Source organism: Rhodococcus kronopolitis, from assembly GCF_042654025.1.
Taxonomy (GTDB): domain Bacteria; phylum Actinomycetota; class Actinomycetes; order Mycobacteriales; family Mycobacteriaceae; genus Rhodococcus_G; species Rhodococcus_G kronopolitis.
Map to the genome: position 1 here is coordinate 1 of NZ_JBHSFO010000005.1, position 55,230 is coordinate 55,230.

Annotated in this window: 57 protein-coding genes, 1 pseudogene and 1 riboswitch (1 of these 59 only partly in view); of the genes and pseudogenes, 25 read left to right on the plus strand and 33 right to left on the minus strand. The window is 70.1% G+C overall.

The features are described from left to right. Together ACFO6S_RS11260 and ACFO6S_RS11265 are read left to right on the plus strand one after the other, a co-directional pair. Positions 1-162, plus strand: a pseudogene (locus ACFO6S_RS11260) (ATP-binding protein); the annotation flags it as partial. Positions 163-517: 355 nt separating this feature from the next. Then, complete coding sequence (locus ACFO6S_RS11265; RefSeq protein WP_378416959.1) at positions 518-1,015, plus strand: ArsI/CadI family heavy metal resistance metalloenzyme; 498 nt, start codon at positions 518-520, stop codon at positions 1,013-1,015. 74 nt (positions 1,016-1,089) lie between these two features. Here the strand turns inward: ACFO6S_RS11265 and ACFO6S_RS11270 are convergent, their stop codons facing one another. The 14 genes from ACFO6S_RS11270 to tkt all read right to left on the minus strand — a co-directional run bounded on the left by ACFO6S_RS11270 (position 1,090) and on the right by tkt (position 15,927). Then, on the minus strand, positions 1,090-1,500 hold the full coding sequence (locus ACFO6S_RS11270; protein WP_378416960.1) for an arsenate reductase ArsC: 411 nt from the start codon (positions 1,498-1,500) through the stop codon (positions 1,090-1,092). Between the two features lie 27 nt (positions 1,501-1,527). Continuing rightward, entirely contained in the window at positions 1,528-2,562 is a 1,035-nt protein-coding gene (gene arsB, locus ACFO6S_RS11275) for an ACR3 family arsenite efflux transporter (RefSeq protein ID WP_378417660.1), read from the minus strand. Positions 2,563-2,597: 35 nt separating this feature from the next. Continuing rightward, the gene (locus ACFO6S_RS11280; protein WP_378416961.1) at positions 2,598-2,984 is read right to left on the minus strand and encodes an ArsR/SmtB family transcription factor; all 387 of its coding nucleotides are present in this window, start codon (positions 2,982-2,984) and stop codon (positions 2,598-2,600) included. A gap of 53 nt (positions 2,985-3,037) precedes the next feature. Continuing rightward, the gene (locus tag ACFO6S_RS11285) at positions 3,038-3,553 is read right to left on the minus strand and encodes a hypothetical protein (RefSeq protein ID WP_378416963.1); all 516 of its coding nucleotides are present in this window, start codon (positions 3,551-3,553) and stop codon (positions 3,038-3,040) included. A gap of 111 nt (positions 3,554-3,664) precedes the next feature. Next, positions 3,665-4,963 carry an RNA polymerase sigma factor gene (locus ACFO6S_RS11290; protein WP_378417661.1) on the minus strand — a complete coding sequence of 433 codons (1,299 nt, stop codon included), beginning with the start codon at positions 4,961-4,963 and terminating at the stop codon, positions 3,665-3,667. A 5-nt stretch (positions 4,964-4,968) separates the two neighbouring features. After that, positions 4,969-5,310: a YciI family protein gene (locus ACFO6S_RS11295; RefSeq protein WP_378416964.1), complete on the minus strand. Its 342-nt coding sequence runs from the start codon at positions 5,308-5,310 to the stop codon at positions 4,969-4,971. A 139-nt stretch (positions 5,311-5,449) separates the two neighbouring features. Beyond that, entirely contained in the window at positions 5,450-6,073 is a 624-nt protein-coding gene (locus tag ACFO6S_RS11300) for an acyl-CoA-like ligand-binding transcription factor (RefSeq protein WP_378416967.1), read from the minus strand. Further along, positions 6,057-7,655 (minus strand): MFS transporter, encoded by a 1,599-nt coding sequence (locus ACFO6S_RS11305; RefSeq protein ID WP_378416969.1) that lies wholly within the window; start codon positions 7,653-7,655, stop codon positions 6,057-6,059. Before ACFO6S_RS11305 ends, ACFO6S_RS11300 begins: the two co-directional genes overlap by 17 nt. A 244-nt stretch (positions 7,656-7,899) precedes the next feature. Next, complete coding sequence (locus ACFO6S_RS11310) at positions 7,900-9,348, minus strand: glycosyltransferase 87 family protein (RefSeq protein WP_378416970.1); 1,449 nt, start codon at positions 9,346-9,348, stop codon at positions 7,900-7,902. Between the two features lie 143 nt (positions 9,349-9,491). Then, positions 9,492-10,238, minus strand: a complete 747-nt coding sequence (gene pgl, locus ACFO6S_RS11315) for a 6-phosphogluconolactonase (RefSeq protein WP_378416971.1) — start codon at positions 10,236-10,238, stop codon at positions 9,492-9,494. 9 nt (positions 10,239-10,247) lie between these two features. Then, on the minus strand, positions 10,248-11,156 hold the full coding sequence (gene opcA / locus ACFO6S_RS11320; RefSeq protein ID WP_378416972.1) for a glucose-6-phosphate dehydrogenase assembly protein OpcA: 909 nt from the start codon (positions 11,154-11,156) through the stop codon (positions 10,248-10,250). Next, positions 11,153-12,697 (minus strand): glucose-6-phosphate dehydrogenase, encoded by a 1,545-nt coding sequence (gene zwf, locus ACFO6S_RS11325; protein WP_378416973.1) that lies wholly within the window; start codon positions 12,695-12,697, stop codon positions 11,153-11,155. Before zwf ends, opcA begins: the two co-directional genes overlap by 4 nt. Before the next feature lie 3 nt (positions 12,698-12,700). Next, on the minus strand, positions 12,701-13,822 hold the full coding sequence (tal, locus tag ACFO6S_RS11330; protein WP_378416975.1) for a transaldolase: 1,122 nt from the start codon (positions 13,820-13,822) through the stop codon (positions 12,701-12,703). Between the two features lie 2 nt (positions 13,823-13,824). Continuing rightward, entirely contained in the window at positions 13,825-15,927 is a 2,103-nt protein-coding gene (gene tkt / locus ACFO6S_RS11335; protein WP_378416977.1) for a transketolase, read from the minus strand. Between the two features lie 252 nt (positions 15,928-16,179). On the opposite strand from tkt, the gene ACFO6S_RS11340 reads away from it, so the two are divergent. The 4 genes from ACFO6S_RS11340 (at position 16,180) to ACFO6S_RS11355 (ending at position 20,260) form a co-directional block, all read left to right on the plus strand. Beyond that, complete coding sequence (locus ACFO6S_RS11340; RefSeq protein ID WP_378416979.1) at positions 16,180-17,163, plus strand: heme o synthase; 984 nt, start codon at positions 16,180-16,182, stop codon at positions 17,161-17,163. A gap of 228 nt (positions 17,164-17,391) precedes the next feature. Then, positions 17,392-18,468 carry a phosphotransferase family protein gene (locus ACFO6S_RS11345; RefSeq protein ID WP_378416981.1) on the plus strand — a complete coding sequence of 359 codons (1,077 nt, stop codon included), beginning with the start codon at positions 17,392-17,394 and terminating at the stop codon, positions 18,466-18,468. After that, positions 18,465-19,550 (plus strand): TIGR03857 family LLM class F420-dependent oxidoreductase, encoded by a 1,086-nt coding sequence (locus ACFO6S_RS11350; RefSeq protein WP_378416983.1) that lies wholly within the window; start codon positions 18,465-18,467, stop codon positions 19,548-19,550. The genes ACFO6S_RS11345 and ACFO6S_RS11350 overlap by 4 nt, the downstream gene beginning before the upstream one ends. 26 nt (positions 19,551-19,576) lie before the next feature. Next, complete coding sequence (locus ACFO6S_RS11355; protein WP_378416985.1) at positions 19,577-20,260, plus strand: TetR/AcrR family transcriptional regulator; 684 nt, start codon at positions 19,577-19,579, stop codon at positions 20,258-20,260. Between the two features lie 19 nt (positions 20,261-20,279). On the opposite strand, the gene ACFO6S_RS11360 is transcribed toward ACFO6S_RS11355, so the two are convergent. Then, positions 20,280-21,245, minus strand: a complete 966-nt coding sequence (locus tag ACFO6S_RS11360; protein WP_378416987.1) for a quinone oxidoreductase family protein — start codon at positions 21,243-21,245, stop codon at positions 20,280-20,282. A 34-nt stretch (positions 21,246-21,279) separates the two neighbouring features. Here ACFO6S_RS11360 and ACFO6S_RS11365 point away from each other — a divergent pair, with 34 nt between their 5' ends. Continuing rightward, a complete protein-coding gene (locus ACFO6S_RS11365) occupies positions 21,280-21,645 on the plus strand; it encodes a hypothetical protein (protein WP_378416989.1) in 366 nt (121 codons plus the stop codon). A 158-nt stretch (positions 21,646-21,803) separates the two neighbouring features. Here the strand turns inward: ACFO6S_RS11365 and ACFO6S_RS11370 are convergent, their stop codons facing one another. The 5 genes from ACFO6S_RS11370 to mptB are packed head-to-tail and all read right to left on the minus strand — an operon-like array spanning position 21,804 to position 27,821. Beyond that, positions 21,804-22,766 (minus strand): COX15/CtaA family protein, encoded by a 963-nt coding sequence (locus tag ACFO6S_RS11370; RefSeq protein ID WP_378416991.1) that lies wholly within the window; start codon positions 22,764-22,766, stop codon positions 21,804-21,806. Positions 22,767-22,813: 47 nt separating this feature from the next. Beyond that, positions 22,814-24,283: a hypothetical protein gene (locus tag ACFO6S_RS11375; protein WP_378416992.1), complete on the minus strand. Its 1,470-nt coding sequence runs from the start codon at positions 24,281-24,283 to the stop codon at positions 22,814-22,816. Positions 24,284-24,341: 58 nt separating this feature from the next. Beyond that, complete coding sequence (locus ACFO6S_RS11380; protein ID WP_378416994.1) at positions 24,342-25,136, minus strand: ABC transporter permease; 795 nt, start codon at positions 25,134-25,136, stop codon at positions 24,342-24,344. Positions 25,137-25,161: 25 nt separating this feature from the next. Further along, positions 25,162-26,106 carry an ABC transporter ATP-binding protein gene (locus ACFO6S_RS11385; protein WP_378416996.1) on the minus strand — a complete coding sequence of 315 codons (945 nt, stop codon included), beginning with the start codon at positions 26,104-26,106 and terminating at the stop codon, positions 25,162-25,164. Beyond that, the gene (mptB, locus tag ACFO6S_RS11390) at positions 26,103-27,821 is read right to left on the minus strand and encodes a polyprenol phosphomannose-dependent alpha 1,6 mannosyltransferase MptB (RefSeq protein ID WP_378416997.1); all 1,719 of its coding nucleotides are present in this window, start codon (positions 27,819-27,821) and stop codon (positions 26,103-26,105) included. Before mptB ends, ACFO6S_RS11385 begins: the two co-directional genes overlap by 4 nt. A 104-nt stretch (positions 27,822-27,925) precedes the next feature. On the opposite strand from mptB, the gene ACFO6S_RS11395 reads away from it, so the two are divergent. From ACFO6S_RS11395 to ACFO6S_RS11425, 7 genes are all read left to right on the plus strand, one after another. Next, positions 27,926-28,690: a helix-turn-helix transcriptional regulator gene (locus ACFO6S_RS11395; RefSeq protein ID WP_378416999.1), complete on the plus strand. Its 765-nt coding sequence runs from the start codon at positions 27,926-27,928 to the stop codon at positions 28,688-28,690. A 77-nt stretch (positions 28,691-28,767) separates the two neighbouring features. After that, on the plus strand, positions 28,768-30,222 hold the full coding sequence (sufB, locus tag ACFO6S_RS11400; protein ID WP_378417001.1) for a Fe-S cluster assembly protein SufB: 1,455 nt from the start codon (positions 28,768-28,770) through the stop codon (positions 30,220-30,222). Continuing rightward, entirely contained in the window at positions 30,222-31,451 is a 1,230-nt protein-coding gene (gene sufD / locus ACFO6S_RS11405) for a Fe-S cluster assembly protein SufD (protein ID WP_378417002.1), read from the plus strand. The genes sufB and sufD overlap by 1 nt, the downstream gene beginning before the upstream one ends. Positions 31,452-31,491: 40 nt before the next feature. After that, positions 31,492-32,280 carry a Fe-S cluster assembly ATPase SufC gene (gene sufC / locus ACFO6S_RS11410; RefSeq protein WP_378417003.1) on the plus strand — a complete coding sequence of 263 codons (789 nt, stop codon included), beginning with the start codon at positions 31,492-31,494 and terminating at the stop codon, positions 32,278-32,280. A gap of 5 nt (positions 32,281-32,285) precedes the next feature. Continuing rightward, positions 32,286-33,596 carry a cysteine desulfurase gene (locus tag ACFO6S_RS11415; RefSeq protein ID WP_378417005.1) on the plus strand — a complete coding sequence of 437 codons (1,311 nt, stop codon included), beginning with the start codon at positions 32,286-32,288 and terminating at the stop codon, positions 33,594-33,596. A 2-nt stretch (positions 33,597-33,598) separates the two neighbouring features. After that, positions 33,599-34,093 (plus strand): Fe-S cluster assembly sulfur transfer protein SufU, encoded by a 495-nt coding sequence (gene sufU / locus ACFO6S_RS11420; protein ID WP_378417007.1) that lies wholly within the window; start codon positions 33,599-33,601, stop codon positions 34,091-34,093. Continuing rightward, positions 34,090-34,488, plus strand: a complete 399-nt coding sequence (locus tag ACFO6S_RS11425) for a metal-sulfur cluster assembly factor (protein ID WP_378417008.1) — start codon at positions 34,090-34,092, stop codon at positions 34,486-34,488. Before sufU ends, ACFO6S_RS11425 begins: the two co-directional genes overlap by 4 nt. 70 nt (positions 34,489-34,558) lie before the next feature. Here ACFO6S_RS11425 and ACFO6S_RS11430 read toward each other — a convergent pair whose 3' ends face one another. The 4 genes from ACFO6S_RS11430 to ku form a co-directional block, all read right to left on the minus strand. After that, positions 34,559-34,912 carry a hypothetical protein gene (locus ACFO6S_RS11430; protein ID WP_378417010.1) on the minus strand — a complete coding sequence of 118 codons (354 nt, stop codon included), beginning with the start codon at positions 34,910-34,912 and terminating at the stop codon, positions 34,559-34,561. Positions 34,913-35,188: 276 nt separating this feature from the next. Beyond that, positions 35,189-36,139, minus strand: coding sequence for a permease prefix domain 1-containing protein (locus ACFO6S_RS11435; protein ID WP_378417012.1), 951 nt, complete (start codon positions 36,137-36,139; stop codon positions 35,189-35,191). Next, positions 36,136-36,486 (minus strand): PadR family transcriptional regulator, encoded by a 351-nt coding sequence (locus ACFO6S_RS11440; protein ID WP_378417013.1) that lies wholly within the window; start codon positions 36,484-36,486, stop codon positions 36,136-36,138. Before ACFO6S_RS11440 ends, ACFO6S_RS11435 begins: the two co-directional genes overlap by 4 nt. Positions 36,487-36,625: 139 nt before the next feature. Continuing rightward, on the minus strand, positions 36,626-37,525 hold the full coding sequence (gene ku / locus ACFO6S_RS11445) for a non-homologous end joining protein Ku (RefSeq protein ID WP_378417015.1): 900 nt from the start codon (positions 37,523-37,525) through the stop codon (positions 36,626-36,628). Positions 37,526-37,585: 60 nt separating this feature from the next. On the opposite strand from ku, the gene ligD reads away from it, so the two are divergent. Next, positions 37,586-39,478 carry a non-homologous end-joining DNA ligase gene (gene ligD / locus ACFO6S_RS11450; protein ID WP_378417016.1) on the plus strand — a complete coding sequence of 631 codons (1,893 nt, stop codon included), beginning with the start codon at positions 37,586-37,588 and terminating at the stop codon, positions 39,476-39,478. A gap of 19 nt (positions 39,479-39,497) precedes the next feature. Here ligD and ACFO6S_RS11455 read toward each other — a convergent pair whose 3' ends face one another. Further along, entirely contained in the window at positions 39,498-39,839 is a 342-nt protein-coding gene (locus ACFO6S_RS11455) for a YciI family protein (RefSeq protein WP_378417018.1), read from the minus strand. 400 nt (positions 39,840-40,239) lie between these two features. On the opposite strand from ACFO6S_RS11455, the gene ACFO6S_RS11465 reads away from it, so the two are divergent. From ACFO6S_RS11465 to ACFO6S_RS11485, 5 genes are all read left to right on the plus strand, one after another. Beyond that, positions 40,240-40,407: a hypothetical protein gene (locus ACFO6S_RS11465; RefSeq protein ID WP_378417020.1), complete on the plus strand. Its 168-nt coding sequence runs from the start codon at positions 40,240-40,242 to the stop codon at positions 40,405-40,407. After that, positions 40,400-40,828 (plus strand): PaaI family thioesterase, encoded by a 429-nt coding sequence (locus tag ACFO6S_RS11470; protein WP_378417021.1) that lies wholly within the window; start codon positions 40,400-40,402, stop codon positions 40,826-40,828. Before ACFO6S_RS11465 ends, ACFO6S_RS11470 begins: the two co-directional genes overlap by 8 nt. A 73-nt stretch (positions 40,829-40,901) precedes the next feature. Then, entirely contained in the window at positions 40,902-41,309 is a 408-nt protein-coding gene (locus tag ACFO6S_RS11475) for a MarR family winged helix-turn-helix transcriptional regulator (RefSeq protein WP_378417022.1), read from the plus strand. A 164-nt stretch (positions 41,310-41,473) separates the two neighbouring features. After that, positions 41,474-42,283, plus strand: a complete 810-nt coding sequence (locus tag ACFO6S_RS11480) for a metal-dependent hydrolase (RefSeq protein WP_378417024.1) — start codon at positions 41,474-41,476, stop codon at positions 42,281-42,283. A 261-nt stretch (positions 42,284-42,544) separates the two neighbouring features. Then, a complete protein-coding gene (locus tag ACFO6S_RS11485; protein WP_378417026.1) occupies positions 42,545-42,790 on the plus strand; it encodes a hypothetical protein in 246 nt (81 codons plus the stop codon). A gap of 160 nt (positions 42,791-42,950) precedes the next feature. Here the strand turns inward: ACFO6S_RS11485 and ACFO6S_RS11490 are convergent, their stop codons facing one another. Further along, positions 42,951-44,129 (minus strand): SGNH/GDSL hydrolase family protein, encoded by a 1,179-nt coding sequence (locus tag ACFO6S_RS11490; protein ID WP_378417028.1) that lies wholly within the window; start codon positions 44,127-44,129, stop codon positions 42,951-42,953. Between the two features lie 140 nt (positions 44,130-44,269). Between ACFO6S_RS11490 and ACFO6S_RS11495 the strand changes: the two genes are divergently transcribed. Then, positions 44,270-44,863, plus strand: a complete 594-nt coding sequence (locus tag ACFO6S_RS11495; protein WP_378417029.1) for a TetR/AcrR family transcriptional regulator — start codon at positions 44,270-44,272, stop codon at positions 44,861-44,863. Between the two features lie 91 nt (positions 44,864-44,954). Then, a riboswitch (ZMP/ZTP riboswitch) is annotated at positions 44,955-45,030 on the plus strand. A gap of 24 nt (positions 45,031-45,054) precedes the next feature. After that, the gene (locus ACFO6S_RS11500) at positions 45,055-46,209 is read left to right on the plus strand and encodes a phosphoribosylaminoimidazolecarboxamide formyltransferase (RefSeq protein ID WP_378417031.1); all 1,155 of its coding nucleotides are present in this window, start codon (positions 45,055-45,057) and stop codon (positions 46,207-46,209) included. A gap of 76 nt (positions 46,210-46,285) precedes the next feature. Here the strand turns inward: ACFO6S_RS11500 and ACFO6S_RS11505 are convergent, their stop codons facing one another. Then, a complete protein-coding gene (locus tag ACFO6S_RS11505; protein WP_378417033.1) occupies positions 46,286-46,420 on the minus strand; it encodes a hypothetical protein in 135 nt (44 codons plus the stop codon). A gap of 188 nt (positions 46,421-46,608) precedes the next feature. Here ACFO6S_RS11505 and ACFO6S_RS11510 point away from each other — a divergent pair, with 188 nt between their 5' ends. Together ACFO6S_RS11510 and ACFO6S_RS11515 are read left to right on the plus strand one after the other, a co-directional pair. Continuing rightward, the gene (locus ACFO6S_RS11510; protein WP_378417035.1) at positions 46,609-46,881 is read left to right on the plus strand and encodes a hypothetical protein; all 273 of its coding nucleotides are present in this window, start codon (positions 46,609-46,611) and stop codon (positions 46,879-46,881) included. Between the two features lie 138 nt (positions 46,882-47,019). Then, positions 47,020-47,643 (plus strand): maleylpyruvate isomerase family mycothiol-dependent enzyme, encoded by a 624-nt coding sequence (locus tag ACFO6S_RS11515; protein WP_378417037.1) that lies wholly within the window; start codon positions 47,020-47,022, stop codon positions 47,641-47,643. Between the two features lie 83 nt (positions 47,644-47,726). Here the strand turns inward: ACFO6S_RS11515 and ACFO6S_RS11520 are convergent, their stop codons facing one another. Further along, on the minus strand, positions 47,727-49,172 hold the full coding sequence (locus tag ACFO6S_RS11520; protein WP_378417040.1) for a carotenoid oxygenase family protein: 1,446 nt from the start codon (positions 49,170-49,172) through the stop codon (positions 47,727-47,729). 167 nt (positions 49,173-49,339) lie between these two features. Next, the gene (locus ACFO6S_RS11525; protein WP_378417042.1) at positions 49,340-49,951 is read right to left on the minus strand and encodes a PaaI family thioesterase; all 612 of its coding nucleotides are present in this window, start codon (positions 49,949-49,951) and stop codon (positions 49,340-49,342) included. Positions 49,952-50,054: 103 nt separating this feature from the next. On the opposite strand from ACFO6S_RS11525, the gene ACFO6S_RS11530 reads away from it, so the two are divergent. Beyond that, the gene (locus ACFO6S_RS11530; RefSeq protein ID WP_378417043.1) at positions 50,055-50,423 is read left to right on the plus strand and encodes a SpoIIAA family protein; all 369 of its coding nucleotides are present in this window, start codon (positions 50,055-50,057) and stop codon (positions 50,421-50,423) included. A gap of 28 nt (positions 50,424-50,451) precedes the next feature. Here the strand turns inward: ACFO6S_RS11530 and ACFO6S_RS11535 are convergent, their stop codons facing one another. The 4 genes from ACFO6S_RS11535 to guaB1 all read right to left on the minus strand — a co-directional run. Next, positions 50,452-51,375, minus strand: a complete 924-nt coding sequence (locus ACFO6S_RS11535; protein ID WP_378417045.1) for a 3-methyladenine DNA glycosylase — start codon at positions 51,373-51,375, stop codon at positions 50,452-50,454. Between the two features lie 2 nt (positions 51,376-51,377). Then, positions 51,378-52,466 (minus strand): hemolysin family protein, encoded by a 1,089-nt coding sequence (locus tag ACFO6S_RS11540; RefSeq protein WP_378417046.1) that lies wholly within the window; start codon positions 52,464-52,466, stop codon positions 51,378-51,380. Beyond that, positions 52,459-53,853, minus strand: a complete 1,395-nt coding sequence (locus tag ACFO6S_RS11545; protein ID WP_378417048.1) for a hemolysin family protein — start codon at positions 53,851-53,853, stop codon at positions 52,459-52,461. Before ACFO6S_RS11545 ends, ACFO6S_RS11540 begins: the two co-directional genes overlap by 8 nt. A gap of 343 nt (positions 53,854-54,196) precedes the next feature. Then, a protein-coding gene (gene guaB1, locus ACFO6S_RS11550; RefSeq protein ID WP_378417049.1) for a GMP reductase crosses the window boundary here: on the minus strand, positions 54,197-55,230 show its 3' portion. The gene runs 403 nt beyond the window's last position; the window shows 1,034 of its 1,437 coding nt (coding positions 404-1,437); its start codon lies off the right edge, out of view; its stop codon occupies positions 54,197-54,199.

The following is a 55,230-nucleotide window of genomic DNA, read 5'->3' on the forward strand; positions in this document are numbered from 1 at the left end:
GACGCGCCGCGGTATGCGACGGAGGACATTCGTCAGGCGCTGGCGTTGTCTCCGGACGTGCCGATCGTCGCCATTGACGCCCGGGATCGGGAGTCGGCGAAGGCCGGCCTGGTCGCGGTGGCTGAGTACGCCCTCTCCCGGGTCGGCGCGCAGCTCCGCTGACACTCACCCCGGCTACCTACTCGGCTGGTACCGCATCGCGCCACGGCCCCGAGCAGCTCCAGCCGGCCCACGGGCCAGATCTCCGCTCACGAGTTCCGCGTTCCAGCCGACCTGCAGGTGCTCGTCCGCCGGTACTGCGCGATGGTCGCAGCACCTGTCCGACGTGGCGTTTCAGGGGTGCCGGAGGGGTCCCATCTCGCCGGGGTATCGCCATGGGGCACGGGAGACCGCATCCGGGCGCCTTCGCCACGGCGGCCGGAGCATCGAATCCACCTCAGTTTATTGACTTATGTCGAATAGGTGACATGCTGGGAACGTACCTAATTCGACATATGTCACATGCATGGAGGCTGTCATGTCACGCGCCCAGCTCGCACTCAACGTCGACGACCTGGAAGCGGCGGTCGTGTTCTACTCGAAGCTGTTCGGGACCGAGCCGGCCAAGCGTAAGCCCGGCTACGCGAACTTCGCGATCGCGGAGCCGCCGCTGAAGCTGGTGCTGCTCGAGAACCCCGGCCAGGGCGGCACGATCAACCACCTCGGCGTCGAGGTCGAGTCGTCGGAGAAGGTGCACGAGGAGATCGCGCGGCTGTCCGGCGAGGGACTGTTCACCGACGAGGAGATCGGCACCACCTGTTGCTTCGCCACCCAGGACAAGGTGTGGGTCACCGGTCCGGCGGGGGAGAAGTGGGAGATCTACACGGTGCTCGCCGACTCGGAGACCTTCGGGTCGAGTCCCCGGCACCTCGATCTGGTGGCCGCCGAGGAGACCGGCGTCTGCTGCGGGACGGCGTCGGAGACCGCCCCGGCGCCCGAGGAGTCGCAGCCGACGTCCGGGACGTCCTGCTGCTGACGTCGAACATCGGCGAGTGACTGTCGGCCGACCGAAAGGGTCGGCCGACAGTCGTCTTCCGGGGAGTTGTCGGGTCAGGCGGTGGCCGGGACGAGTTCGGCGATGAGCGCCTCGACCCGGCCGCGGATCTCGTCACGGATCGGCCGGACGGCGTCGACGCCCTTCCCTGCGGGGTCCTCGAGCGCCCAGTCCCGGTAGTCGACGCCCGGGAAGACGGGGCACGCGTCGCCGCAGCCCATGGTGATGACCACCGTGGAGGACTCGACGGCGTCGGGGGTGAGGATCTTCGGTGACTGCGCGGCGATGTCGATGCCGACCTCGGCCATCGCCTCGACTGCGGCGGAGTTGATCGTCTCCGCGGGCGCGCTGCCGGCGGAGCGGACCTCGATCGAATCTCCGGCGAGGTGGGCGAGGAACCCGGCGGCCATCTGGGAGCGGCCGGCGTTGTGGACGCAGACGAACAACACGCTCGGTGTCGTGGACATGGACGGTCCTTTCGGGGAGAAGGTCGGTCAGGCGGGTGCTGGTGTGCTGGTGAAGCGCTTGCGCAGTGCGAGTGAGACGTAGATCAGCCCAACCAGGACGGGGACCTCGATCAGCGGGCCGACCACCCCGGCGAGGGCCTGGCCGGATGAGGCGCCGTAGGTGGCGATGGCGACGGCGATGGCGAGCTCGAAGTTGTTGCCCGCCGCGGTGAACGCGAGGGTGGTGGTGCGTTCGTAGCCGAGCCCGATCGCGGCGCCGAGGGCGTAGCCGCCGCCCCACATGAGCGCGAAGTAGGCGAGCAACGGGATCGCGATCCGCACCACGTCCCAGGGCCGTGTGGTGATCTGCTCTCCCTGCAGGGCGAAGAGGATCACGATGGTGAACAGCAGCCCGTACAGCGCCCACGGCCCGATCTTCGGCAGGAAGCGTTCCTCGTACCACTGCCGGCCCTTGGCTCTCTCGCCGTAGCGACGGGTCAGGAACCCGGCGAGCAGGGGGATGCCGAGGAAGATCAGCACCGACTTCGCGATCTGCCACGGCGAGGTGTCGATGGTGGTCTGCTCGAGGCCGAGCCAACCGGGCAGGACCGAGAGGTAGAACCAGCCGAGGACGGCGAACATGATCACCTGGAAGACCGAGTTGATCGCGACCAGGACGGCGGCGGCTTCCCGGTCGCCGCAGGCCAGGTCGTTCCAGATGATCACCATGGCGATGCAGCGGGCCAGGCCGACGATGATCAGTCCGGTCCGGTACTCGGGCAGATCGGGCAGGAAGATCCAGGCGAGGGCGAACATCAGCGCCGGGCCGAGGACCCAGTTCAGTGCAAGGGAGCTGATCAGGAGCTTGCGGTCGCCTGTGACGGTGTCGAGGCGGTCGTAGCGGACCTTGGCCAGGACCGGGTACATCATGATCAACAGCCCGAGCGCGATCGGGAGCGAGATGCCGTCGATCTCCACGGCGCCCAGGGCGTCGCCGAGTCCGGGGATCGCCCGGCCGAGGAGAAGCCCGGCGACCATGGCGACGCCGATCCACACCGCCAGGTAGCGGTCCAGGGTGGACATCTTGCCGGCCACCGTCGACTTGCTGGTCGTCGTGCTCACGCGAGAACCTCCGCGCACGCTGCGGACGCGGGGGCGGACTCGCTCTCGGTGAGCAGTACCGCCGAGAGCTGTTGCAGCGCCGACGGGATCACCCAGTAGTAGACCCAGGTGCCACGGCGCTCGCAGTCCAGCAGTCCGGCCTCCCGCAGCACCTTGAGGTGATGGGAGATGGTCGGCTGCGACAGGTCGAACGACTCGGAGATGTCGCACACGCACGCCTCGCCGCCGGCGTGGCTGGCGACCAGGCTCAGTAGCCGCAGCCGCACCGGGTCGCCGAGTGCCTTGAACATTCCGGCGAGATCGACGGCCCGGGTCCCGGTCAGTGGTTCCCGCGTCAGGGGTGAGCAGCACGGGTCGTCGACTGACCGTCCTTGATTCGACATCTGTCAATATTGACATCCGTCGAATCAGAGGGCAAGTGCGGCGTCCCCCGGGTCTAGGGAACCTGTAGGACCGCGAGGCCCTGGCTGACGGGACGATGATCGGGGGTCCGAGCGTCGGCGGTCGCGGCGACGACGCCGCTGCCGGTGTCCACCGTGGCCGGGATGTACGCGCACCAGTCCTGCGGCGTGCTGCGGCTGTAGTCGATCGGGACGCGTCGGATTTCCGTGGTGCCGGTCGCGCCGGTCGTCAGGTTTCGCCAGTTCACGGTCGCGCCGATGCAGTCGAACGGTGCGATCTGGTAGTTGGTCGGCCGAGCCAGCCGAAACGTCACCTCGCCGGGCGTACCCGTGGTCGCCGTCGGGGTCAGGGACACCAGCGGCGGCAGGTAACACCGGAACCCGACACCGCAACCCGAGAGGAACGTGACCGGGACCTGGAACGCCGTGGCCGACGCCGCCGGGCCGGGTGGCGGGCCGGCCGCGGCGGTCGAGCCGAGAAACGGCGTCACAGCGGCTGCGGACGCAATGGTTCCGGCGACGAAGAGGCGGTCAATCGAGGTACGGCGCATGGCGTGCCCTCCAATGTGGGATCCGCCCCGACCCTGTTGTAGTGCCAGCGTAGGCGCCGAGAGAACCGGATGCGTTCGGGTTGCTGCGCATTCCGAATGCAGGTGGCTGGTTCACTGCGGCGGCGGGCCGTCCGGACCCGTCGCCTCCACCTCGTCGAGCCGGCGCCGCAGGTGTGCCCGCTCCGGCGCGGTGCGCACCAACTCGAGTGCCCGGCGGTAGGCCGCCGCGGCCTCCGCGAACCGGCCGAGCCGGCGCAGCAGGTCCGCGCGGGCGGCCGGGTACGGGTGGTGCTCGCGCAGTCGCGGTTCGTCGGCCAGGTCGTCGAGCAGGGTCAGACCGGCCTGCGGGCCGTCGCGCATCGCCACCGCCACCGCCCGGTTCAGTGCGACCACCGGGGACGGCGTCAGCGTGAGCAGTACGTCGTAGAGCGCCACCACCTGCGGCCAGTCCGTGCCGGCGACGCCGGTGGCCTCGTCGTGCAGCGCGGCGATCGCGGCCTGCACCCCGTACGGGCCCGGCGGGCCGCCGGTCAACGCGACGAGCACCAGGGCGGTGCCCTCGTCGATCATCGCGCGGTCCCAGCGACCCCGGTCCTGGTCGTCGAGCAGCACCAGTTCGCCGGCGGGGTCGGTCCGGGCATCGCGCCGGGCGTGGACGAGCAGCAGCAACGCGAGCAGCCCGGCGACCTCCCGCTCGTCCGGCAGCAGCCGACGCAGGATCCGCGCCAGCCGGATCGCCTCCTCGGCCAGGTCGAGCCGCTGCAGGTCCGGCCCCGCACTGGCCGCGTAGCCCTCGGTGAAGACCGAGTAGACGACCTGCAGGACGCCGGGCATCCGCCCGGGCAGCTCAATCGCGCCGGGCACCCGGAACGGGATGCGGGCATCGCGGATCTTCTTCTTGGCCCGGACGATCCGTTGCGCCATCGTCGCGGTCGGCACCAGGAACGCCCGTGCGACCTCCGGTGTGGTCAGACCCGCAAGGCAGCGCAGGGTCAGGGCGACGCGGTCGTCGGGCGCGAGTGCGGGATGCGCACAGGTGAAGAACAACTGCAGCCGCTCGTCGGGGAGGTCGTGGTCCACACCCGACCCCGCCGCCGGGGCGGGGTCGGCGCGGTCGAGTTCCACCTGCAACACCGCGAGCCGGGCCGCGTAGGTCTGGTCGCGACGCAACCGGTCGACGGCCTTGCGTCGTGCGACGGTCAGCAGCCACGCGCCGGGCCTGGTGGGCACGCCCTGGACGGGCCAGTGCACCAGCGCCGCCTCGACGGCCTCGGAGGTGACCTCCTCGGCCAGGTCGAGGTCGCCGTACCGGTGGACGAGGGCCGCGAGGAGCCGTCCGCGTTCCTCGCGGAAGACCGACTCCACCGCCGCGTCCACCGGCCCGTCGGATCTGGCGCCGGGCCCGTCCATCGAGGTCACACCCCGAAGTCGGCGATCGGTCGCACCACCACGGATCCGCCGCCGCGCGCGCCGGGGCAGCGGGCCGCCCAGTCCAGCGCGACGTCGAGGTTCGGCACGTCGATGACGTAGAAGCCGCCGAGTACCTCACGGGTCTCCGCGAACGGGCCGTCGGTGACGGTCCGGGTGCCGTCCGCGTCGACCCGTACCGCGGTCGCGGTGGTCAGGTCGGCCAGCGACTCGCCGCTGACGAAGATGCCGGCGTCCTGCACCTGCTTGTCGTAGACGAGCCAGTCCTCGACGGTGCACTGGTCGCCTGCGTCGGCCGATTCGGCGTTGATCAGCATCATGTACTTCATTTCGGACTCCTCGTGTGGTGGGTCTTCTCGCGCGGCGCGGTTGCCGTACAGCATGACGACGAACGGGCCACGGACGTATCGACACGCCTCGGGGAGAAATTCTCCGGCCGCCGGACACCCACCGCTGGGTCACGTGATTTCAGAGGTCGAATCCGGCCTCGAGGTGGGCCAGCGACCTGTCGAAGAGGTCGAGCAGGTCCGTGGACGGGTCGTCGGTGAGGGCGTAGGCGACCGCCATCATGGCGCCCACCACGGCCCCGGCGAGGGTGCGCACGGCGAGGTCGTCGGTGGTGCGCCCGGTGCGCTCGGCGACCGCCTCGGTCAGCAGGTGCATGGCGTCCGCAAACTGGTCCAGCATGGCCGCCCGCAGGTCGGGTACCGAGAAGACCAGGTGCATGCGCTCGCGCATCGCGAACACCTCCGGTTCCGACAGTCGCGCGAAGGCGGTCCGGAACGAGACCCGCAGGGCCTGGATCGACGTGAGTTCCGGCGGCTGAGCGTGGAAGGCCTCGACGATCAGGGGGTCGAGGTCGTCCGAGAGCACCACGTCGGCCTTGGTGGGGAAGTACCGGAAGAAGGTGCTCTCGGAGACCTCGGCCTCGTCGATGATCTGCTGCACGGTCGTGGCGTCGTAGCCCTGCTCCTGGAACAGTCGGAGGGCGTGCGCCGTGATGGTGGCCCGGGTCCGTGCCTTCTTCCGCTCCCGCAGCCCGACGGTTGCGGGTGTACCGGGTTTCGTCTGCAGGTCAACGGGTTTCGACATGCCGACTCTCCTGTTCCGGTTCGCTGGGCACCGCCGTCCGGGGGAGGAAGAGGACGGTGAGCACCAGGCCGACCACCGCGATGCCCGCCGACACCAGCATCGAGCTGTCCATGCCGTGCACGAACGCCGCCCGCACCGAGTCGAGCAGGGCCGTGGAACCGGTCTCGTGCGCCACCGCCACGCCGCCGAAGACGCTCTGGCGCGCGGCCGTCGCGGCCGGTTCCGGCAATCCGGTCAGGTCGAGACGGGACAGGTAGCCCGCGGTGAGCACGCTCCCGAGGACCGCCGTCCCGAACGGCCCGCCCACCTTGTTCACTGCCTGCAGCACCGCCGAGCCGACGCCGCTGCGTTCCGGCGACAGCTCGGCGAGCGCGGCGGCGGAGGCGGTGGCCATGGCCAGGCCCAGCCCCATCCCGACCACCGCCATCCAGGCCGCCACGAACGCGTCGCTCGACGACACGCCCGTCCTCGATCCGAGCAGAAATCCCGCTGCGAGCAGGGCAAATCCGGTCGCGACGGTGACCTTCGCGCCCAGCAGGGCGGCGACCCGGTCGGCGGGCAGGGCGCCGACCACCAGGCCACCGATCAGCGGCAGCAGGCGTACACCCGAGCCCATCGCGTCGGTGCCGAGCACGCCCTGGAAGTACTGCGGCATGGTGAACAGTCCGCCGATCATCGCCAGCACCGCGACCGCGGCCAGCACCACACCCCAGGTGAACGACGCGGACTGGAACAGCGTCAGGTCGAGCAGCGGCTGCCCGCCCGGGCGCCGGGTCAGGCGACGTTCCCAGCCGACGAACCCGACGAGGATCGCGACGCCTGCGACCTGCGCGAGCAGCGCTCGGGTGTCGGTCCACCCGTGCTGGCCGGCCGTGATCAGGCCGTACGTCACGGCCACCAGCCCGGCGGACGACGCGGCGACCCCGACCGGGTCCAGGCCCGGAGCCTGGGCCGCCCGGGACTCCGGCACCAGGGTGGCGACGGCCACGCAGCCGATCACGACTACCGGCACGTTGAGCAGGAACACCCAACCCCACCAGTGGTGGGTGAGCAGCCAGCCACCGAGGATCGGCCCGAGCGGGAGCGCGAGGAAGTTTGCGGCCGCCCACACGCCCACCGCCTTTGGGCGCTCGGCCGGGTCGAACAGCACGGTGAGCGCCGAGATCGCCATCACGATCACCCCGGCGCCGGCCAGCCCCAGCAGCACCCGGGAAGCGAGGAACTGCGGCACCGTCGTCGAGTACGCGGAGGCGACCGAGCCCGCCCCGAACAGTGCCAGGGAGCTGAGCAGCACCTTCTTGTGGCCGTACCGGTCGCCGAGCAGGCCGGCGGGCAACATCGAGGCGGCGAGGACCAGGAAGTAGGCCGACGAGAACCACTGCAGGTCCGATTCCGAGGCGTGCAGGGCGCCGGCGAGGGTCGGTATCGCAACCGAGAGCACCGTGCCGTCCAGGCCGACCGCCAGCACCGCGAGACTTACCGCGCCGAGCGCCCACCAGCGCCGAGGGCCGAGGCCACCGCCGTCCGGGCCGGTGACGTCCGGGGCCGTGATGTCCCCTCTTGTCATGTCCCTGTCAGTCATGACTGTCTCCTTCAACTGAAGGTAACTGTCTTTATCAGGGTAGACCTCGAATCAGGCGAGGAGAAGGGCCTCCCTCAGGCGGAACCGGTGCCGATTCGGCCACGTCAAACTTTGGTAGAGAGCACGATTCGCCCACGGAGGGGAGTCCCGCGATGACCGGGTGCACGGCGGCGCAGGGGTGGCGTCAGGGGATCGGCCGGACGGGCGCGCGAGGACGCCCGCGCGGCGGCGGCTGTCGGTGCGCTCAGGTGACGCGGGACGGCGGTCGCCCGAACTGGTTCCCGTCGCCGGTCGTCGCGGAGGACGAGCGGGCCGACGACGTGGCGCCGGAGTGAGACGAGGACATGCCGACTGCCTGGTGGGCGGGTTCGGAGACTCTCGATGCGGGCCAGACGAGCCGGGCGTCGGGTTCCCCCGCACCGCCGGCGAGTGCCGGTCCCGGCGTGCGGTCGTGAGGTGACCGGACGACGGCAGCGCCGACCAGGATGACCGCGTAGGCCACCAGGTACAGGTTCACCAGCACGTCCCAGGGCACCCGGTCGGCCGGGAACAGGTACAACCCGACGACCACCCGGTCGTCGGGGAACCGGTGGGACCACGACCCGACGGCGCCGAAGAGCGCGAGCACACCCAGCCACCACCACCCGTTCGTCAGGGCCCGGTGCACGAGCCAGACGAGCAGCGGCACGAACCACACCCAGTGGTGGCTCCACGAGAACGGCGAGACGACGGCGGCGGTGAAGCCGGCGAGGGTGACCGCGAGCAGGGCCTCGCCGCGGCGGTGCAGCCGGACCACCACCCACATGCTCACGGCGACCACGAGCGCCGCGAGCAGCAGCCACAGCCACGTCGGTGCGGGCTCGCCGAGGATCCGGGCGAGGGCGCCGCGCAGCGACTGGTTCGCGGCGTGCGCATCGTCGGCGATGCGGGTGGAGTCGAAGAATGTCGCGGTCCAGTACTGCCGCGAGTCGGTCGGGAGCGCCACCCAGCTCACCGCGACGGTCGCGAGGACGGTGACGGCGGAGACCGCGGCCGCGCGCCACTGCCGCAGCGCGAGGTAGTAGAGGACGAAGTACGCCGGCGTCAGCTTGATGCCCGCCGCGATGCCGACGCCGACGCCCCGCAGCCGGCTCTCCGCGCCGCGCGAGGTGTCCCACAGCACCAGCAGCATCAGCACCAGGTTGACCTGGCCGAAGTACAGCGTGGTGCGCACCGGTTCGAGGAACACGGACGCGACCGCGAGCAAGGCCGACAGGCCGACGACGCGGCCGGTGACGCGGTAGCCGAGCATCCGCCAGCACAGCGCGACGATGCCCGCCAGCAGGACGAGGTTGAACCCCATCCAGAGGTACTTGTCGATTCCGTGTGGCAACAGCTCGACCGGGACGAACGTCAACGTCGAGAATGGCGTGTACGTGTACAGCAGGCCGTGGATCACCGGTTCGGTGTAGAGCGGCAGGCCCGCCATGGCGCGGCGGGCGCCGTCCCGGTAGACGTCCAGGTCCACGCCGCCCGTCAGCAGTCCGGTGTGTGGCATCCGCGGGTCCACGGTGACGAACAGCAGCACCGTCGCGGCGACCGCGAGGAGGGCGATCGCGGCGGCCGCCGACCATCGGGTGGGGAATTGCCGGTCGACGGGGGAGCCGGGAGCGCAGGCATCCGATCCACGCAGATCTCTGGTGCCGCCGCGCATGCCGAAAAGTCCCTCCCCGGACCTCGCCTCAGCCCTGCTGCAAAGACGGTGTTAACCCAAAGTAACGATCTCGCGGGGGGAGGGGAAATCAGACGTCGCAGGCGGCGTGTCGGGGGAGCAGGCGCGATCGCGCGCGGCGGCGGCTAGCGGGTGGGCAGGTCGGCCGCGGCGGCCCGGTCGAGCATCCACACGGTGGACTCGGACCCCAGCGCGCCCGCGGCGGGGATGTCGGCTGGCTTCGCCCCGGCGACCGCGGCGGCCACCGCCTCGGCCTTGTCCGCGCCCGCGACCAGCAGCCACACCCGGCGGGCCCGGCGGATCGCAGGCAGCGTCAGGGTGACCCGCACGGCAGGCGGCTTGGGGGAGTCGGTGACCGCGACGACGTGGCGGACCTTCTCCCGGACGGCGTCGGTGTCGGGGAACAGCGAGTTGACGTGCCCCTCGCCGCCCATGCCCAGCAGGTGCACGTCGAACTCGGGGGTCGGTCCGCCGTTCGCGTGCGCGGCGAGCACGTGCTCGTACGCCACCGCGGCGGCGTCCGGGTCGCCCGCGTACTGGCCGTCACCGTACGGCATCGGGTGCAGCCGGGCAGGCGGCACCGGCACGTGGTCGAGCAGGGCCTCGTGCGCCTGCACCTCGTTGCGGTCCGGGTCACCGGCGGGCAGGAACCGCTCGTCGCCCCAGAACACCTCGACGGCCGACCAGTCGATCGCACCCGGGTTCGCGCGGACCTTGCGCAGCAGACCGATGCCGTTGCCGCCGCCGGTCAGCACGATCGACGCGGTCCCGCGCTCGGCCTGTGCGGCCACGATCACCTCGACCAGCTGCTCGGCGGCAGCCGTGGTCAGAGCCTCGGCATCGTCGTACGTCTGAACAGCGATGTCAGTCATGGGCACCCGTCACTCGTAGATGACCTTGGCCAGTCCGGCCAGGGCGGCGTGGTAGATCTCGTCGGGGTCGAGCCGGCGCAGGTCCTCGGCCAGGCAGTCCCGCGTCTCCCGGCGGGCCAGCGAGACGAGCGAGTCCGGGGCGCCGGTGCGGCTCAGCGTCGCGGTCGTGCCGGTCTGCGGCCTGCTGATCTTCACGGAACTGTTCACCCGCTGCAGCTCCACCTCCAGCGGACCGGACAGCCGCCGGACCGGGATGTCGATCCGGCTGGCGAGCCAGCCGGCGATCAGGTCGATGGCGGGTTCGGCGGCCAGCCCGGAGACCGTGGCCGAGACCAGTGGCTCGTAGGGAGGCTGGTCCAGCGCCGCGGTGAGCAGGGCCCGCCACGAGGTGATCCGGCTCCAGGCCAGGTCGGTGTCGCCGTCCGTGTAGCCCGCCAGTCGTGCCTTGATGGTCGCCTCCGGGTCCGGGGCGCCGGTGGCGTCGGTGATCCGACGGATCGCCAGCTGTCCCAACGGATCCGCCGCGGGGATCGCGGGCGCCTTGTCCGGCCACCAGGCCACCACCGGGGTGTCCGGCAGCAGGAACGGCGTCACCACGCTGGACTCGTGGTCGGCGAGTTCGCCGTAGAGGCGCAGCACCACCACCTCGGAGGCGCCGGCGTCACCGCCAACCCGGATCTGCGCGTCCAGTCGGGACTCGGCGTTGCGGTCGCCGCGGGTAACCACGATGACCCGGCACGGGTGCTCGCGACTGGCCTCGTTGGCCGCCTCGATGACGGACTCGGAGTGCTCGCTGTCGTCGACGCTGACCACCAGCGTCAGCACCCGGCCGAGGGTGACGGCGCCGCCGGTCTCGCGCAGCTCCACCAGCTTCTTGTTGACCGCACCGGTGGTGGTTGCGGGAATGTCCAGGATCACGGTCGCCTCCATTCGCGTCCGGTGCGCCGCATCATCTCCTGTGCGGACTGCGGGCCCCAGGTGCCCGCCTCGTACGGTTCGGGGCGGCCGCCGGCGGCCCAGTGCTCGAGTACCGGGTCGAGGATCTTCCAGGACAACTCGACCTCGGCGTTGACCGGGAACAGCGACGGCTCGCCGAGCAGCATGTCGAGGATGAGCCGTTCGTAGGCCTCGGGCGAGGATTCGGTGAAGGCCTGGCCGTAGCTGAAGTCCATGTTGACGTCGCGGACCTCCATCGACGGCCCGGGCACCTTGGAGCCGAACCGCATGGTGACTCCCTCGTCGGGCTGCACCCGGATCACCAGGGCGTTCTGGCCGAGTTCCTCGGTCATGGTGGCGTCGAACGGCAGGTGCGGCGCGCGCTTGAACACCACCGCGATCTCGGTGACCCGGCGGCCCAGGCGTTTTCCGGTGCGGAGGTAGAACGGCACGCCCGCCCAGCGGCGGGTGTCCACCTCGAGGGTGATCGCCGCGTAGGTCTCGGTGGTGGAGTCCTTGGAGAAGCCCTCCTCGTCGAGCAGGCCGACCACCTGCCGGCCGCCCTGCCAGCCGGCCGCGTACTGCCCGCGGGCCGTCGTCTCGTCCAGCGGCTCGGCGAGCCGGGTCGCGGAGAGCACCTTGATCTTCTCGGCCTGCAGCTCGGACGGCTCGAAGCTGACCGGCTCCTCCATCGCGGTGAAGGCCAGCAACTGGAGCAGGTGGTTCTGGATGACGTCGCGGGCGGCGCCGATCCCGTCGTAGTAGCCGGCCCGGCCGCCCAGGCCGATGTCCTCGGCCATGGTGATCTGCACGTGGTCCACGTAGTGCGCGTTCCAGATCGGGTCGAACAGCTGGTTGGCGAAGCGCAGCGCCAGGATGTTCTGGACCGTCTCCTTGCCGAGGTAGTGGTCGATGCGGAACACCGAGTCCTCGGGGAAGACGGTGTTGACCACCGCGTTGAGTTCCTTCGCGCTCTCCAGGTCGTGACCGAACGGCTTCTCGATCACCACCCGCCGCCACTGGTCGTCGGTCTGCGTCGCCAGCCCGGAGCGGGAGAGCTGCTCGAGCACGGTGGGGAAGGCGGCAGGCGGGATGGCCAGGTAGAACGCGTGGTTCCCGCCGGTGCCGCGTTCCTTGTCGAGCGCGGCCAGGGTGGAGGTCAGCTCGTCGAAGGCCGCCGGGTCGTCGAAGGACCCCTGGACGAAGCGCAGTCCCTCGGCGAGCCGATCCCACACGTGCTCGGAGAACGGCGTGCGCGCGTGCTCCTTGACGGCGTCGTGCACGATCTTGCTGAAGTCCTCGTCCGCCCAGTCACGTCGGGCGAAACCCACCAGCGCGAAGCCCGGCGGCAGCAGGCCACGGTTGGCCAGGTCGTAGACCGCTGGCATCAGTTTCTTGCGCGCCAGGTCGCCGGTGACCCCGAAGATCACCAGCGAGCACGGGCCCGCGATGCGGGGCAGTCGCTTGTCCCTCTCGTCGCGTAGCGGATTGACCCACTGCGCGGCGGCGCCCGTGCTCGCCATCGATCAGCTCTTGCCGGCTGCGGCGGTGAGCTGCGTGGAGATCGCCTCCAGCAGCTCGTTCCAGGAGGCCTCGAACTTCTCGACGCCCTCGGACTCGAGCTTGTCGAACACCGCGGGCAGGTCGATGCCCACGGCGGTCAACGCGTCGAAGACCTGCTGGGACGCCGCGGCGGTGCCGGTGATGGTGTCGCCGGTGACGGTGCCGTGGTCGGCGACCGCGTCCATCGTCTTCTCCGGCATGGTGTTCACCGTGTTCGGCGCGACCAGCTCGGTGACGTACAGGGTGTCCGGGTACGCCGGGTCCTTGACCCCGGTCGACGCCCACAGCGGACGCTGCACCCGGGCGCCGAGCAGCGCCAGGTCGGTGAAGCGGTTCTCGGACTCGAAGACCTCCTGGTAGGCCGCGTAGGCCAGCCGGGCGTTCGCGAGACCGGCCTGCCCACGCAGCGCGACCGCGGCGTCGGAGCCGAGGGCACCCAGGCGGGCGTCGATCTCCGAGTCCACGCGGGAGACGAAGAACGAGGCGACCGAGTGGATGTTCGACAGGTCGTGCCCGGCGGCGCGTGCCGCTTCGAGCCCGGCCAGGTAGGCGTCCATCACGGCCCGGTGCCGCGCGACCGAGAAGATCAGCGTCACGTTGACGCTGATGCCCTCGGCGATGACCCGGGTGATCGCAGGCAGGCCCGCGAGGGTCGCCGGGATCTTGATCAGCAGGTTCGGGCGGTCGACGATCTTCCACAGCTCGACGGCCTGCGCGACGGTGCCCTCGGTGTCGTGGGCGAGCCGCGGGTCCACCTCGATGGAGACGCGGCCGTCGACGCCGCCGCTGGCGGTGTACTGCGGGGCCAGCAGGTCGCAGGCGTTGCGGACGTCGTCGGTGGTCAGCGCGCGGACCGTGTCGTCGACGCCGGCGCCGCGTCCGGCCAGCTCGTGCAGCTGCGCCTGGTACTCCGGGCCCTTGAGGGCGGCCTGGAAGATCGACGGGTTGGTGGTGACGCCGACGACGGACTTCTCCGCCACCAGCTCCGCCAGGTTGCCGGTCTCGAGCCGGGCCCGCGACAGGTCGTCGAGCCAGACGGAGACGCCGGCCGCCGACAGCGCGGCCAGGTTTGCGTTCTGGGTCATGGTCATGCCTCCACTCGGGCGATGCTGCGGCGGGCCGCGGCGGTCACGTTCTCGGCGGTGAAGCCGAACTCACGGAACAGGGTCTTGTGGTCTGCCGAGGCGCCGAAGTGCTCGATGGAGACGGCCTCGCCTGCGTCGCCGAGGATGCGCCACCACGGCATCGCGATGCCGGCCTCGACGCTGACGCGGGCGCGGACCGCGGGCGGCAGCACCTCGTCGCGGTAGGCCTGGTCCTGCTGCTCGAACCAGTCGAGGCAGGGGACCGAGACCACCCGGGCGCCGATGCCCTCGGCCTCGAGCGCCTCGCGGGCCTCGACTGCCAGGTAGAGCTCGGAGCCCGACGCCAGCAGGATCACCTGCGGGGTGCCGGTGGACGCCTCGGCCAGCACGTAGGCGCCGCGGGCGACGCCGTCGACGGCCTTCTCCTTGGTGCCCTCGAGCACCGGGACGTCCTGGCGGGTCAGCGCGAGCGCGGTCGGGCCGGTCTTGTTCTCCAGCGCGGTCTTCCACGCGTGCGCGGTCTCGTTCGCGTCACCCGGACGGATCACGGCGAGGTTCGGGATTGCGCGCAGCGCGGCGAGGTGCTCGATCGGCTGGTGCGTCGGGCCGTCCTCGCCGAGGCCGATGGAGTCGTGCGTCCAGACGTAGATCGCCGGGGTCTGCATCAGCGCGGCGAGCCGGACGGCCGGCCGCATGTAGTCGCTGAACACCATGAAGGTGCCGCCGTACGGGCGGGTCGGCCCGTGCAGCACGATGCCGTTGAGGATCGAGCCCATCGCGTGCTCGCGGATGCCGAAGTGCAGGGTGCGGCCGTACGGCTGCGCGGTCCAGTCCTTCGTCGAGATCGACGCCGGGCCGAACGAGTCCGAGCCGTCGATGGTGGTGTTGTTGCTGCCGGCCAGGTCGGCGGAGCCGCCCCACAGCTCGGGCAGGATCGGGCCGAGCGCGTTGAGCACCTTGCCCGACGCCTTGCGGGTGGCCGCGCCCTTGGCGTCCGGCTCCCAGGTGGGCAGGTTGTCGGTCCAGCCGGCCGGGAACTCGCCTGCCTCCAGGCGGTCGAACAGGGCCTTGCGCTCGGGATCGCGGGCGGCCCAGGCGTCGAACCCGCCCTGCCACTGCGCGTGCGCGGCGGCGCCGCGGGCGACGACCTCGCGGGCGTGGGCCAGGACGGCCGGGTCCACGTCGAAGCTCTTGGCCGGGTCGAAGCCGAGCGCCGTCTTCACGGCGGCGACCTCGTCCGCGCCGAGCGCCGCGCCGTGCACGTCGCCGGTGTTCATCTTGGTCGGCGCCGGGTACCCGATGATGGTGCGCAGCACGATGATCGACGGCTTGTCGGTGACGGCCTTCGCGGCGGCGACGGCGTCGAGCATCGCGGAGACGTTCTCGCCGCCCTCGACGCGCTGCACGTGCCAGCCGTAGGACTCGTAGCGCTTGGCGACGTCCTCGCCGAAGGCGATGGCGGTGTCGTGCTCGATGGAGATCTCGTTGTCGTCGTAGAAGACGACCAGGTTGCCGAGCTGCTGCACGCCTGCGAGCGAGGAGGCCTCGGAGGTGACGCCCTCCTGCAGGTCGCCGTCGGAGGCGATCACGTAGATGAAGTGGTCGAACGGGCTGGTGCCTGCGGGCGCGTCCGGGTCGAACAGGCCGCGCTCGCGGCGGGCCGCCATCGCCATGCCGACCGCGGAGGACAGGCCCTGGCCGAGCGGGCCGGTGGTCATCTCGACGCCGACGGTGTGACCGAACTCGGGGTGGCCCGGGGTCAGCGAACCCCAGGTGCGCAGCGCCTCCAGGTCGGCGAGCTCGAGGCCGTAGCCCGAGAGGAACAGCTGGGTGTACAGCGTGAGGCTGCTGTGCCCGCAGGACAGCACGAAGCGGTCGCGGCCGACCCACGTGGCGTCGGACGGGTCGTGGCGCAGCACGCGCTGGAACAGGGTGTACGCCAGGGGGGCCAGGCTCATCGCGGTGCCGGGGTGGCCGTTGCCCACCTTCTGCACTGCGTCGGCGGCGAGCACCCGGGCGGTGTCGACGGCCTTGGTGTCTTGTTCCGTCCAGTCCGAGGGGTGAACCGGCTGGGTGAGGACGCGGATCTCGTCTGTGATCGACACGAGCAGAAGTCTCCTGAAAATAGAGGAAATGGCGACGCGCTGAGACCCAGCGTAGTTCCCCGAAACGGGTACGCAGGCTCCGCCACATACAGTAGTGGTCGGGCGAGCGCAGGTCGATTTGGAAACACCCTTCGGTGACCTGCGGTTCGGTGCCTGCCCGGTGGCCGTCTACCATCGTTCGTAGTAGTGGCTGGGTCCGCGCCGAAAGTGGCGTGTCTGGAACCCGCCGTCGAATGCGTGTCGCAAGGAGAAATGGTGCGGATAGTGGAGCGTGGCGGACACGGTCTCGCTGGTGGCTCCGCCGCCGGCCCAGAAGCGGGCTCCGACAGCCTGTGGGGCAAGGTCACCGGCAAGTTCCTCGCCTACCTGGCGCTGACGAAGCCCCGCGTGATCGAGCTGCTCCTGGTGGCGACGATCCCGGCGATGCTGTTGGCCGACCGTGGTGTCGTCGACTTCCCGCTGATCCTGAGCACGCTGTTCGGCGGCTGGCTCGGCGCAGCGAGCGCCAACACCCTCAACTGCGTCGTCGACGCGGACATCGACAAGGTGATGAAGCGGACCGCGCGTCGCCCGCTGGCCCGGATGGCGGTGCCGACGTCGCACGCGCTGATCTTCGGTCTGCTCCTCGGCGCCGCGTCGTTCGCCTGGCTGTGGGTCATGACGTACCCGCTGGCCGCGGTGCTGATCGTGCTGACCATCGCGTTCTACGTCCTCGTCTACACGATGATCCTCAAGCGCCGTACCTGGCAGAACGTCATCTGGGGCGGCGCCGCCGGCTGCATGCCGGTGATGGTCGGCTGGGCCGCGGTCACCGGCTCGATCAGCTGGGAGCCGATCGTGCTCTTCATGGTGATCTTCTTCTGGACGCCGCCGCACACCTGGGCGCTGGGCATGCGTTACAAGGAGGACTACAAGGCGGCCGGCGTGCCGATGCTCCCGGTCATCGCGAGCGAGGAACGCGTCACCAAGCAGATCCTGATCTACACGTGGCTGACGGTGCTGACCACGCTGGTCCTGGTGCCCGCCGCCGGCGTCGTGTACGCCGCGGTCGCGGTGGTGGCCGGTGCCTGGTTCCTGCTGGTCGCGCACCAGCTGTACTCCGGGGTGCGTCGCGGCCAGCCGATCCAGCCGCTCAAGCTGTTCCTGCAGTCGAACAACTACCTGGCCGTGGTCTGCTGCGGTCTGGCGATCGACTCGGTGTTCGTCAACGACACTATCGGGTCGTTCTTCAGCTGACCCGTCGCACGTAGCAGGGCCCGCCCCGGTCGCACCACGCGACCGCGGCGGGCCCTTCGTGGTTTCCGGGCCGTTCGCGACGCCCCAGTTCTTTGAGAGGGTTCGTTGACAATCGCATGGGCGTACCCGAGTATCTGCGTAGAAATGTTGCGCAGAACACACTCGGGAGCAGATGTGACGAACGCCAAGCCGCCGGACGACATACGGATTCAGCGAACCAGCCGGGACATGACCGTTGTACCGGCCGCCCTGGCCGGATGGCTCGCCACCAAACTCCCCGCAGGCGCGGAGCCCGTCGTCACCCTGCACTCCGGGATCGACGCCAACGGGATGTCCTCCGAGACCCTGGTGTTCGACGTGTCCTGGCGGGAGGGCGGCGAGCAGCGCACCGCCGAGTACATCGCCCGGGTGGTGCCCGCGGCCGAGGACTTCCCGGTTCTCGAGAGCTACGCCCTGCAGGCCCAGTACGACACGATGCGGATCATCGGCGAGTTGAGCGACGTCCCGGTGCCGCGCGTGGGTTTCATGGAGCCGTCGGGGGAGGTGCTGGGGATGCCGTTCTTCCTCATGGACCGTCTCGCCGGCGTCGTCCCGCCCGACATGATGCCGTACAACTTCGGTGGCAACTGGCTCTTCGACGCCGCACCGGAGGACCGGCGGCGCCTGCAGGAGAGCACGGTGACGGCCCTCGCGGAGCTGCATTCGATCCCGGCCGAGGCCTTCGCGTTCCTCGACCCGGAGCTGCCCGGCGCCACCGCGCTGGAGCGCAACCTGGCCCGCACCCGCGGCTGGTACGAGTTCGCCGTCCGGGACCTCGAACGGTCACCGCTGATCGACCGCGCGCTGGGGTGGCTCGAGGCCAACCTTCCGGACACCACCGAGTCGGTGCTGGTCTGGGGCGACGCCCGTCTCGGCAACGTGATGTACGACGACTTCGAGCCGGTCGGAGTTCTCGACTGGGAGATGGCGAGCATCGGTCCGCGCGAGCTCGACCTGTCCTGGCTGATCTTCGCCCACCGGGTCTTCGAGTCCATGGCGACCGGATTCGACCTTCCCGGTATGCCGGAGTTCATGCGCGAGGAGGACGTGGTGGCCCGGTACGCCGAGGCCACCGGAGCGGAGATCGGCGACCTGACCTGGTACCACGTCCACAGTGCGGTCAACTGGGCCATCCTGTTCATGCGGACCGGAGCGCGCTCCATCCACTTCGGGGAGGTCGAACGCCCCGACGACATCGAGACGCTGATGTTCCACCGATCGCTGTTCGAGAGCCTGCTCGACGGCCTGGGCGCGGTGACCCCGTGAGCGAGCAGCTGAACGAGCTCGGCTACTACGCGGTGACCCGGCACCCGGCCGACGCGAGGGTGCTCTTCTCGGAGGCCAGCACGGCGGAGGAGCTCGGGCTGGGGTCGTGCCACGTCGGCGAGCGATTCACCGTGAAGGACGCCGCGGTCCTGTCCGGCGCGCTGGCGGGCTGCACGTCCACCCTGGGCATCGGCCCGTCGACCAACCCGCACACCCGGCACCCGACCGTCACGGCGACCGTGGGATCGACGATGCACGCGCTGACCGAGGGGCGCTTCTCGATGGCGTTCGGCCGGGGAATGGGGGCCTACTGGCAGGCCGTCGGGCTGCCGGTGGTGACCGAGGCGCGGCTGCGCGACTACTTCGGCATCCTGCGGCGGCTGTGGGACGGCGAGATGATTCTCGATCATGACGGGCCTGCCGGGAAGTGGCCGATGCTGCGGCACGCGAACGGGCTGGCGGACGCGCCGCCGCTCGGCCTGGTGGCCGTCGGTCCCAAGACGATGGAGCTGGCCGGGGAGATCGGCGACTTCGTCGTGCTGCACACGTTCTTCTCCGACGAGGCGACGGTCGCGTCCGTCGAGGCGGTTCGCCGCGGTGCCGAGCGGGCGGGCAAGGACCCCGACAGCGTCCGCATCTGGGCCTGCCTGGCGACGGTCGGTGACAACCTGCCGGAGGAGGACCGCCTGCGCCGCCGGGCCGGCCGGCTGGTGACCTACCTGCAGGCCTACGCCGACGTGCTGATCGGCGCCAACGGCTGGGACCCCGCCGTGTGGGAACGGATCCGCCGGACCGAGCTCTACGCGAACGCGGCCGCCGCGGGCCCCATCGACGCCAGTGCCTCGGTCGAGACGCTGGAGCAGCTCGCCGCGATGATGCCCGACGAATGGCTGGGCTCGGCGGCCTCCGGGTCGCCGGAGGACTGCGCGAAGACCGTCGCCCGGCAGTACGACCTGGGCGTGCACTCGGTCATCATGCACGGCGCGACGCCCGCGGAGCTCGCGCCCGTCGTGGCTGCGTACCGCGCCGATCGACCGAGGCTGCGCAGGGCGGTCGCGGCGAATCCGGGAAGGTTTGCCTGACGGGGGTCCGGTAGGTTGTGCCCGACATGACGAGCCATTTCCCGCAGGCCGCCCGCGCCCTGGAGCAGTGGCGGGCGACGGTCCCGACGCCGGTCACGCTCTCCGCCGCCGGTACCCGGCTGAACAAGCGCGGCCTCGAGACCCGGGCTCGGCTGCTCGAGGTGGCCATCGCCTGCCTGGCCGACAGCGGCAGCGAGCCGGTCTCCGCGAACCGCGTCGCCAAGGAGGCCGGCGTCACCTGGGGCACGGTCCAGCACCAGTTCGGTGACCTGGACGGCCTGTGGGTCGCCGTCGTCACCGAGATCCACGCCCGCAGCTGGGTCGAGCTCCCGGGTCCGTGGCCGGCCCGGGACGGCTCGCTGCGCGAGCGGGTCGAGGGCGCCATCGACTCCGTGTGGACCTACCTCGACACGACCGAGGGGCGGGCGCTGACCGCCCTGCGCAGCTGGCTGCCCCCGCGCCCCTCGGACCTGGCGGCCGAGTACCCGAGGACGGCCGCCGCCCTCGCCGCCCGCGAGCACGACTGGATTCACGGCTTCGACTACCTGATGGACGGCCTCGACCTCGACCCGGCCAAGCTGCACCAGGTGCGGTGCCTGCTCCCGGCCGCGGTGCGCGGCCTCGGCAGCGAACGTCAGCTCGGCTTCACCTCGGAGCTCGACGTCGCCCGCCGGGCCCTGGCCGAGGTCCTCGTCGCCTTCCTGGCCTGATCGTCGTCGGGCGCAGTTCTCAGGGGATGAGCACGACCGACCCGGTGGTCTGGCGGCCCTGCAGGTCGCGGTGCGCGTCGGCCGCCCGGTCCAGCGGGTACTGCGCCCCGACCCGGACGGTGAGCGTGCCGTCGGCGATCGCGGCGAACACCTCGCCCGCCCGCCAGAGCAGCTCCTCCCGGGTGCGCGTGTAGTGCGCGAGCGTCGGCCGGGTCAGGAACAGCGAGCCCGCCGGGTTGAGTCGCTGCGGGTCGAACGGCGGCACCGGCCCGCTGGCCGCCCCGAACAGCGCCAGCGTCCCGCGGATGCGCAGGGACGCCAGGCTCGCCTCGAAGGTGCTGGCACCGACCCCGTCGTAGGCGGCGGCGACCCCCTCGCCGTCGGTCAGGGCGCGGACCCGCTCGGCGAGGTCGTCGCCGTAGCGCAGCACCTCGGCGGCGCCCGCCTCCCGGGACAGCAGCTCCTTGGCGTCCGACGACACGGTGGTGATGACGCGCACCCCACGCGCGGCGGCCAGCTGGGTCAGGATCAGGCCGACGCCGCCCGCGCCCGCGTGCACCAGGACCGTCTCGCCGGGCTGCGCCGGGTACACCGAGTTCAGCAGGTAGTGCGCCGTCATGCCCTGCAGCAGCGCGGACGCGGCCTGCGGGGCGGGCACGCCGTCCGGCACCGGCACGGCGGCCCCGGCCGAGACCACCACCTGCTCGGCGTAGCTGCCCGGCGCGGACGCCCACGCGACCCGGTCGCCGACCCGGAAGTCGCGGACCTCGCTGCCGACCCGGGTGACCACGCCGGAGCCCTCGGCCCCGGCGACGTACGGCAGTTCGACGGCGTAGGCGCCGGTCCGGAAGTAGGTGTCGATGAAGTTGACGCCGATCGCCTCGGCGGCCACGAGCAGGTCCTGCGGCCCGGGCTCCGGCGTCGGCACCTCGCCGATCTGCAGGACGTCGGGACCACCGAACTCGCTCACCGTGATTGCACGCATGACCCTATTTCTACCCTGCCGTATCGTGAGCCCCATGAGTGTCGACACCAAGGATTCCGGCGCGTCCACCCCGAGCGCCGCCGCGGCGCCCCACGCCGTCGCCGCGGTCAAGAAGTTCGTCGCAGAGCACGGCGGTTCGGCGACCGCGGTCATCCAGCCGGTCGGCTACGCCGGCGTGCGGATCACGCTGGTCGGCGCCGATGGCGTCCTCGGCGACCAGGTGGTCGCGGACCTGGCGACCGCCAACGCCACGGTGGCCGCGGTGGACAACGTGAGCACCTCCGGCTGGGTGCGCGAGCTCGTCAGTGCCGCCACCCCGCAGCAGGGCCACTGGCGCAAGATGGCGGGCTGGGTGGCCCACCAGACCCGCTTCCCGAAGGCCCGCAACGGACTCGGCTGAGTCCTCGTCACCGACGGACAGACAACAAGCGGGCGCCCCGGTCGTGTGACCGGGGCGCCCGCTTCTTGTCCTACGTCTTCTTGTCCTACGTTATCGCCGGTGCCGTCTCGGCGAGTGAACGGTCCGTTCATTCGATTACATCGAGTGAACGCTTCCGTTCATTCGATGGCGGGGGCGGGGGTGGGGGCGGGTTCGCGGATCCGGCCGGCCGCGTACAGCGCGGCGGTCGCGGCGACGCAGGCGCCTGCCAGCGCGACGTGCACGGTCACCAGGACGGCGGGCACGTGCGTCCAGAACTGGACCAGGCCGACGCACGCCTGCGCCACCACGAGCGCCACGACCACCTTCAGCCGCAGCGTGATCGCGGGCCGCGCCGCGACCGCGTACAGCGCGAACCCGAGGCCGACCAGCAGGGACAGGTACGCCACCAGCATTTCGGCGTGCAGGTGCACCAGGTTGGTGATGTCGAGGCTCAGCCGCTCCACCGTGCGCTCGGGGTTCTTGTCGCCGGCGTGCGGCCCGGCGCCGGTCACCATGGTGCCCGCGACCAGCGTCGCCGCCAGCGCGACGCCGGACAGCGCGGTCAGCCAGCGCAGCTGCTTCGGCAGCGGGTACACCTCGACGCCGTCGTCGGGCTGGTCGATCTTGTGGAACAGGATCACCGACAGCCACACCATCACCATCGACACCAGCAGGTGCACGGCGACGGTCCACCACAGCAGGCCGGTCAGGACGGTGATGCCGCCGATCACGGCCTGCAGCACCGTCGACGCCGGCATCAGCCAGGCGTAGACGAGCACCTCGCGGCGGCGGACAGCGCGGGTGACGGCGATGACCACCGCCGCGGACACGGCGACGACGGCGAACGTGAGCAGTCGGTTTCCGAACTCGACGGCCTGGTGGAACCACGGTGCGGCGGAGTCACCGGTCGGGACGAAGCTGCCAGGGTGGCACTGCGGCCACGTGGTGCAGCCCAGCCCCGACGCGGTGACCCGGACCACCGACCCGGTGACCGCGATCCCGCCCTGGGCCACGATCACCGCGAATGCGATCCACTTCTGCACCGCCAGCGAGGGCAGCGGCAGACGGTTGACCAGGCTCACAAACCCGCGATACAGCACGCCGTCGATGGTAGAGCCCGGTCAACTACAGCCTGTCGTTGGGGCTGTCAGCTGGCGGAACTGCCGCCGCCGCCCAGGCTTCCGAGGCTCCCGGAGCCGCCGCCTGCGCCGGCGCTCACCCGGACCATGCCGGTGACGGTGCCCTGGAGGTAGTCGCCCTCCGCGGTGATCAGCGCCGACATCTGCAGGGTGTCGTTCGCGGTGGTGCCGGGCATGGCGGTGGTGGAGAGCACCGCGCCGGTGGCCGGGTCGATCACCGTGAACTCGTAGCCGTCCAGCGGGCCGCCGGTGCCCTTGCGCTGCACCGTGTAGAGGTGGCCGTCGGCGGTCGACAGGTGCGGAACGGCGGAGCTGCGGATCGTGTTGTCCCACACCTCGTGGCAGCCGGCGCCGTCCGCGTCCACGTCGACGCGGGTCATCCCGCCGACGAAGGGCGCCGTGGCGGGCACCGCGGGTCCGGCGCCCTCGGGCACCGCCGGGTACGGGTAGCCGTAGGTGCCCGCGACGAACACGGAGTCGCCGACGCCGATCGGCGAGTTCTCGCTGCCCGGTCCGCCGGATTCGAGCACCGGCACCTTGCAGACCTCCTGGCCGGTGTCGGTCCGGTGCACGAGCAGGTTCACCCGGGTGTCGGCGCTGTCGACCATGGCCACGTATTCGTAGCCGGTGCTCGGGCCGAAGTAGGTGGGCGTCGACCCGGTGCCCCAGCTGAGCTGGCCGGGCTTGCGGGCGGACCCGCGGTCGTAGCCCTGACGCCAGTCGATCGTCGGCGTGCCGTCCGCGGCCAGACTCAGCTGGTAGAGCGCGTGGGTGGTGGCGACCGAGACGCCCGCGGGGGAGCTCGAGATGCTGTTCTGCACCTGCTCGCCCTCGGGCACCCGCACGGTCCGGGCGATGCCTGCCGCGTCGACCGAACCGATCACGCCGGCGCCGGTGGCAAACCAGACGTTGCCCTGCCAGTCCGGGACCAGGCCGGTGACCGCGTCCCCGTCCGGAACCGCGGCGGACAGGTCGACCGTCGAATCGACGGACAGGCTGTTGCCGGTGTGCGAGATCCGCTGCAGCTTGCGGTTCCCGTCGACGGCGACCAGGCGGTTCGCGTTGTCGAGGAAGGCGTAGACGCCGCCGAGCAGGCTGCCCTTGGCGAGCTCGAGCGTGGCGAGGGACTCGCCGGGTGCCGCCGGGTCGATCAGGTGGACGGTCGGGATCCGGCTGACGATCGGGGTGCACAGCGCGAGGACCAGGCCGTCCGCGGCCTGCAACAGCGTCGGGCATGCGGCGAGCTTGGTGTACCCGGTCGCGGAGACCTCGGTTCCGGGACCGGCCAGGCGCGTGGCGTCCGACGAACCGGCGTCGCCGTGCATGGTCGAGGTTCCGTCAGGTCCCAGGAACGGGTTCGGCGGCGCGAGCGGACCCCACGGTTGGGCCAGGGCGGTGCCCGAGCCGAGCACGAGGGAAAGGCTTAGGGCGGCAAGGGCGGACGCGGTCCGCAGGGGAGTTTTCGTCACGTTGTGCATGATGCCGTGGGCGGCCGGAATGTGAGGCGTTTCACCGGTTCCGTGTCACTACGTAATGTCAGGTGAACTTGAACAGCCGGGTCGCGAGCCACGCGGCGATCGAACCCCACAGCGCCAGCACCACGACGGCGAAGAGGTCGACCGAGCCGGACAGCGCGTGGTCGAGCGCCTCCGCGAGCGCACCGGACGGGACGATCCGGGCCGCGGTGTGCAGTGCGGCGGGGATCTCCTCGCCCGCGAACACCACGCTGCCGATGCCGGCCATCACGAACCACAGCACGTTGGCCAGCGCCAGCACGATCTCCGCCTTCAGCGTGCCACCGAGCAGCAGACCAAGCGCGGCGAAGGTCACGGTGCCGAGCGCGATGACGACGGCGCCGAGCAGCAGCCCGGTCAGCTCCGGCCGCCAGCCGAGGGCGAGCGCGATGGCGCCCAGCAGGACCGACTGCAACGCGACCACGATCGCCACCGCCGCGCTCTTGCCTGCGATGATGCCCCAGCGTGGGAGCGGGGTGGCGCCGAGTCGTTTCAGGGCGCCGTAGCGCCGGTCGAAGCCGACCGCGATGGCCTGCCCGGTGAAGGCCGTCGACATGATCGCGACCATCATCACGGCAGGCAGCACGGTGTCCACCCGCGGGTCGCCGAGGTCGCCGACCGGCAGGGTGCAGAGCCCGATCAGCAGCGTGACCGGGATGAACATGGTGAGCAGGAGTTGCTCGCCGTTGCGCAGCAGCAGCGTCAGCTCGAGGCGGGTCTGTGCGGCGAGCATCGACATCGGTGCGCTGGGCCGCGGGTCCGGGGTGAAGGTGCCGACCTCGAAGCGGTTCTCCGCGAGGCGTTCGGATCGGGTCATGCTCGTCCCATCGTGCTTGTCGTCGTCATCCGCGCACTTCCCGGCCGGTGAGGTCGAGGAAGACGTCCTCGAGACGCCGCTGGTCCACCTGCAGCTCGGTCGCCAGCACGTCCATCTCCGCGCACCAGGTGGTGACGGCGACCAGGGTGGCCGGCTCGATGGTGCCCTCGACGACGTAGGAACCAGGGGAGACCTCGCGGGGGGTGTAGCCCGCGGGCAGCGCGGCGTGCAGTCCGCCGAGGTCCAGGTGCTCGGGCGCGGTGAAGCGCAGGTGCCCGTCGGCGCCGTGCCGGGTCAGCTCGCTGGGGGTGCCCTCCGCGACGATCCGGCCGTTGTCGACGATCACCAGCCGGTCGGCGAGCGCCTCGGCCTCGTCCATCAGGTGCGTGGTGAGCAGGACGGCGACGCCGTCGCGGCGCAGCGCGTCGATCAGCTCCCACACCATCAGCCGGGCCTGGGCGTCGAGGCCCGCGGTCGGCTCGTCCAGGAACACCAGCTCGGGGCGGCTGACCAGCGCGCACGCCAGCGCGAGTCGCTGCTGCTGGCCGCCGGAGAGCCGCCGGTAGGGGGTGCGCGCGGCGTCGGTCAGCCCGAGGGTGCGCAGCAGCCAGTCCGGGTCGAGCGGATCGGCGGAGTAGGAGGCGACGAGGCGGAGCATCTCGCCGGCCTTGGACCCGGGGTACGCGCCGCCGCCCTGCAGCATGACGCCGATCCGGGCGCGGACCTGGCCGGAGTCTGCGACGGGGTCGAGGCCGAAGACGCGGACGGTGCCGCGGTCGGGGGCGGTGAAGCCCTCGCACATCTCGACGGTGGTGGTCTTGCCGGCGCCGTTCGGGCCGAGCAGGGCCAGCACCTGGCCGCGGTCCAGGGACAGCGACAGGCCGTCGACGGCGGTCACGTCGCCGAAGGTTTTCACCACGCCGTCGAGGCTGAGTACGGGGTGCGCCGAGGCGGACGTCGGGGAGCTCACGGGGTCTCAGCGTAGGCGGCGGGGCCGCGGTCACCGTCCGGTGCCCCGTCCCTGACCCGCCAGGGCAGCCGGTTCCGGGTGAGGAAGATGAGGAGGCCGACGATCGCGATCGTCGACACCGCGGCCTGCACGATGATGAACGGCTGGTACTCACCGCCGTTGGGCATCACCATCAGGCTGACCACCGAGGAGAAGACGATGGCAGGCACCCGGAACGCCCGACGGGTCGCCCAGGCGGCCAGCGGGATCACGGCCCACAGCAGGTACCAGGGCTGCACGACCGGGAACAGCAGCACCAGCACGGCGAGGGAGACGCCGAGCGCGCCGACTGGGTGCACCCGCCCGGCCAGGACCGCGATCAGCATCCGCAGCGCGACGAACGCGGCCGCCAGCGAGGCGATCGGGCGGGTCAGGCTCAGCACCGCGGTGGTGTGGTCGCCGAGCCCGAGGAACACCCCGGCCAGGCCGGTGCCGAGTCCGAGCAGGGTGGGCAGGGACATCCAGCTGCGGACCTCGTTGGCGGTGCCGAGGGTGTCCGGGGAGAGCCAGCCGAAGCCAAGGCCACTGGCCAGGCTGACGGCCAGCACCACCGCGACGGTCACCGCGAGCAGCAACGCGGCGGACTTCGCCACCGAGCGCAGGGTGCCGCCCCAGCGCCGGGCCAGCGCCATCCCGAGGAACCCGAGCGCGAGCAGCGACGGGATCTTCACCGTCGCGGACAGCGCGATCAGCGCCACGCCCGCCAGCAGGTACCACAGCGTTCGACCCCGGATCGGGTCGGCGGACTCCACCGCACGCAGCGCGATCTCCATGCCGGCGAGCATCAGGCCGAGCATCAGGGCCTCGTTGTGGATGCCCGCGACCAGGTGGAACAGCAGCAGCGGGTTGGCCGCGCCGAGCCACAGCGCGGTCACGCCTGCGACCCCGCAGCGGCGGGCCAGGCGGGGCAGCGCCCAGACGATCAGCGCGACCCCGGCGAGGGCCAACAGCCGGTGCACGAAGATGCCGGCGACGATGTTCTCGCCGGTCAGCCAGGTGATGCCCTTGCCGAACCAGAGGAACAGCGGGCCGTACGGGGCCGGGGTGTCCCGCCAGATGTTCGGCACCGTGCGGGTCAGGACGTGGTCGACGCCGAGGGCCTGCTGCGGCCCGATCCCGTACGGGTCGAGGCCTCGCGCGGCGATCTCGCTCTGGGCGAGGTAGGAGTAGACGTCCTTGCTGAACATCGGCGGCGCGATGGCCAGCGGCACCACCCACATCAGCAGGGTGCGGTCGAGCTGGGAGCGGGTCAGCCGGCGCGGCACCGTGCCGCCGCGGAAGCTGCCGACGGCGAACCGCCCGAGCAGCAGCCAGGCCAACACCACCATCACCGCGCCGGTGATGGCGATGGTCAGCGCGACGCTGGGCATCCGGGCGGGCAGGCCGAGCACCCGCAGCCCCTGTACGGGGTTCTGCAGCACCGGCTGCGCGCCTGCGCCGAGCGCGCCGAGGGCCATCAGCAGGGCGCCGGTGGCGCCGAAGCGTCGGACACCGGAGAGCTGGGCGGTCTCGCGTGGGTTGAGCCCGGGGGCTTCGGGCTCGTCGCCGTGCAGGTGCGAGACCACGAAACTCTCGCTGGGCCCGTCCAGGCCGAGCGCCCGCCGGGCGAGTGCCGTGGCCCGGTGAGTGAGTCTGGGGCCGGGCGGGTTCTCCGGTGAGGCGTCGGTCCTGGGCACGGATGGCAGCCTAGCGGTGCATTCCGGCACCGGATCCGCCCGCGGCGGTGTAATGCAGGGCACCCTTGGTGGACCGGGCCGATCAATTCCGTCACACTGGTGTTGTGAAATCGGCATCGGCGCAGGACACGCGAGGCGTATGGGCAGGTCATGAACCTGTTCCGGCGTCGGGTGCTGCCGTGCCGAACCTGACCGCAGGCCCGCTCGAGGGTCAGACCCGCGCGGCCGTCGTGCAGGTGCTGCTCCAGCGTGGCCCCGTCACCGCTCCGGAGATCGGCGCGGAACTGGGCCTGAGCGCGGCCGGGGTGCGTCGTCACCTCGACGCGTTGATCGAGGCAGGCGAGGCGCGTTCGGCGCGCGCGGCGAGTTGGCAGCACAAGGGCCGGGGACGGCCCGCCAAGCAGTTCCAGCTCACCTCGACGGGCCGCTCGCGGCTGGGGCACTCGTACGACGACCTGGCGGGCGCGGCGATGCGTCAGCTCCGCGAGGTCGGCGGCGACGCCGCGATCACCGAGTTCGCCCGGCGCCGGGTGCAGACGATCGTCGCGGACATCGACCCGGTGGCCCATCCGACCGTCGACGAGATCGAGCACACCGCGGATGCGATCGCCGACGCCTTCACCACGGCCGGCTTCGCCGCGACCACCAGGCCGGTGGGCAACGGCGTGCAGATCTGCCAGCACCACTGCCCGGTCTCACACGTCGCCGCGGAGTTCCCCGAGCTGTGCGAGGCGGAGGCGCAGGCGTTTGCCGAGCTGCTCGGCACCCACGTGCAGCGGCTGGCGACCATCGCGAACGGGGACTGCGCCTGCACCACCCACGTGCCGCTGGTGCCGCCCACGGCGCCACCACCACCCGACTCCGACTGAGACAAGCCGAACCACGTCAATCCGCCGGTGCCCAGTTTCAAGTACCGGTACGCAACAAGACTCCGGAAGGAGCTCGCATGACCGTCACCCAAGACCAGGCGTCCGGCGCCGAGCAGCAGGCCAGCCTGACCCAGGACGAGGCCATCGCATCGCTCGGCCACTACGGCTACGGCTGGTCCGACTCGGACGTCGCCGGCGCCAGCGCGCAGCGCGGCCTGTCCGAGGCCGTCGTGCGGGACATCTCTGCGAAGAAGAGCGAGCCCGAGTGGATGCTCGACATCCGGCTCAAGGCGCTCGCCACCTTCGACAAGAAGCCGATGCCGAACTGGGGCTCGAACCTCGAGGGCATCCACTTCGACAACATCAAGTACTTCGTGCGGTCCAGCGAGAAGCAGGCGGAGTCCTGGGAGGACCTGCCCGAGGACATCAAGAACACCTACGACCGGCTTGGCATCCCGGAGGCGGAGAAGCAGCGCCTGGTCGCCGGCGTCGCCGCGCAGTACGAGTCCGAGGTCGTCTACCACTCGATCCGCGAGGACCTCGAGCAGCAGGGCGTCATCTTCCTGGACACCGACACCGGGCTCAAGCAGCACCCGGAGCTGTTCAAGGAGTACTTCGGTTCCGTCATCCCCGCCGGTGACAACAAGTTCTCCGCGCTGAACACCGCCGTGTGGTCGGGCGGCTCGTTCATCTACGTGCCGCCGGGCGTGCACGTCGACATCCCGCTGCAGGCCTACTTCCGGATCAACACCGAGAACATGGGCCAGTTCGAGCGGACCCTGATCATCGTCGACGAGGGCGCCTCCGTGCACTACGTCGAGGGCTGCACCGCGCCGATCTACAAGTCGGACTCGCTGCACTCCGCGGTGGTCGAGATCATCGTGAAGAAGGGCGGCCACTGCCGCTACACGACCATCCAGAACTGGTCGAACAACGTCTACAACCTCGTCACCAAGCGCACCAAGGTGGACGCGGGCGGCTCCATGGAGTGGATCGACGGCAACATCGGTTCCAAGGTCACCATGAAGTACCCGGCCGTGTGGCTGATGGGCGAGCACGCCCGCGGCGAGGTCCTCTCCGTGGCGTTCTCCGGCGAGGGCCAGCACCAGGACACCGGCGCGAAGATGCTGCACCTGGCGCCGTACACCTCCTCGACGATCGTCAGCAAGTCGGTGGCCCGCGGCGGCGGCCGCGCGTCCTACCGCGGTCTGGTGCAGATCAACAAGGGCGCGCACGGCTCGAAGGCGACCGTCAAGTGCGACGCGCTGCTGGTCGACCAGATCAGCCGCTCGGACACCTACCCCTACGTGGACATCCGCGAGGACGACGTCTCCGTCGGCCACGAGGCCACCGTCTCGAAGGTCAGCGAAGACCAGCTGTTCTACCTGATGAGCCGCGGCCTCACCGAGGACGAGGCCATGGCGATGGTGGTGCGCGGCTTCGTCGAGCCCATCGCCAAGGAGCTCCCGATGGAGTACGCCCTCGAGCTCAACCGACTGATCGAACTGCAGATGGAAGGGGCCGTGGGTTAGTGAGCACGCCAGAGACTGGTGTACAGAACCTCGGAGTGATGGGCGCGGTCGCCGGGGAGAACCCCGGCGCCGTGCGAACCGAGACCGGATCGCCGATCGAGAACAAGGGCGAGGCATTCACCTCGTTCGACGTCAACGCCTTCGAGGTCCCCGCGGGCCGCGACGAGGTGTGGCGTTTCACCCCGCTGCGCCGACTGCGCGGGCTGCACAACGGCACCGCCGTCCGTTCCGGGGCGGCCACCGTCGAGGTGCAGGCCGGTGACGGCGTGACCGTGGAGACCGTCGGCCGCGACGACCCGCGCCTCGGTCAGGCCGGCGTTCCCGCCGACCGCGTTGCGGCGCAGGCGTTCTCGGGCTTCGAGACCGCCACCGTGGTCACCGTTGCCAAGGAGCACGAGGTCGCCGACGCGGTGAACATCGTGGTGACCGGCCCCGGCGTCGACCAGGTGGCCTTCGGTCACCTGCAGGTGCGCCTGGAGGCCTTCTCCAAGGCCACCGTCGTGCTGGACCAGCGCGGCAGCGGCACCTTCGCCGAGAACGTCGAGTTCCTGCTCGGCGACAGCGCGAAGCTGACCGTCGTCGCGGTGCAGGACTGGGCCGACGACGCCGTGCACACCGCCGCGCACCACTGCCGGCTCGGACGCGACGCGGTGCTCCGCTACACCTCGGTGAGCCTGGGCGGCGACGTGGTCCGGCTGACCCCGACCGTCAAGTACGACGGCCCCGGCGGCGACGCCGAGCTGCTCGGTCTCTACTTCGCCGACGCCGGCCAGTTCTTCGAGCAGCGCCTGCTGGTGGACCACTCGCAGCCGCACTGCAAGTCGAACGTCGTCTACAAGGGCGCGCTGCAGGGCGACCCGCACTCCGGCAAGCCGGACGCGCACACCGTGTGGGTCGGCGACGTGCTGATCCGCGCCGCGGCCGAGGGCACCGACACCTTCGAGCTCAACCGCAACCTGGTGCTCACCGACGGCGCCCGCGCCGACTCGGTGCCGAACCTGGAGATCGAGACCGGCGAGATCGTCGGTGCCGGGCACGCCAGTGCCACCGGACGTTTCGACGACGAGCAGCTGTTCTACCTGCGCTCGCGGGGCATCCCGGAGGACCAGGCCCGACGCCTGGTGGTCCGTGGCTTCTTCCACGAGATCATCAACCGCATCGCCGTTCCCGAGGTGCGCGAGCGCCTCGAAGCCGCCATCGAGGTCGAGCTCGCCGCGGTCGGCGTCTGAGTTCGCCGCCGCCACCACACTTCTCAAAGGAAATAGCTGAATGACTACCGCTGAAAACTCGGTCCTGGAAATTCGCGACCTGCACGTCGACGTCGCCACCACCGACGAGAACGCCGAGCCGATCCACATCCTCAAGGGCGTGAACCTCACGATCCGCTCGGGGGAGACGCACGCGATCATGGGCCCGAACGGCTCCGGCAAGTCCACCCTGTCCTACGCCATCGCCGGCCACCCCAAGTACACGGTGACCTCCGGTTCCATCACGCTCAACGGCGAGGACGTCCTCGCGATGAGCGTCGACGAGCGGGCGCGCGCCGGCCTGTTCCTGGCCATGCAGTACCCCGTCGAGGTGCCCGGCGTCTCGATGTCGAACTTCCTGCGCACCGCCGCGACCTCGGTCCGTGGCGAGGCCCCCAAGCTTCGGCACTGGGTCAAGGAGGTCAAGGAGGCGATGACCGAGCTCGAGATCGATCCGACCTTCGGTGAGCGGAGCGTCAACGAGGGCTTCTCCGGCGGCGAGAAGAAGCGCCACGAGATCCTGCAGCTGGGCCTGCTCAAGCCGAAGATCGCGATCCTCGACGAGACCGACTCCGGCCTCGACGTCGACGCGCTGCGCGTGGTCTCCGAGGGCGTCAACCGCTACAAGGAGCGCGAGCACGGCGGCGTCCTGCTGATCACGCACTACACCCGCATCCTGCGCTACATCACCCCCGAGTTCGTGCACGTGTTCGTCGGTGGCCAGATCGTCGAGTCCGGCGGCGCCGAGCTCGCCGACGAGCTCGAGGCGAACGGCTACGTGCGGTTCACCCAGGCAGCAGCGGGGGCGTAACCACCATGACGGCGACGGTGAGGCAACTCGACATCACCAGGATCCGGGGGGACTTCCCGATCCTGGCCCGCACGGTGCGGGACGGAAAACCGTTGGTGTACCTGGACTCCGGTGCGACCTCGCAGCGGCCGGTCCAGGTGCTCGACGCCGAGCGCGAGTTCCTCACCACCTGCAACGCGGCGGTACACCGGGGCGCGCACCAGCTGGCCGAGGAGGCCACCGACGCCTACGAGGACGCGCGGACGGCGATCGCCGCGTTCGTCGGCGCCGACGCGGACGAGCTGGCGTTCACCAAGAACGCGACCGAGGCCCTGAACCTGGTCACGTACGTGTTCGGTGACGAGCGCTTCGACCGGCACGTCGGGCCGGGCGACGAGATCGTGATCACCGAGCTCGAGCACCACGCGAACCTGGTGCCGTGGCAGGAGCTGGCCCGGCGCACCGGTGCCACCCTGCGCTGGTACGGGGTGACCGACGACGGCCGCATCGACCTGGACTCGCTCGAGCTCACCGACAAGGTGAAGGTCGTCGCGTTCACCCACCAGTCCAACGTGACCGGTGCGGTGGCGCCGGTCGAGGAGCTGGTGCGGCGGGCGCGGGCCGTCGGCGCGCTGGTGGTGCTCGACGCCTGCCAGTCGGTGCCGCACATGCCGATCGACTTCCACGCGCTAGACGTCGACTTCGCGGCGTTCTCCGGTCACAAGATGCTCGGGCCGTCCGGCGTCGGCGTGCTCTACGGCAAGCGGGCGCTGCTCGCCGCCATGCCGCCGTTCATCACCGGCGGGTCGATGATCGAGACGGTCACCATGGAGGCGACCACCTACGCGGCGCCGCCGCAGCGGTTCGAGGCAGGCGTCCCGATGACCTCGCAGGTCGTCGCGCTCGGCGCGGCCGTGCGCTACCTCGACGAGCTGGGCATGGACGCGGTTGCCGCGCACGAGCACGAGCTCACGGTGCTGGCGCTCGAGCAGCTCTCGGCGATCGACGGGGTCCGGATCGTCGGCCCGGCGACCGGCGAGGACCGCGGCGGGGCGGTCTCGTTCCTGGTCGACGGCATCCACGCCCACGACCTGGGGCAGATCCTCGACGACGAGGGCATCGCGATCCGCGTCGGGCACCACTGCGCGTGGCCGCTGCACCGGCGTCTCGGCATCGCCGCGACGGCGCGCGCGTCCTTCGCGGTCTACAACACCGCCGACGAGGTGTACGCGCTGGCCGCGGGCATCCGGCGTGCACAGGAGTTCTTCGGTGTCAGTGTCGCGGCGCAGCCCGTCGTGGACGAGCCGGAGACCGGATCGATCGACGGGGCGTCGTAGCCATGCGGATGGAGCAGATGTACCAGGAAGTGATCCTGGACCACTACAAGCACCCTCACGGCCGCGGGCTGCGGGAGCCGTTCGGCGCCGAGGTGCACCACGTCAATCCGACCTGCGGTGACGAGATCACCCTGCGGGTGGCGCTCACCGACGACGGTCGGGTGGCCGACATCTCGTACGACGGCCAGGGCTGCTCGATCAGTCAGGCCTCGACGTCGGTGCTCACCGACCAGGTGGTGGGCATGGCGGTCGTCGACGCGTTCGCCACCGTCGACGCGTTCGCCGAGATGCTCGGCAGCCGCGGTGCGATCGAGGGCGACGAGGACGTGCTCGGCGACGGCATCGCGTTCGCAGGCGTCTCGAAGTACCCGGCTCGCGTCAAGTGCGCGCTGCTCGGATGGATGGCGTTCAAGGACGCCGTTGTTCAGATAGTCGACAGCACCGAAAACCTCGCCGGTACCGCAGTGCCGGCTCAGACCGGAGGACACGCATCATGACCGACATCCAGGCCGCGGAGACGCCGGCCGACGAGACCCCGGTGGCCGAGGCGCCCGCTGCCCCGAAGACCCCCGAGCAGGAGCTGTTCCTCGCCGACCTCGAGGAGGCGATGCGTGACGTGGTGGACCCCGAACTGGGCATCAACGTCGTCGACCTCGGCCTGGTCTACGGCATCTCCGTCGACGACGAGAACATCGCGACGCTGGACATGACCCTGACCTCGGCGGCGTGCCCGCTGACCGACGTGATCGAGGAGCAGGCGCGCGGCGCGCTGGTCAAGAGCGGTCTGGTCGAGGACCTCAAGCTCAACTGGGTCTGGCTGCCGCCGTGGGGCCCGGACAAGATCACCGAGGACGGCCGCGAGCAGCTGCGCGCGCTCGGCTTCACCGTCTGACCGAACGTGACAGAGAAGGCGCCAGACCCGAGTGATCGGGTCTGGCGCCTTTGTCATGTGGTCGTGCGGATCAGTTGACGCGCACCGTGCCGGTGCAGGACGTGGTCGGGATGCTCCACAGCGCGTTCCGGTTGACCGCACTCCTGGTGATCTCGACGTCGCCTGCACCGCTGTCGAGGCGGAGGTTGACGGAGCTGCCCATGCCGATCGGCGTGGTCGCGGTGAGGGTGCCCGACGCCCCGGTGGTCTTGTTGTGCCAGTCGAGGCGGGTGTCCGACAGGTACGGCGGGGCGAAGAACCAGAGGCTCGACACGTCGGCGAGGGTGACCGTGCCGGTGCCCGGCCCGTCCTGATAGAAGAATGCCCGGCTGGCGATGTAGGGCTGGTCGACGATGTACGGGCTCAGCCCGAAGCACGTGCTCATGGGTACAACCTGTGTCTCGGCCGCCGCCGACCCGGCGCCCGCGACGAGGCCCCCCGCGATTGCGGCCGTTACCACCGCCGTGGTCGCAACGCGTCGAAAGGTGTTGCCGTTCTTGCGCATAATCTCCCCTTGTCTGGTGAAACCTGTCGTTCCCGATCATGTCGATGTCCCGAGCCGATGTGGGGTGTCGACACACGCGTATCGAAAGAAACCGACAATTCGTTACGTGTTGCCGGAATTGCCTGCATCCCGTACTGGAAGTGATCCTGGACAGGGTCAGCCGACCCGGCGGCGGGCCTTCGTCCAGCCCTCGCCGATCTCCCAGACGGCCGCCAGCACGGCGACGACGATCACCGCCTGGTTGAACAGCTGCAGTGCGCCGGCGCCGTCGTCGCGGAAGGCCGCGTCGAAGTACGCGGGCTCGAGCAGCATGTCGTGGCTGGCCAGCCAGACGACGGGGACGGTGAACAGCACGCTGAGCAGGGTGTTCACCGCGGCGAGCGGGACCGTCCAGCGGCCGACGGCGAACTTCACGATCTCGAGCGCGATCTCGAGTACCAGCACGGTGAGAAGGGCGGGCAGCCAGAACGCCCAGAGGTCGGGGTCGAGCACCGGTATCGGGTCCCCGTCGACGTCCTGGTACGCCGAGAACCCGCGCTGCAGGAAGGGTGCGACGACGAGGAAGACGAGGAGTGCGACCGAGGAGACCGTGTCGAGGAGTGACACGGGGCCGGTCCGGTCGATCTCGGGCAGCCTGTCGACCGACCATTCTCCGGCAAGGTGCCTTGTTCGACGGCCGTGGCGCTCGAGCCCGGCGAAGACCAGGGTCGTCCAGAACGCGATCTGCAGCGCCACCACCGCGGTGGTCGAGACGCCCTCCCAGATCGCGTTGCCCGCCGGCTCGCCGTCGACGATGTCGAGTGCCATCAGGACGAGGCCGAGGACGGGCGCAATCCACAGCAGACCCTTGAGCAGTCGCCACCAGTCGAGGTAGAGGTCGGGGCCGATCAGGTACAGCGGCCGACCGGCGTATCCGGCCGCGAGACGATCGGGGTCTCCGAGGTCGGTGAGCACCGCCGCCTCGGCCTCGGCGGGATCGGTTCCGGCCGCGATCCGGGCGTCGATCGCATCGGCGATCGAGCCGCGAAGCTCGCGGTCGATGTCGTCGCGCGTGTCCGCGGGGACGCTGCGAAGTGTCGTGGCGACGTAGCGGTCGGTGAACGTCATGGCGTGCCCTTCCTGGTGGCGGTGTCGATGGCCTGCATGCTGCGATCGAGAGCGGTCCACTCGTCGCGGAGCAGCGCGGCGAGTTCCTCGCCGGCTTCGGAGGTTCGGTAGAACTTGCGCGGACGCACCTCGTCGGTGTTCCACTCGCTCACCAGCAGCCCCTGTTTCTCGAGTCGGCGCAGCAGCGGGTACAGCGTGTTGGCTTCGACCGCGATACCGGCACCGGACAGTGCCTCGATCAGGCCGTAGCCGTATCCCGGCGTGCGCAGCATCAGAAGGCTCGCCACCACGACGGAACCTCGCCGCACCTCCTGGCTGTGGCTGGCAACAAGCTCGGGATCGACCATTCATGTCACGATAATGTGTGACACACACTATTGCAACGGGCGTGTATCTACTGGTCAAGGAATCGGTAGCATTCGCGCCGCCGCGCCGCGCCGCTCATCCGGGGACCGGGGCGGTCGCGATGACTGCAGGGGAGGCGACTCAGCCGGCCTTCCTGGCGGCCGCCTTCTTCTCCGGTGACTTCTTGGCGGGGGCCTTCTTGGCCGCCGCCTGCTTCGTCGGTTCGGCGTCGGCGGATTCACCCGTCTCGGCGTCCTTGCCCGACTTCGCGGCGTCGACACTGCGCTGCAGGGCCGCGACCAGGTCCACCACCTCCGCGTCGGTGCCGTGCGAGGCCGCGGCCGGCGCGCTGACCTTCTCCCCGCCGTTGGCGATCGCCTCGTCGAGCAGCTTCTGCAGCTGGATCTGGTACTCGTCGGTGTACTTCGACGGTTCGAACTCGTCGGACATCGACTCGACCAGCATGGTGGCCATCGCCAGTTCCTTCTCGGATGGCGCCGAGACGTCCTCGAGGCTGGGGAACTCCGCGGCCCGCACCTCGTCGGGCCACAGCAGCGTCTGGATCACCAGGACGCCGTCGCGCACCCGTAACGCCGCCAGCCTGGTGCGCTGACGCAGGGTGAAGTGCACCAGCGCGGTCCGGTCGCTGTCGGTGAGCGTGGCGGCCAGCAGCTGGTAGGCCTTCGGGGAGGCGGAGTCCGGCTCGAGGTAGTAGCTCTTGTCGAGCAGGATCGGGTCGATCTGCTCCGACGGAACGAACTGCAACACCGGGATCTCGTGTTTCTCCGCGGCGGGCAGCTTGTCGAAGTCGTCGTCGGTGAGGATCACCTGGACGCCGTCGTCGGAGGTGTAGGCCTTGTCGATGTCGGCGAACTGGATCACCTGGCCGCACTCGGAGCAGACGCGGTTGTACTTGATCCGCCCGCCGTCCTTGCCGTGGACCTGGTGGAACCTGATGTCGTGGTCCTCGGTCGCGGTGTAGACCTTCACCGGGACGTTCACCAGACCGAACGCGATGGAGCCTTTCCAAATTGACCGCATGGATCCATGATGGTCCAGACTGTGGGATCAGGCCAGGCGAGCAGACCCGGGCGGCGGTAGATGGAGCATGACGTCGAGGTGGTGGTCGATGGCCGACGCGTGTCCCTGACCAACCTGGACAAGGTCCTGTACCCGGACTCCGGCACCACCAAGGCGGAGGTACTGCAGTACTTCACCGAGGTCGGGCCGCTGATGCTGCCACTGCTGGCGGGCCGCCCGGTGACCAGGAAGAGGTGGCCCGACGGCACCGGGGCCGCGCCGTTCTTCCAGAAGAACGTCGACGCCGCCACCCCGGCCTGGGTGCCACGCACGGTGATGAAGCACTCGGCGAAGACCATCACCTACCCGCTCGTCGACGGGCTCGCCTCGCTGGTGTACTTCGCGCAGATGGGCTCGCTCGAGTTCCACGTCCCGCAGTGGTGCTTCGACGCGTCCGGACAGCCGCGGGACCCGGACCGGCTGGTCATCGACCTGGATCCGGGGCCGGGCGTGGGCCTCGACGACTGCGCGGAGGTCGCGCTGCGGGTCCGCGAACGGCTCGCCGCGCGCGGCCTGGACGCGCTGCCGGTCACCAGCGGCAGCAAGGGAATCCACCTCTACGCCGGGCTCGGGCGCGGCTGGCCGGCGCCGCGGTGCGTGGAGGTGGCGAAGGAGATCGCCGTCGAACTCGAGCGCGAGACGCCGAAGTCGGTGACCTCGAGGATGACCCGGGCCGAGCGGGACGGGAAGGTGTTCGTGGACTGGAGCCAGAACTCGGCCTCGAAGACCACCGTGTCGCCGTACTCGTTGCGGGGCACGGCGTTGCCGACCGTCGCCGCGCCGCGGACCTGGGACGAGCTGACCCGGTCGGGGCTGCGGCAGCTCGACTTCCGGGAACTGCTCGCGCGCGTCGACGCAGGCGCGGCCGTCGCGACGGTGCCGCAGCCACGCACGCCGGAAGCGCCCGCTCGGCGGCGGGGTGCGGCGTCGGACGCGTCACCGATGCTGGCGACGGCCGCCACTCCGGAGGAGTTCGGGCCCCGCGCGGACCAGGACCAGTGGGCGTTCGAGTTCAAACTCGACGGCATCCGGGCGCTGGTCGAATTCGACCACGACCCCCGGTCGGGAGGGTCGACCGTGCGACTGGTGAGCCGCAACGGGGTGGACCTGACGCCCGGGTACCCCGAACTGCTCGCCGTACCCGAAGGGCTGCAGGGACATTCGGGGACACTGGACGGCGAGATCGTGGCGTTCGGCGAGGACGGCGCACCCAGCTTCGGGCGCCTGCAGCGACGGATGGGGTTGACCAGGCCGGGGGAGGTGCGCGCCGCCGCGCAGCGGGATCCGGTGGTGCTGCTGATCTTCGACGTGCTGCAACTGGACGGAACCTCGCTGCGGACCAAGACCTACCGGGACCGGCGCACCGTCCTCGACGCGATCCGGCTCGGCGCCGACGAGCGGTGGCGGGTGCCGCCGCTGGCGCCGCCGGATCTCGGTGAGGCATTGGCGAGCAGCCGGGCGCAGCGGATGGAGGGCGTGGTGGCCAAGCGCTGGGACTCCACCTACCGGTCCGGCCGGTCGTCGGCGTGGCTCAAGCTCAAGCACGTCCACGAGCGCGAGGTGGTGATCGGCGGCTGGCAACCGGGGGAGGGTGGCCGGTCCGGCGGCATCGGATCGCTGCTGGTGGGGGTGCCCGACGGCGGCGCGCTGCGCTACCTCGGCCGGGTGGGCAGCGGGCTCACCGGCGCGGAGCTGACGCGGTTGAGTTCCTCGGTCCGCGAGTTGTCCGCGGACAGTTCGCCGTTCGGGGACTCCGTGCCGGCCGCGGACGCCCGGACCGCGCACTGGGTCCGGCCGGAACTCGTCGCGGAGGTGCGGTACTCGGAGTTGACCGGGGACGGGCGGCTGCGGCATCCGGTGTGGCGCGGGTTGCGGCCGGACAAGGGGCCCGACGAGGTCGCGCACGAGTGGTGACGGGTTCGGGTCGAACCTGTCAGCTGGCGGGGTCGTACCCGAACGCGCGCACCTCCTGCGCGCACCTGCAGGCAGTCGCGAACTTCGCGGCCCACTCCACCGCCGCCTCGTGGGAGGGCAACTCCAGCACCGCGTAGCCGCCCTCGAGCTGCCGCGTCTGCGGGTACGTGCCCTCGGTGACCGTCCCGTCCCCGTCGACCATGACCGGCGGAACGCTCTCGTCGATGCCACCGCCGAACACCCAGACCCCGGCGGCCTTCGCCTGCTCCACCACCGCGTGCGAGGCATCCGACACTGCCTGCAGGTCCTCGTCGTGAAGGACCATGGCACCGCTCGGGAACGAGATCAGGTACTTCGTCATCGCGTCGACTCCTTCTGCCTGTTTGTCCGGATCGGGATTCATCCTGCCCTGAGCCGCGACGTCGGTGCCGGGTTCGGCACGGGTCGCGCGCGGGTTGCGACGGGGCCGGTGACCGTCCTCTCCCTGATGAGACCGCGCTCCATTGGTTTGTCCCTTGCGATTGGATCCGTTTCACTTTGATCGAGACCATCGCGGAGCTCGAGCAGCGCGGCGTCGCCTTCCGGTCCGGACCGAATCCATCGACACCTCGACCGGTGGCGGCAAGCTGATCTTCCACATCTTCGGTGCCCTCGCAGACTTCTCAGCCATCTCGACACGCCGGATCGACGACCTCCACCATTTGGTGGCTGCTGCCTGATGCAGTAGATGCCGGTGACCATAGGGAAGCCGGTGTGACGCAGTGTTTGACCCGGAAGACTTCGCGGTTGCCGAAAATGTTCAAAGGAGCCTTCTGGACGGTGCAGACAACCACCATGCATTGGCGTTGGCGGAAGGCGTGCTCGCACTGTTCCGGAACAATATCGATGATAGCTTGACCAACGATCAGGGGGCGGAAACTCATGCTTGACATGTCGGAATTTGCGAATGCGATATTTTATTCTCAGCCATTCAGTAACTTCCTCGGCGCTGAGCTGGATCAGGTCGGGAAGGACAGTGCTCAGATATCGGTCGCTATACGGGAAGAACTGCGACAGCAGCACGGATTTGCACATGGTGGCGTGATCAGTTATCTCGCCGACAATAGTTTGACCTTCGCAGGTGGGCTTGCGCTCGGTGGTGACGCGTTGACTGCGGAGTTCAAGATCAACTACGTCAGACCGGCTCGGGGTAAAAGGCTGATCGCCCGGGCGAGCACGTTGTCGGCTGGCTCGCGACAAGCGGTTTGCCAAAGCTTGATCTATTCCGTGAACGATGACGGGGTCGAATCACTGTGCGCAGCGGCTCTGGGAACAATCGTCGCCGCCCCTGCCAATCCGGCGCGTGAATGATGGGCTGGATCGCCCTGCAATTTCGCGGTTCTCGACTGTCGGACGCGACAAGACTGCCCTGACCGACATCATCATGCGGACGTTCGCGCTCAACGGGGCGTTCCTGCGGGCGTCGGAGCACATCGCGCCGCCCGCAGGCCCGACGCCGACCCGGTGGCAGGTGCTCGGCGCGGTGCTGCACGACCCGCTCACGGTGTCCGGGATCGCCCGGGCGATGGGGATCACGCGGCAGAGCGTCCAGCGCACCGCCGACGTGCTCGTCGACGAGAGGCTCGCGGAGCACCTGCCCAATCCCGCGTACCAGCGCGCGACGCTGGTCCGGCCCACCGAGTCGCAACGGGCGGCGATCCGCCAGATGACCGCGGCGCAGCACACCTTCACCAACCGGATCTCGGCGCACTTCACCGAGGAGGAGCTGGCGCGGACGCCTCAGGTGATGAACAGGCTTGTCGCGGTGCTGGACTCGGACGAGCGGGTCTGACGACCCCCGGCCCGGGCCGCGTCGGTCGGCCGAGGGAGTAGCGAACGCGCTTGGCGCAAAACATCGTTCACTCGGCGTCCGAACGCATGTGCGTGCGAGGGTGTCGGTGGGGGTTGCTAGGTTTGAGGTCCTCCAGTCGACCTCCCCGAAAGGCCTTCGCTCTCATGGTGATGGGTCCCACCCATGCTGTTTCCGGTGCAGTAGCCGGCCTCGTCGTCGCGGAGTTCCTGCCGCCCGAGTGGGGTGGGCCGACCTCGACTGCCGAGGTCTTCACCTTCGCCGCGGTGTGTGCGGGCGCCGCCCTGCTGCCGGATCTCGACACCACCCAGTCGACGGTGGCGAGGTCGTTCGGCCCGGCCAGCAAGGTGCTCGCGGGCGGGATCGACGAGGGCTCGCTCTGGTTCTACCGGCTCACCCGCGGGCGCCGGGATCCCAAGCGCCGCGGCGGCCACCGAACCCTCACGCACACCGCACTGTTCGCGATCGCCGTGGCGTTCGGGGTCTCGGCGCTGGTGGTGCAGTTCGGCCGGCCCGCGATCGTCGGCACGCTGTTCGTCACCCTCGGGCTGGCGCTGCGCGGCCTGGCCGGCGGCTGGGCGGCCCGCAGCGGGTGGCTGGTGGTCACCGTGCTCGCGGCCGTGCTCGCGATGCTGTTCTGGAGCTGGTACCCCGACGAGGTCGGGTCGCGGGCACTCGGCGTCGCGGTGGGTCTCGGCTGTGCCGTGCACTGCCTCGGCGACGCCATCACCAAGGAGGGCGTCCCGTTCCTGGCGCCGTTCGTGCCCTGGCGCGGGCGTCGCTGGTGGGAGCTGCGCCTGCCGTCGATGCTGTCGATTCGGGCCGGCGGCGCGTTCGAGAAGGCCGTCCTGGGGCCGGTGCTCACCCTGGTCGCGGCGGGCATGGTGCTGTGGGCGGTAGAGGGCGTGCCGGAGGCCGTCACCGCCGCGTTGACGGAGATCCGCGCCCTCGGCTGAGTTCTGCCGCCGCGCCGGTGAGTGATCGGGGACGACGGGGCGGGACATGTCGGCCAATCGGGGCACGGGCGTGACCCCCACCTGCGATGGTGGACTCCGACGGGGTTCTGGGTGACCGGAGGGGAGAAAACGGTGCAGGTACGTCGTGCGGTAGTGGGGCTGGCGGTCTCAGGCCTTGCGCTTGCGGTGGTGGGGTGCGGTAGCGGGAGCCATGAGGTCGCCGCTGGTTCGGGCGTCGCTGCGGCGGCGGAAGCCTACGCCGTGCCCGACCGGGTGGTCGTGCACCGACCGGGCTTCATCGACACCGACATCACTCCTGCCGACGTCCCAGTCTGGCCGGGACCGCACCCATCCGAGTTCCTCGAGCCCAGCCCGCCGTCGGGGGAGAGCGGAGAGGTCGTCGGCGAACAGGCCGGGGCCGTGTACCTGGCGGCGCTCGGTAATCCGGACGGGCACTGGAACGTGGGCGGGACGGTGCAGTGGCTGGTCGTCGAGCCACTTCCGTGACGGTTCTTCGCTCAGGGCAGCGTCCCTTCGCGAGCCCCGAGGCCCATCCGCACGCCGAGAACTGTGGGTCGCGGCCCGGGACGCCTGCCGATGATCCCGACAGTCGGGTGCGCGGTGGGAAGGCCGCCACAGGGAACGCAGGAAAGTTCGAGGTTGGTTTCTAGGCCGACGCGAAAGCCCCGCTGCCGGTGAAGGCGTGCTTGCCGAAGCGTTCCCCGATCAGTTGGTGAGTGGCGGCATCGGGGTGGAGTTGGTCGGGAAGCGGATACTGCTCGTGGTCCGACTCGCCGTAGAGGTCGCAGCCGTCGAGGTAGTGCAGGTACGGGTCGTCCTGGGACCGCTGGGCGACGATGCGGGTCAACTCATCTCGGATTGTGCGGAGCGTGAGTTTTCCTGCAGCCCGGTCTGCGGGATCACCCGTTGCGATGAACCGAAGCTCCCCGTTGCGCAGCGCATCCATGTCGAACGCGCCGGGGCCCGGGGTGTCTTCGTGGATCGGGCAGAAGATTGGCGAGACGACCAGCAACGGCGTGTCGGGGTGGCCGTCACGGATGGTGTCGAGGAAACCGTGCACGGCCGGGCCGAACGCGCGCATGCGCATCAGATCGGTGTTGGCCAGGTTGATCCCGATCTTGACGCTGATCAGGTCGGCTGTGGTGTCGCGGAGCGTGCGGGCGGTGAACTGGTCGAGCAGGGCGCTGCCGCCCAATCCGAGGTTGATCAGTTCCACGTTGCCGTGGGACGCGGCGAGTGCTGGCCAGGTGGTGGATGGGCTTGCCGCGTTGGAGCCGTGGCTGATCGAGCTGCCGTGATGCAGCCACACCCGGCGGCCCTCATCTGGTATCGGCTCGATCGGGGCGTCCGCGCGCAGGGCGACGAGTTCCGTCGTTTCGTTGTGCGGCAGCCAGATCTCAACCCTCTTCAGGTCGGAGATCAGGCCCTCGAACCGTACTGTTCCTGCAGGTCCGGATTGATGTTGCGCAGCTCCGGTGGACAGGTCGACGATCACGGTGTTGCCGCCCGTCGCGCTCTCCTGGGCGACCAGTCGGCCGTCCACAAGGAGGTCGTACACGCCTGTCGGGCGTGGCGGTGCGCCCAGATAGCTCCGTCTGGTGGGCAATGTGTCCAGTTCGATGGCGGTGGCGCGTGTCCGGAACACCAGGCGAACCCCGGAGGGCTGGGCTTCTGCCATCGCCAGTTGCCCGTCCGTGCATTGCGCGCGTGCACGCTCTGGTAGTCGATGTGGCAGCAGGCCATGTTCGGTGCGCTCGAGTTCGAGGGCGCCGAACACCAGATCGCGGGAGAGAGGCGTGGTTGTCCACTGGTTCTGACTGTGCATGAGTTCTCACCTGGTAGATCGAGTATTGGATGTCGTGACGCCGACGGGCCGCACCGTTCCTGTGTGCGACAGTTCGCTACAGGATATAGTAAAATGCCTATACCGTATAGGCAAATTGCTAGAGGTGAAGGAACTAAGGCATGGCGCGTGCAGGACTGACCGCAGAGCGACTGACGCGGGCAGCCGCGGAACTCGCCGACGATGTCGGTTTCGAGCAGGTGACGGTCTCGGCGGTCGCGCGACTGTTCGACGTCAAGGGCGCCAGCATCTACTCCCACCTCAAGAGTTCACAGGACCTCAAGACTCGAATCGCGTTACTCGCGCTCGACGAGATGGCAGACCGAGCCGCAGAAGCGGTTGCCGGCCGCGCGGGACGCGGCGCGTTGGTTGCCTTCGGCGATGCGTACCGCGACTACGCCCGAGCTCATCCCGGCCGGTATGAGGCAGCCCGCATGCCGCTGGACGCAGACACCGCAGCCTCGAGCGCCGGCCCACGCCATGCGCAGATGATGCAGGCGATCCTCCGCGGTTACCGCATCGCAGAAGCTGAGCAGGTGCACGCGATTCGGCTGATGGGAAGCGTGTTTCACGGCTATGCCAGTCTGGAGTCCAGTGGCGCCTTCAGTCACAGCTCCCCGGATTCGCAGGAATCCTGGATACGAACCCTGGACGCCCTGGACACTCTGCTGGCCAACTGGCCCACGGAGAACCCAGCGCGAGTGCCTCATGGATGATGGAACCCGGCCACAGTGGTGATCAGCCACGGGCGCGGATGGCCGGCGCGGAGACAGTTGAACCAGTGTCGTCGGGCTCCCGTGCTAGCGTCGCGCGTATCGCGACTGGCGTCAGTGGGACACCACAAGGAAGCGAATTCGGAGCGTCGTACGCCTGGGTGCTCCTCAGTTGACTACTGGGGAGCATCAGCATGGATCTGCGTTACGGGATGAACCCGCATCAGCGCGCCCGCCTCACTTCATCCGAGACATCACCGATTCGGGTTGTTCACGGATCGCCGTCGATGATCAACTACCTCGACGCGCTGAACGGCTGGCAGTTGGTTCGAGAGGCCGCAGCGGTCACGGGAGCCCCGGTGGCGACCTCGTTCAAACACGTGTCACCGGCCGGCGCTGCCGTCACCGGTGATCTCGACGAGACCATGCGCCGCGCTTGGGATCTGGGCGAAGGTGAGATCGGTCCGGTCACCGCTGCCTACGTCCGCGCGCGGGACATCGACCCGAAGTCGTCGTTCGGGGATTTCATTGCGGTGTCCGAGCCGGTAGACCACGAGTTGGCGGACCTGTTGGCACGCGTCGTCTCCGACGGAATCATCGCACCGGGGTTCGCGCCGGGCACGGTGGAGATGCTGTCGCGAAAGAAGCGCGGCACGTTCCTCGTTCTCGAGGCCGACGCGTCCTACGAGCCACAGGAATGGGAACGCCGCGAGGTGTTCGGCATGGTGCTCGAGCAGGAGCGTGATCGGCTGCCGATCGCGGCGGACCTGCTGCGCGTGGTGCACGGATCCGAGCCCGGCCCGGACGCCGTCCGCGACGCGCTGCTGGGCATGGTCACCCTGCGCTACACGCAGTCCAACTCGGTGGCCTACGTGAAGGACGGCATGACGATCGGCATCGGGGCCGGCCAACAGTCCCGAATCGACTGCACTCGCCTCGCGGGTACGAAGGCGGGCATCTGGTGGCTGCGCCGCCTGCCGGCCATCCGGGCGATGACATTCACGGCGACGGTGTCTCGGCAGGAACGGCTGAACTGGCAGGTGCGCCTCGCCGAGGACGCCCTGACCGAATCCCAACGGACTGCGCTCGCTGCTCAGGTGGTCTCTGCCTCGCAGATCGTGGACGTGGACGGCGCTGACCGAAGTGGATGGCTCGATCGACTCGCGGGAGCGATCCTCGTCTCCGACGGATACATCCCGTTCCGCGACAACATCGACCACGCCGGCGGGCTCGGGGTGCGCTACGTCGTCGAGCCCGGCGGTTCCAACCGGTCCGGTGAGATCGTGGAGGCATGCCGCGAGCTGGGATTGACCCTTGTCCACACCGGAACGCGGTTGTTCCACCATTGACGAGCCGACGTTGCGTCCGGTCGAGAAAGCGACCAGCCGGGTAGGGCGATCGACGTACCCGGCTGGTTCGACCTCGTCAGGGGGTCATGACGAACATGCCGTGCGCGTTCCGGCGCTCGATCTGTCGATGGGCGTGTGCAGCGCTGTCGAACCCGATCACCGTGTCGATGATCGGGGCGATGTCGCCGGTGGCTGCCAGTTCGAGGGCCACTGCTCGATTCGATGCGACCCGGGCAAGTCAGGTCGGCCCGCCGCATCCCGTGAGGGTGAGCCCTCGGGTGAGGAGGTCGAACGGAGCGATGGCGGCGGGCGCACTGCTGAGCATTCCGTAGTGCAGCATTCGGGCCACTCGGCCCCGGTGCGCCGGCGGGTGAACGGCTGCTGGCGTACTTCGACGCCATGACGGACCTGGTCGTCGCCAACATCGGGCTGGTCGTGGCGTACGACACCGCCACGGACGATCCACACACGGATGAGATCCATGCCTTCTGGTACGGGCACATCACAGAACTGCTGTCAGAGGCGCGACCGGATGACGATGCCGAGCGGCTGGCCCGACTCCTGCTCGGAACCCTCGGCGGCGACCTGGTGCTTCACCTGATCCAGTCGGGGCAGGCCGCGCGACTGAAGGCCGCCATCCGTCAACTCGTCGACTCCGTTCTCCGTTGCTGAACCCGACAGGTGTCGGGGGCGTCAAGCGTCGTCACCGGTGGAGCAGCGGGTCGGCTGCTTGTACACGGCGCGGCTGCGGCGGAGGGTTGTGACCGAGCGATAGCCTCGGGCCGACCGTACGTCGACGAGGGGGTTGTGGTGGCGGAGTTCGAGCAGGATCGGGATCTGTTGATCCGGCTGTGGCGGATGTGGGCGAAGCGCGCCGCGGAGCTGTCCGACGCGCAGTGGACGGTTGCAACGCGGCTTCCGGGGTGGACCGTCCGCGATGTCTACGTGCACGTCACCCCGGACGTGCTGATCGCGATGCTGGCCGCGCCGTCCGCCGACGGTGACGCGAAGATCACCAGTGCAGCGGAGATGCTCCGCGTCTTCAATGCCGACCCGGCCGCAGCGGAGCCGATGCACGCGCAGCTCGCCGAGATGGTTCGCCAGCTGGCCGCCGACGTCGACCGCGAGAGCATCGTCGAGCGTTTCGAGTCCGAACTGCCCGATGCCTTCGAGCGGCTCACGGGCCTGAGCCGGGAGACTGTGATTCCGCATCCGATCCTGGAGTCCGTCTCGCTCGGCGCCTTCCTCGACATGGCGATCCTGGAGGCGACGGTCCACTGGCTCGACGTGGTCGACGCCGTCGGCGGTGACGAGCCGGAACTGATGGCGCTCGAGCGGGCGCGGGACGTCCTCGCCGCGGTGCCCGATCCGCTCGCGTTCGTCGAGGCGGCGTCGGGGCGGTCGACCGGCGCGGTCCTGCCGGTGATGCGGTGAGGGCTGTCGTCCTGCGAGGGGTCGGCAGCGCCTGCGTCGACGAGACCGTTGGACGCGGGACGGTGTGCTGCGCAGCGGATTTCTCAGTGCGGTTGCTGGATCCAGTTGCCGTGGAAGCCGGCGGGCACGCGTTGAGGTAGGCGAACGGCGGCAACGTCCTCGAGGCTCTGGGCGTCGAGTATCCGCAGTTCCGTGACGGATTCGGCCAGGTCGGTGACCAACCCCATCACGATGCCGTCGCCCTCCGGCGCAGCGGGGGAGGACGGGACGAAGCTGAACTCACCGACCGCCGAGTGGTTCCCGAAGTCGCGACGTGCCGCGACACCGGCAGCGGCGTCCGTGCGGAGCAGTTGGTGTTCCCCGGAGACGTCGTCGGTGCCGCCTACCGCCCAGCCGTACCGGAAGGTGCTGGTGGCGCGGCGCTCGTCGATTCGGGGAAACTCCATGTGTTCGTCGGCGAGGCGGTCACGCCGGAGGGATCCGGTCACCAGGTCGATACGCCACCGTTCCAGCCTGGGCTGCCCCTCCGTGGGCCCGAGGGGGTCGGCGTCGAACACCCTCTCGTGAACCACCAGGTCGACCACCAGTTCGCGATCGTCGTTGTGGGCGTTCATGGGGTGGAACACGTAACAGGGGCGGCCGAGGTCAGTCCAGGTCACCGCCGCGGGGTTGGACGTGGACCGGGGCAGCAGGCCGACGCGTGCCGAATAGTCGGGATTCCATCGATACGGGAAGCGCCCGGCAGGAATTCGCGGTACCCGATTCAGGATCATCGGAGGAATGCGAACCCTGCCGACGATCGAGCTCAGCGCCAACTGGGCGAGGGGACGCAGTGGCCTGGGTACACCTACGTGCGTCGCGGACCGAGGGTCGAAGGTGACGGGCAGGTCGTACAGGACGACATAGTCCCGCGTGAGGGAGAACGCATGCATCATCGGACTGCCCTGGACCGGAATGGCCATCTTGCATCGAAGGCGTCCGTCGGGACCGATCACGGTGTACTGCACGGTGTTCCCGCGCCCGAAGTGGTAGGAAACCGCATGAAGTTCACCGGTCTCCGGATCGAGCACCGGATGGCCGGTGTAGCCCCCTCTCACGGTTCCGCCGAAGTCGCAGACGTCGACGGTCTCGAGGTCGTCCGACAACTCCGCGCAGGCGGTCCCTCCTTCGACCAGAGCCAGTGTTCGGCCCGAGAACCCGATGACGTTCGTGTTCGCAGACGGACCGTGCAGCGCCGACCGTCCCCGTTCGTCCGGGGACGTCCGGTCGAGCAGCCTCGACGTCACCTCCGAGTCGACCCAGCGATTGCGATACCAGAGGGCGTCACCGTCACACAGTCGGATGCCGTGAACCATCCCGTCCCCGGTGAACCAGTTGTATTCCTCGGGTGCGACGTCCGCGACCGGGTTGGGCCCGATCCGGAGGTACCGTCCGTCGAGCCAGTCGGGGATCACGCCCCGAACGTCGAGATTGAGTTCGACCAGTTCCCGCCGGACCGGGGCGAACCGATCCGCGACGAAGCTCCCCATGTCTGCCTCCCCCTTGCGCGCGTGGACCTGGATTGTTCCAGAGGCGCACGTATTTGGGCTGCGGATTGCACGGCTCGCCGGGCGCCAGGGAGTGTCCGACGACCCCGGCCCGGGAACTTCCGACGGATGGTGATCGCTCGCGGTCCGGCCTCGAACGGTCAGCGGGGCTACTCGGTGGCCGGGCCGATGAAGATTCCCTCCGCCTCGATGGTCACGCCGCCGGCGTCCGAGAGCGTGCCGACGACGATGGTCTTGCGGCCCTCGTTCCGGTCGATACGGGCCTCGGCGCGCAGCGGGCCCAGCGGGGTGCCGCGGCGGTACCGCAGCGTGAGAGTTCCGGTGAAGCGTGGTTCGACGGAGCTGGCCGTGGTGCCGAGCAGGTGATCGAGCACCAGCGCGCAGATCCCGCCGTGCACCAGGCCCGGCGGGCCCTCGTAGGCGGCGCCGAGGGCGACCTCGGTCCAGTGCAGCCCGGTGTCGTCCGACTCGATGAGCAGCGGCGGCGCGATGGCGTTGCGCAGGCCCATCCCCGCGTTGCCCCAGGCGAAGGACTCGCCGTCGGCGGTGAAGCGCATCCCGAACCCGCCGTCGATCTGCTTGGCGCGCAGCTTCTCCGTCGCGGCGGCGACGGTGGCGTGCACCTCGCGGATGGTCTCGTCGTCCACCTCGGTGCGGATGGTGGCGTCGACGAGTTCACGGACCGCCGCGGTCAGGGGGCCGTACAGCGCCCGGCGCCGGTTGAGCTCGTCGGTGTCGATGTCTTCTCGGGTGAACTTCACCCAGCGATCGTGAATGATTCGGACCGGCTTTCGCCGAGATTCGATTGATCAACACGTTGTGCTCCGCGACACATCGAGGTGTCAGGTGTGCGACGGTGGACCCATGATCGAAGCCATCGCGAAGCTGCCCGACGGCACCCTGGGATTCCGGGCGACCGGCACCGTGACCGCGGAGGACTACCGCGACGTCCTCGACCCGGCGATCGACGCGAAGATCGCCGCCGACGAGAAGGTCAACCTGGTCTACGTCCTCGGCGACGACCTCAGTGGCTACACCGCGGGCGCGCTCTGGCAGGACGCCGAACTCGAGAGCCGACCCCGGCGCAGCTGGGGCCGCATCGGTCTGGTCACCGATCACGAGTGGATCGGCAAGGCGATGCACCTGGTCCGCTTCCTGATGCCCTGTGAGGTGCGGTCCTTCGCCCTCGCCGACGAGTCCGCGGCGATCGAATGGGTCTCGCAGGGGCACTGACCGGGAGCGATCGCCGCGACTCCTCGCGTCAGGGCAGGTCCAGCAGCGCCCGGCAGCGCCCCAGCAGTTCCGCGCGCAACGGCGCCGCACGCTCCGCCAGCGCCGACTGCGCCCGCACGTACTCCGCCCGGCCTGCGGCGGACTCGATCGGCACCGGCTCGTAGCCCAGCGCCCCCAGGTCGTACGGGCTGGCCCGCATGTCGAGTTCGCGTGCGGCGCCGGCCAGTTCGAAGCAGCGCACCAGCAGGTCCGAGTCGACCAGCGGCAGCAGCTTGCCCGCCCACTTGTAGAGGTCCATGCCGGCATGCAGACAGCCCGGCTGCTCGCGGTCGGCCTGGTCCTCGCGTCGCAGCGCGATCTCGTTGCGCGGCGCCGCGTCGTCGGTGAAGAAGCGGAACGCGTCGAAGTGGGTGCAGCGCAGGTTCATCGACTCGACCACCGCGTCGGTGCCGGACGCCCCGAGCCGCAGCGGCGTCCCGGAGTGCCGGACCGCCTCGTCGCCGCCGCGGTAGACCATCGCCCACTCGTGCAGCCCGAAGCAGCCCAGCTGGGCCGGCCGCGCCGCGGTCGACTCCAGCAGCCGGGCGGTGAACTCGAGCATCGAACGTCGCTGCCCGAGCACCGCCGGGTTCACCTCCGCGGCAGGCGGTCCCTCGCCCCCGGCCCGCCGGTACCCGGAGAACTCCCAGTAGTCGCGGGCGGCGTCGCCCTCGAGCCGGACCCCGAACCCGGGGTGCCAGCGCCGCAGCTGCGACGGCCGCAGGCTGTAGTAGGTGAACAGGAAGTCCAGCACCGGGTGCTTCTCGCCGCGCGCCTGACGCGCGACGTGCGGACCGACCAGCGCGTCCACCCGTTCCCGGTGCGCGTCCCGGCGGGCGGTCCACTCGTCCTGCGCGAGTACGAGCGGACCGCCCGGGACGACGTCGTCCCGGGCGGTCGCGGTCTCCGTCACGGTCACGGAGTCCGCTGCCCCGGGACCGCGTCGGTGACCCGGTGGGTGCCGTCGCGCACGGTGCCGACGAACTCCTCGACGAGGTCCTCGAGCGCCACGATGCCGATCGCGGTGCCCGACGCGTCGACCACCAGGCCGAGGTGGCTGCTGGCCCGCCGCAGCGTGGAGAGCGCCTCGTCCAGCGGGGTCTGCACGGGCAGCTCCGGCAACGGCCGCACGTCCGAGCGGGGGATCACCGTGTCCGGTCCGGCCGCCTCGTCGAGCACCTGGTCGAGCACGTCCTTGAGGTGCAGGTAGCCCGCGACCGTGCCGTCGGGCAGCACCGCGGGGTACCGCGAGTAGCCGGTCTCGGTGACCGCCCGCTCGACCGCACCGAGGGTGGTGCCTCGCTCGGTCAGCGGCACACTGCGCACCTTGTCCAGCGGGATCAGCACGTCCGAGACGGTGCGACCGGCGGTGTGCAGCGCCTGCGTCAGACGCCGGTGCTCCTCCTTGTCGATCAGCCCCTCGGAGCGGGACTCGCCGATCATCTCGGCGAGCTCGAGCGCGGAGACGGTGCTGTCGAGCTCGTTCTTCGGCTGGACCTTGAACATCCGCAGTGTTGCGTTCGCACAGAGGTTGTAGAACGCGATCAGCGGCCTGGCCAGCCGGATGAAGGCCAGGTGCACGGGCACCAGCAGCATCGCCGACCGCTCCGGTCCGGCGATGGCGATGTTCTTCGGGACCATCTCGCCGAGCAGGATGTGCAGCACCACCACCAGTGCCAAGGCGAGAGCGAACGCGATGGGGTGCAACAGGTCCGCGGGCACCCCGAGGGCGTCCAACGGCATCTCGATCAGGTGCGCGATGGCCGGCTCGCCGACCCGGCCGAGCAGGATCGAGCAGATGGTGATGCCGAGCTGCGCGCCCGCGAGCATCAGCGAGAGGTTCTCGCCGGCCCGGATCACCGTGCGCGCGCGCTTCTTGCCCTGTGCCTCGAGGGCTTCGAGTCGGTCGCGGCGCGCGGAGATCAGCGCGAACTCCGCCGCGACGAAGAACGCGTTGCCGGCCAGCAGTGCGACGGCCAGCAGGACCGCCAACAGGTCACTCATGGTCGTGGCCTTCCTGGTCGGTGGGGTGGTCCGGTCGCTGCGCTATCGCCGCCGCGGGCATTGGGGTCAACATCACCCGGTCGATGCGCCGCCCGTCCATCCCGGTGACCGACGCGACCCAGCCGCCGACGGTCTCGGGGCGGCCCTCGCCGCTCGGGTTGGGCAGCACCACCTCGTCGCCGACCTCCGGGATCCGGCCGAGGTGCGCGAGCACCAGGCCGCCCAGGGTGTCGTACTCGCCGTCGGGGGCGGTGTAGCCGGTGGCCTGACGGACCTCGTCGATCCGCAGCAGCCCGGCGCAGATCCAGCTGTCGCCGCTGCGCTGCACCTCGAGTTCCGGGTCGTCGTGCTCGTCGCGGACGTCGCCGACGATCTCCTCGATCAGGTCCTCCATCGTCACCATGCCTGCGGTGCCGCCGTACTCGTCGACGACGAGCGCGACCTGCATGCCGTCGGCCCGAACCCGCTCCATCACGGCGTCGCCGTCCAGGCTGGACGGCACGATCGGGACCTTGCGCGCCAGGTTCACCAGGGGAGTGGTGGACCGGCCCGCGGCGGGAATGGTGAAGGCGCGCTTGACGTGCACCACGCCGATCGTGTCGTCGAGGTCGCCGTCGACGATCGGGAACCGGGAGAAGCCGGTGCGGGACGCGGCGTCGATCAGGTCTGCCACGGTGTCGGTGCTGTCGAGGGTCTCGACCTTGACCCGCGGCGTCATCAGCTCCTCCGCGGTGCGTTCGCCGAACCGCAGCGAGCGGTCCACCAGCAGCGCGGTGGCAGGGTCGAGCGAGCCGCGCCGGGCGCTGGTGCGCACCAGTGATCCCAGCTCCTGCGGGGACCGGGCCGAGCGCAGTTCCTCCGCGGGCTCGATGCCGAGCCGACGGACCACCCAGTTGGCGGACCCGTTGAGGCCGTTGATCGCCCACTTGAAGATGCGGGAGAACCCGGCGTGCAGGCCGGCGGTGGCGCGCGCGGTGGCCAGCGGCTTGGCGATGGCCAGGTTCTTCGGGACCAGCTCGCCGTAGATCATCGACAACGAGGTGGCCAGGATCAGCGCCAGTGCCAGGGAGATGCCGCCCGCCGCGGACTCGGGAACGCGCAGCAGTCGCAGCAGCGGGTCGATGAACTTCGCGAGCACCGGCTCCGCGAGGTAACCGGTGATCAGGGTGGTGATGGTGATGCCGAGCTGGGCGCCGGAGAGCTGGAACGAGAGCGTCCGGTGCGCGTGCTGGACCTGCTTGGCCCGGCGGTCGCCGTCACGGGCGTGCGCGTCGACGGTGCTCCGCTCGAGCGCGGTGAGGGAGAACTCGGCGGCCACGAAGAGGGCGGTGCCGGCGGTGAGAGCCAGGAAGCCGAGAACGCTCAGGACTGTCAGTGCAGTCTGCATTGGTCATCGCCCCCGGACGGGGGCAGGGAATGAGATGGTGCCGCCGGGTTTGTCGCCCGGCTCGGTAGAAGAGCCCTCCGAAGTGGAACTCTCGTCGCCGGACTCGGTCGAGTCGGCGATGTCGGTAATGGGTGCCTCAGGCACCGTGGTCCTTCCTGTCGTGCCCGGGGGGAGACGGATCGGGTGATCCGCACCGCCGTCCCGCCACTGCTTCCGGCTGCCGATCGGCGGTCGAAAACTGCTGGTGGAAACGGTCAAACCGGGCGCACGAGTTGCGTCAGCTCAGCCATTCTACCGGGACCGGGCGCAATGACGCCCCCGCAGCACGCCGGAGTCGCGTAGGTCACCACCCGGCAGGCAGCGGCCGCCCCTCGGCGAAGCCGGCCGCCGACTGCACGCCGAGCACGGCCCGCTCGTGCAGTTCCTGCGTCGTCCGGGCACCGGCGTAGGTGCAGGTGCTGCGCACCCCCGAGCAGATGTAGTCGATCAGGTCCTCGACGCCGGGCCGGAGGGGGTCCAGCCGCATCCGGGACGAGGAGATGCCCTCCTCGAACAGTCCCTTGCGGGCCCGGTCGAATCCGCTGTCGTCGGCGGTCCGGGCCGCAACGGCGCGCTTCGAGGCCATCCCGAAGCTCTCCTTGTACGAGTAGCCGTCCTGGTCGACCCGCAGGTCGCCGGGGGACTCGTGGGTGCCCGCGAACCAGGACCCGACCATCGCGTTGGACGCGCCTGCGGCCAGCGCCAGCGCCACGTCGCGGGGGTGCCGGACGCCGCCGTCGGCCCACACGTGGGCGCCGAGGTCGCGGGCCGCGGCGGCGCACTCGGCGACCGCGGAGAACTGCGGCCGGCCGACGCCCGTCATCATCCGGGTGGTGCACATCGCGCCGGGGCCGACGCCGACCTTGACGATGTCCGCGCCCGCGGCGATCAGGTCCCGCGTTCCGGCCGCCGAGACCACGTTGCCCGCGGCCAGCGGTACGCCCAGGTCGAGTGCGGCGACGGCGGCGAGGGCGTCGAGCATCTTCTGCTGGTGGCCGTGCGCGGTGTCCATCACCAGCAGGTCCGCGCCGGCCTCGACCAGTGCCGTCGCCTTCGCCGCGACGTCCCCGTTGATGCCGACCGCCGCGGCGACCCGCAGCCTTCCCTGCGCGTCCAGCGCGGGCCGGTAGATGCCGGCCCGGATGGTTCCGGTACGGGTGAGTACCCCGGCGAGGGTGCCGTCGGCCTCGACGATCACCGCGATCGGGTCGTGCCGGGACTCGAGCAGGTCGAACACCTCCCGCGGCGACGCCGTCACCGGCGCGGTCACGAAGCTGGTGACGGCGACCGCGCGTAGCCGGGTGAACCGGTCCACGTCCGCGCACGCGGCCTCGGTGA

Bases quoted from the DNA above. Each gene is read 5' to 3' on its own strand.
- ACFO6S_RS11265 (WP_378416959.1), top strand. From the start codon at position 518: ATGTCACGCGCCCAGCTCGCACTCAACGTCGACGACCTGGAAGCGGCG.
- ACFO6S_RS11270 (WP_378416960.1), bottom strand. From the start codon at position 1,500: ATGTCCACGACACCGAGCGTGTTGTTCGTCTGCGTCCACAACGCCGGC.
- arsB (WP_378417660.1), bottom strand. From the start codon at position 2,562: ATGTCCACCCTGGACCGCTACCTGGCGGTGTGGATCGGCGTCGCCATG.
- ACFO6S_RS11280 (WP_378416961.1), bottom strand. From the start codon at position 2,984: ATGTCGAATCAAGGACGGTCAGTCGACGACCCGTGCTGCTCACCCCTG.
- ACFO6S_RS11285 (WP_378416963.1), bottom strand. From the start codon at position 3,553: ATGCGCCGTACCTCGATTGACCGCCTCTTCGTCGCCGGAACCATTGCG.
- ACFO6S_RS11290 (WP_378417661.1), bottom strand. From the start codon at position 4,963: ATGGACGGGCCCGGCGCCAGATCCGACGGGCCGGTGGACGCGGCGGTG.
- ACFO6S_RS11295 (WP_378416964.1), bottom strand. From the start codon at position 5,310: ATGAAGTACATGATGCTGATCAACGCCGAATCGGCCGACGCAGGCGAC.
- ACFO6S_RS11300 (WP_378416967.1), bottom strand. From the start codon at position 6,073: ATGTCGAAACCCGTTGACCTGCAGACGAAACCCGGTACACCCGCAACC.
- ACFO6S_RS11305 (WP_378416969.1), bottom strand. From the start codon at position 7,655: ATGACTGACAGGGACATGACAAGAGGGGACATCACGGCCCCGGACGTC.
- ACFO6S_RS11310 (WP_378416970.1), bottom strand. From the start codon at position 9,348: ATGCGCGGCGGCACCAGAGATCTGCGTGGATCGGATGCCTGCGCTCCC.
- pgl (WP_378416971.1), bottom strand. From the start codon at position 10,238: ATGACTGACATCGCTGTTCAGACGTACGACGATGCCGAGGCTCTGACC.
- zwf (WP_378416973.1), bottom strand. From the start codon at position 12,697: ATGGCGAGCACGGGCGCCGCCGCGCAGTGGGTCAATCCGCTACGCGAC.
- tal (WP_378416975.1), bottom strand. From the start codon at position 13,822: ATGACCCAGAACGCAAACCTGGCCGCGCTGTCGGCGGCCGGCGTCTCC.
- ACFO6S_RS11340 (WP_378416979.1), top strand. From the start codon at position 16,180: ATGGTGCGGATAGTGGAGCGTGGCGGACACGGTCTCGCTGGTGGCTCC.
- ACFO6S_RS11345 (WP_378416981.1), top strand. From the start codon at position 17,392: ATGACCGTTGTACCGGCCGCCCTGGCCGGATGGCTCGCCACCAAACTC.
- ACFO6S_RS11355 (WP_378416985.1), top strand. From the start codon at position 19,577: ATGACGAGCCATTTCCCGCAGGCCGCCCGCGCCCTGGAGCAGTGGCGG.
- ACFO6S_RS11360 (WP_378416987.1), bottom strand. From the start codon at position 21,245: ATGCGTGCAATCACGGTGAGCGAGTTCGGTGGTCCCGACGTCCTGCAG.
- ACFO6S_RS11365 (WP_378416989.1), top strand. From the start codon at position 21,280: ATGAGTGTCGACACCAAGGATTCCGGCGCGTCCACCCCGAGCGCCGCC.
- ACFO6S_RS11375 (WP_378416992.1), bottom strand. From the start codon at position 24,283: ATGCACAACGTGACGAAAACTCCCCTGCGGACCGCGTCCGCCCTTGCC.
- ACFO6S_RS11380 (WP_378416994.1), bottom strand. From the start codon at position 25,136: ATGACCCGATCCGAACGCCTCGCGGAGAACCGCTTCGAGGTCGGCACC.
- sufB (WP_378417001.1), top strand. From the start codon at position 28,768: ATGACCGTCACCCAAGACCAGGCGTCCGGCGCCGAGCAGCAGGCCAGC.
- sufC (WP_378417003.1), top strand. From the start codon at position 31,492: ATGACTACCGCTGAAAACTCGGTCCTGGAAATTCGCGACCTGCACGTC.
- ACFO6S_RS11415 (WP_378417005.1), top strand. From the start codon at position 32,286: ATGACGGCGACGGTGAGGCAACTCGACATCACCAGGATCCGGGGGGAC.
- sufU (WP_378417007.1), top strand. From the start codon at position 33,599: ATGCGGATGGAGCAGATGTACCAGGAAGTGATCCTGGACCACTACAAG.
- ACFO6S_RS11425 (WP_378417008.1), top strand. From the start codon at position 34,090: ATGACCGACATCCAGGCCGCGGAGACGCCGGCCGACGAGACCCCGGTG.
- ACFO6S_RS11430 (WP_378417010.1), bottom strand. From the start codon at position 34,912: ATGAGCACGTGCTTCGGGCTGAGCCCGTACATCGTCGACCAGCCCTAC.
- ACFO6S_RS11435 (WP_378417012.1), bottom strand. From the start codon at position 36,139: ATGACGTTCACCGACCGCTACGTCGCCACGACACTTCGCAGCGTCCCC.
- ACFO6S_RS11440 (WP_378417013.1), bottom strand. From the start codon at position 36,486: ATGGTCGATCCCGAGCTTGTTGCCAGCCACAGCCAGGAGGTGCGGCGA.
- ku (WP_378417015.1), bottom strand. From the start codon at position 37,525: ATGCGGTCAATTTGGAAAGGCTCCATCGCGTTCGGTCTGGTGAACGTC.
- ligD (WP_378417016.1), top strand. From the start codon at position 37,586: ATGGAGCATGACGTCGAGGTGGTGGTCGATGGCCGACGCGTGTCCCTG.
- ACFO6S_RS11455 (WP_378417018.1), bottom strand. From the start codon at position 39,839: ATGACGAAGTACCTGATCTCGTTCCCGAGCGGTGCCATGGTCCTTCAC.
- ACFO6S_RS11470 (WP_378417021.1), top strand. From the start codon at position 40,400: ATGCTTGACATGTCGGAATTTGCGAATGCGATATTTTATTCTCAGCCA.
- ACFO6S_RS11475 (WP_378417022.1), top strand. From the start codon at position 40,902: ATGCGGACGTTCGCGCTCAACGGGGCGTTCCTGCGGGCGTCGGAGCAC.
- ACFO6S_RS11480 (WP_378417024.1), top strand. From the start codon at position 41,474: ATGGTGATGGGTCCCACCCATGCTGTTTCCGGTGCAGTAGCCGGCCTC.
- ACFO6S_RS11490 (WP_378417028.1), bottom strand. From the start codon at position 44,129: ATGCACAGTCAGAACCAGTGGACAACCACGCCTCTCTCCCGCGATCTG.
- ACFO6S_RS11495 (WP_378417029.1), top strand. From the start codon at position 44,270: ATGGCGCGTGCAGGACTGACCGCAGAGCGACTGACGCGGGCAGCCGCG.
- ACFO6S_RS11500 (WP_378417031.1), top strand. From the start codon at position 45,055: ATGGATCTGCGTTACGGGATGAACCCGCATCAGCGCGCCCGCCTCACT.
- ACFO6S_RS11510 (WP_378417035.1), top strand. From the start codon at position 46,609: ATGACGGACCTGGTCGTCGCCAACATCGGGCTGGTCGTGGCGTACGAC.
- ACFO6S_RS11520 (WP_378417040.1), bottom strand. From the start codon at position 49,172: ATGGGGAGCTTCGTCGCGGATCGGTTCGCCCCGGTCCGGCGGGAACTG.
- ACFO6S_RS11530 (WP_378417043.1), top strand. From the start codon at position 50,055: ATGATCGAAGCCATCGCGAAGCTGCCCGACGGCACCCTGGGATTCCGG.
- ACFO6S_RS11540 (WP_378417046.1), bottom strand. From the start codon at position 52,466: ATGAGTGACCTGTTGGCGGTCCTGCTGGCCGTCGCACTGCTGGCCGGC.
- ACFO6S_RS11545 (WP_378417048.1), bottom strand. From the start codon at position 53,853: ATGCAGACTGCACTGACAGTCCTGAGCGTTCTCGGCTTCCTGGCTCTC.